General features: G+C 65.9%; 52 protein-coding genes and 1 tRNA gene (1 of these 53 only partly in view). 15 read left to right on the top strand and 38 right to left on the bottom strand.

Annotation, left to right across the window (positions count from 1 at the left end; translation table 11 throughout):
- Positions 1-306: the 5' portion of a hypothetical protein gene (locus tag MKP05_RS18200; protein ID WP_240569567.1), read on the bottom strand. 63 nt of this gene lie to the left of the window's left edge; only the first 306 of its 369 coding nucleotides appear in the window; its start codon is at positions 304-306; the stop codon falls past the left edge of the window.
- A gap of 1 nt (position 307) precedes the next feature.
- Positions 308-772: a flavodoxin domain-containing protein gene (locus MKP05_RS18195; protein WP_110284928.1), complete on the bottom strand. Its 465-nt coding sequence runs from the start codon at positions 770-772 to the stop codon at positions 308-310.
- Between the two features lie 303 nt (positions 773-1,075).
- On the opposite strand from MKP05_RS18195, the gene MKP05_RS18190 reads away from it, so the two are divergent.
- Positions 1,076-1,282, top strand: a complete 207-nt coding sequence (locus tag MKP05_RS18190) for a DUF2788 domain-containing protein (RefSeq protein WP_110284929.1) — start codon at positions 1,076-1,078, stop codon at positions 1,280-1,282.
- Positions 1,283-1,349: 67 nt separating this feature from the next.
- On the opposite strand, the gene ihfA is transcribed toward MKP05_RS18190, so the two are convergent.
- The 9 genes from ihfA to MKP05_RS18145 all read right to left on the bottom strand — a co-directional run bounded on the left by ihfA (position 1,350) and on the right by MKP05_RS18145 (position 10,170).
- A complete protein-coding gene (gene ihfA / locus MKP05_RS18185) occupies positions 1,350-1,799 on the bottom strand; it encodes an integration host factor subunit alpha (RefSeq protein WP_276316673.1) in 450 nt (149 codons plus the stop codon).
- Positions 1,726-4,107 carry a phenylalanine--tRNA ligase subunit beta gene (gene pheT / locus MKP05_RS18180; protein ID WP_240569566.1) on the bottom strand — a complete coding sequence of 794 codons (2,382 nt, stop codon included), beginning with the start codon at positions 4,105-4,107 and terminating at the stop codon, positions 1,726-1,728. The genes ihfA and pheT overlap by 74 nt, the downstream gene beginning before the upstream one ends.
- Before the next feature lie 43 nt (positions 4,108-4,150).
- Positions 4,151-5,170: a phenylalanine--tRNA ligase subunit alpha gene (gene pheS, locus MKP05_RS18175; RefSeq protein ID WP_240569565.1), complete on the bottom strand. Its 1,020-nt coding sequence runs from the start codon at positions 5,168-5,170 to the stop codon at positions 4,151-4,153.
- Between the two features lie 131 nt (positions 5,171-5,301).
- Positions 5,302-5,655: a 50S ribosomal protein L20 gene (gene rplT / locus MKP05_RS18170; protein WP_102626946.1), complete on the bottom strand. Its 354-nt coding sequence runs from the start codon at positions 5,653-5,655 to the stop codon at positions 5,302-5,304.
- A 35-nt stretch (positions 5,656-5,690) separates the two neighbouring features.
- Entirely contained in the window at positions 5,691-5,885 is a 195-nt protein-coding gene (gene rpmI, locus MKP05_RS18165) for a 50S ribosomal protein L35 (RefSeq protein ID WP_110284933.1), read from the bottom strand.
- Between the two features lie 87 nt (positions 5,886-5,972).
- Positions 5,973-6,512 carry a translation initiation factor IF-3 gene (gene infC, locus MKP05_RS18160; protein ID WP_258364233.1) on the bottom strand — a complete coding sequence of 180 codons (540 nt, stop codon included), beginning with the start codon at positions 6,510-6,512 and terminating at the stop codon, positions 5,973-5,975.
- Between the two features lie 33 nt (positions 6,513-6,545).
- Positions 6,546-8,447: a threonine--tRNA ligase gene (gene thrS / locus MKP05_RS18155; RefSeq protein WP_110284935.1), complete on the bottom strand. Its 1,902-nt coding sequence runs from the start codon at positions 8,445-8,447 to the stop codon at positions 6,546-6,548.
- 312 nt (positions 8,448-8,759) lie between these two features.
- A complete protein-coding gene (locus tag MKP05_RS18150) occupies positions 8,760-9,431 on the bottom strand; it encodes an OmpA family protein (protein ID WP_240569564.1) in 672 nt (223 codons plus the stop codon).
- A 271-nt stretch (positions 9,432-9,702) separates the two neighbouring features.
- On the bottom strand, positions 9,703-10,170 hold the full coding sequence (locus MKP05_RS18145) for a DUF2489 domain-containing protein (RefSeq protein ID WP_240569563.1): 468 nt from the start codon (positions 10,168-10,170) through the stop codon (positions 9,703-9,705).
- Positions 10,171-10,335: 165 nt separating this feature from the next.
- Here MKP05_RS18145 and MKP05_RS18140 point away from each other — a divergent pair, with 165 nt between their 5' ends.
- The gene (locus tag MKP05_RS18140; RefSeq protein ID WP_240569562.1) at positions 10,336-11,793 is read left to right on the top strand and encodes an SLC13 family permease; all 1,458 of its coding nucleotides are present in this window, start codon (positions 10,336-10,338) and stop codon (positions 11,791-11,793) included.
- Positions 11,794-11,814: 21 nt separating this feature from the next.
- Here MKP05_RS18140 and cyoE read toward each other — a convergent pair whose 3' ends face one another.
- Genes cyoE through MKP05_RS18120 form a run of 4 tightly spaced genes read right to left on the bottom strand, consistent with a single transcriptional unit; the run spans position 11,815 to position 15,122 of the window.
- A complete protein-coding gene (gene cyoE / locus MKP05_RS18135; RefSeq protein WP_240569561.1) occupies positions 11,815-12,738 on the bottom strand; it encodes a heme o synthase in 924 nt (307 codons plus the stop codon).
- Positions 12,731-13,777, bottom strand: coding sequence for a COX15/CtaA family protein (locus MKP05_RS18130; RefSeq protein ID WP_240569570.1), 1,047 nt, complete (start codon positions 13,775-13,777; stop codon positions 12,731-12,733). Before MKP05_RS18130 ends, cyoE begins: the two co-directional genes overlap by 8 nt.
- A gap of 38 nt (positions 13,778-13,815) precedes the next feature.
- Positions 13,816-14,367, bottom strand: a complete 552-nt coding sequence (locus MKP05_RS18125; RefSeq protein WP_240569560.1) for a redox-active disulfide-containing membrane protein — start codon at positions 14,365-14,367, stop codon at positions 13,816-13,818.
- On the bottom strand, positions 14,364-15,122 hold the full coding sequence (locus MKP05_RS18120; protein ID WP_240569559.1) for an SURF1 family protein: 759 nt from the start codon (positions 15,120-15,122) through the stop codon (positions 14,364-14,366). Before MKP05_RS18120 ends, MKP05_RS18125 begins: the two co-directional genes overlap by 4 nt.
- Between MKP05_RS18120 and MKP05_RS18115 the strand changes: the two genes are divergently transcribed.
- On the top strand, positions 15,121-15,315 hold the full coding sequence (locus MKP05_RS18115) for a DUF2909 family protein (RefSeq protein WP_110284942.1): 195 nt from the start codon (positions 15,121-15,123) through the stop codon (positions 15,313-15,315). The two genes, MKP05_RS18120 and MKP05_RS18115, sit on opposite strands and share 2 nt — an antisense overlap.
- A 4-nt stretch (positions 15,316-15,319) precedes the next feature.
- Here the strand turns inward: MKP05_RS18115 and MKP05_RS18110 are convergent, their stop codons facing one another.
- From MKP05_RS18110 to MKP05_RS18090, 5 genes are all read right to left on the bottom strand, one after another.
- Positions 15,320-16,180, bottom strand: a complete 861-nt coding sequence (locus MKP05_RS18110; protein WP_240569558.1) for a cytochrome c oxidase subunit 3 — start codon at positions 16,178-16,180, stop codon at positions 15,320-15,322.
- Positions 16,177-16,779: a cytochrome c oxidase assembly protein gene (locus tag MKP05_RS18105; protein WP_110284944.1), complete on the bottom strand. Its 603-nt coding sequence runs from the start codon at positions 16,777-16,779 to the stop codon at positions 16,177-16,179. Before MKP05_RS18105 ends, MKP05_RS18110 begins: the two co-directional genes overlap by 4 nt.
- 12 nt (positions 16,780-16,791) lie before the next feature.
- The gene (gene ctaD / locus MKP05_RS18100) at positions 16,792-18,423 is read right to left on the bottom strand and encodes a cytochrome c oxidase subunit I (protein ID WP_110284945.1); all 1,632 of its coding nucleotides are present in this window, start codon (positions 18,421-18,423) and stop codon (positions 16,792-16,794) included.
- A 56-nt stretch (positions 18,424-18,479) separates the two neighbouring features.
- Positions 18,480-19,598 carry a cytochrome c oxidase subunit II gene (gene coxB, locus MKP05_RS18095; RefSeq protein WP_240569557.1) on the bottom strand — a complete coding sequence of 373 codons (1,119 nt, stop codon included), beginning with the start codon at positions 19,596-19,598 and terminating at the stop codon, positions 18,480-18,482.
- Positions 19,599-19,810: 212 nt separating this feature from the next.
- The gene (locus MKP05_RS18090) at positions 19,811-19,984 is read right to left on the bottom strand and encodes a DUF2970 domain-containing protein (RefSeq protein ID WP_240569556.1); all 174 of its coding nucleotides are present in this window, start codon (positions 19,982-19,984) and stop codon (positions 19,811-19,813) included.
- 198 nt (positions 19,985-20,182) lie between these two features.
- On the opposite strand from MKP05_RS18090, the gene MKP05_RS18085 reads away from it, so the two are divergent.
- Positions 20,183-20,542 carry a hypothetical protein gene (locus tag MKP05_RS18085; RefSeq protein WP_240569555.1) on the top strand — a complete coding sequence of 120 codons (360 nt, stop codon included), beginning with the start codon at positions 20,183-20,185 and terminating at the stop codon, positions 20,540-20,542.
- A gap of 25 nt (positions 20,543-20,567) precedes the next feature.
- Here the strand turns inward: MKP05_RS18085 and MKP05_RS18080 are convergent, their stop codons facing one another.
- From MKP05_RS18080 to MKP05_RS18050, 7 genes are read right to left on the bottom strand one after another with little or no spacing between them, the layout of a single operon-like run.
- A complete protein-coding gene (locus MKP05_RS18080) occupies positions 20,568-21,299 on the bottom strand; it encodes an LrgB family protein (RefSeq protein ID WP_110284948.1) in 732 nt (243 codons plus the stop codon).
- Positions 21,296-21,652: a CidA/LrgA family protein gene (locus MKP05_RS18075; RefSeq protein WP_110284949.1), complete on the bottom strand. Its 357-nt coding sequence runs from the start codon at positions 21,650-21,652 to the stop codon at positions 21,296-21,298. The genes MKP05_RS18080 and MKP05_RS18075 overlap by 4 nt, the downstream gene beginning before the upstream one ends.
- A 25-nt stretch (positions 21,653-21,677) precedes the next feature.
- Positions 21,678-21,995 carry a cytochrome C oxidase subunit IV family protein gene (locus tag MKP05_RS18070; protein ID WP_240569554.1) on the bottom strand — a complete coding sequence of 106 codons (318 nt, stop codon included), beginning with the start codon at positions 21,993-21,995 and terminating at the stop codon, positions 21,678-21,680.
- An 18-nt stretch (positions 21,996-22,013) separates the two neighbouring features.
- Positions 22,014-22,721 carry a heme-copper oxidase subunit III family protein gene (locus MKP05_RS18065; protein ID WP_240569553.1) on the bottom strand — a complete coding sequence of 236 codons (708 nt, stop codon included), beginning with the start codon at positions 22,719-22,721 and terminating at the stop codon, positions 22,014-22,016.
- 14 nt (positions 22,722-22,735) lie between these two features.
- Positions 22,736-23,395 carry a cytochrome c oxidase subunit 3 gene (locus tag MKP05_RS18060; protein ID WP_240569552.1) on the bottom strand — a complete coding sequence of 220 codons (660 nt, stop codon included), beginning with the start codon at positions 23,393-23,395 and terminating at the stop codon, positions 22,736-22,738.
- Positions 23,392-25,155, bottom strand: a complete 1,764-nt coding sequence (locus MKP05_RS18055; RefSeq protein WP_110284953.1) for a cytochrome c oxidase subunit I — start codon at positions 25,153-25,155, stop codon at positions 23,392-23,394. Before MKP05_RS18055 ends, MKP05_RS18060 begins: the two co-directional genes overlap by 4 nt.
- A gap of 3 nt (positions 25,156-25,158) precedes the next feature.
- Positions 25,159-26,526 carry a c-type cytochrome gene (locus MKP05_RS18050; protein ID WP_240569551.1) on the bottom strand — a complete coding sequence of 456 codons (1,368 nt, stop codon included), beginning with the start codon at positions 26,524-26,526 and terminating at the stop codon, positions 25,159-25,161.
- Positions 26,527-26,797: 271 nt separating this feature from the next.
- Between MKP05_RS18050 and MKP05_RS18045 the strand changes: the two genes are divergently transcribed.
- Positions 26,798-26,874, top strand: a tRNA-Pro gene (locus tag MKP05_RS18045).
- Between the two features lie 282 nt (positions 26,875-27,156).
- Positions 27,157-27,693: a DUF1269 domain-containing protein gene (locus MKP05_RS18040; protein ID WP_110284955.1), complete on the top strand. Its 537-nt coding sequence runs from the start codon at positions 27,157-27,159 to the stop codon at positions 27,691-27,693.
- 79 nt (positions 27,694-27,772) lie between these two features.
- Here MKP05_RS18040 and MKP05_RS18035 read toward each other — a convergent pair whose 3' ends face one another.
- Positions 27,773-28,261, bottom strand: a complete 489-nt coding sequence (locus tag MKP05_RS18035) for a hypothetical protein (protein ID WP_240569550.1) — start codon at positions 28,259-28,261, stop codon at positions 27,773-27,775.
- A 336-nt stretch (positions 28,262-28,597) separates the two neighbouring features.
- On the opposite strand from MKP05_RS18035, the gene MKP05_RS18030 reads away from it, so the two are divergent.
- The gene (locus tag MKP05_RS18030) at positions 28,598-28,792 is read left to right on the top strand and encodes a hypothetical protein (protein ID WP_240569549.1); all 195 of its coding nucleotides are present in this window, start codon (positions 28,598-28,600) and stop codon (positions 28,790-28,792) included.
- Positions 28,793-28,814: 22 nt separating this feature from the next.
- Here the strand turns inward: MKP05_RS18030 and MKP05_RS18025 are convergent, their stop codons facing one another.
- Complete coding sequence (locus MKP05_RS18025) at positions 28,815-29,417, bottom strand: DUF938 domain-containing protein (RefSeq protein WP_240569548.1); 603 nt, start codon at positions 29,415-29,417, stop codon at positions 28,815-28,817.
- A 230-nt stretch (positions 29,418-29,647) separates the two neighbouring features.
- Between MKP05_RS18025 and MKP05_RS18020 the strand changes: the two genes are divergently transcribed.
- Positions 29,648-30,964 (top strand): ABC transporter substrate-binding protein, encoded by a 1,317-nt coding sequence (locus tag MKP05_RS18020; protein WP_240569547.1) that lies wholly within the window; start codon positions 29,648-29,650, stop codon positions 30,962-30,964.
- An 82-nt stretch (positions 30,965-31,046) separates the two neighbouring features.
- Here MKP05_RS18020 and MKP05_RS18015 read toward each other — a convergent pair whose 3' ends face one another.
- The 5 genes from MKP05_RS18015 to MKP05_RS17995 all read right to left on the bottom strand — a co-directional run bounded on the left by MKP05_RS18015 (position 31,047) and on the right by MKP05_RS17995 (position 35,456).
- Complete coding sequence (locus MKP05_RS18015; protein ID WP_240569546.1) at positions 31,047-32,249, bottom strand: branched-chain amino acid ABC transporter permease; 1,203 nt, start codon at positions 32,247-32,249, stop codon at positions 31,047-31,049.
- 6 nt (positions 32,250-32,255) lie between these two features.
- A complete protein-coding gene (locus MKP05_RS18010; RefSeq protein WP_240569545.1) occupies positions 32,256-33,329 on the bottom strand; it encodes a branched-chain amino acid ABC transporter permease in 1,074 nt (357 codons plus the stop codon).
- Positions 33,330-33,332: 3 nt separating this feature from the next.
- Positions 33,333-34,040: an ABC transporter ATP-binding protein gene (locus MKP05_RS18005; protein ID WP_240569544.1), complete on the bottom strand. Its 708-nt coding sequence runs from the start codon at positions 34,038-34,040 to the stop codon at positions 33,333-33,335.
- Positions 34,021-34,845 (bottom strand): ABC transporter ATP-binding protein, encoded by an 825-nt coding sequence (locus tag MKP05_RS18000; protein WP_110284961.1) that lies wholly within the window; start codon positions 34,843-34,845, stop codon positions 34,021-34,023. The genes MKP05_RS18005 and MKP05_RS18000 overlap by 20 nt, the downstream gene beginning before the upstream one ends.
- A 152-nt stretch (positions 34,846-34,997) precedes the next feature.
- Complete coding sequence (locus MKP05_RS17995; protein ID WP_240569543.1) at positions 34,998-35,456, bottom strand: hypothetical protein; 459 nt, start codon at positions 35,454-35,456, stop codon at positions 34,998-35,000.
- A gap of 343 nt (positions 35,457-35,799) precedes the next feature.
- Between MKP05_RS17995 and hutC the strand changes: the two genes are divergently transcribed.
- The gene (gene hutC / locus MKP05_RS17990) at positions 35,800-36,516 is read left to right on the top strand and encodes a histidine utilization transcriptional repressor HutC (RefSeq protein ID WP_110284963.1); all 717 of its coding nucleotides are present in this window, start codon (positions 35,800-35,802) and stop codon (positions 36,514-36,516) included.
- A 76-nt stretch (positions 36,517-36,592) separates the two neighbouring features.
- Here the strand turns inward: hutC and MKP05_RS17985 are convergent, their stop codons facing one another.
- Positions 36,593-37,924 carry a YjiH family protein gene (locus tag MKP05_RS17985; protein WP_240569542.1) on the bottom strand — a complete coding sequence of 444 codons (1,332 nt, stop codon included), beginning with the start codon at positions 37,922-37,924 and terminating at the stop codon, positions 36,593-36,595.
- Positions 37,925-38,252: 328 nt separating this feature from the next.
- Here MKP05_RS17985 and hutI point away from each other — a divergent pair, with 328 nt between their 5' ends.
- The 6 genes from hutI to MKP05_RS17955 all read left to right on the top strand — a co-directional run bounded on the left by hutI (position 38,253) and on the right by MKP05_RS17955 (position 48,277).
- Complete coding sequence (hutI, locus tag MKP05_RS17980; protein ID WP_240569541.1) at positions 38,253-39,494, top strand: imidazolonepropionase; 1,242 nt, start codon at positions 38,253-38,255, stop codon at positions 39,492-39,494.
- Positions 39,475-40,440, top strand: coding sequence for a formimidoylglutamase (gene hutG / locus MKP05_RS17975; RefSeq protein ID WP_240569540.1), 966 nt, complete (start codon positions 39,475-39,477; stop codon positions 40,438-40,440). Before hutI ends, hutG begins: the two co-directional genes overlap by 20 nt.
- Before the next feature lie 75 nt (positions 40,441-40,515).
- Positions 40,516-42,210, top strand: a complete 1,695-nt coding sequence (gene hutU / locus MKP05_RS17970; RefSeq protein ID WP_240569569.1) for a urocanate hydratase — start codon at positions 40,516-40,518, stop codon at positions 42,208-42,210.
- A 178-nt stretch (positions 42,211-42,388) separates the two neighbouring features.
- On the top strand, positions 42,389-43,936 hold the full coding sequence (gene hutH / locus MKP05_RS17965; RefSeq protein WP_240569539.1) for a histidine ammonia-lyase: 1,548 nt from the start codon (positions 42,389-42,391) through the stop codon (positions 43,934-43,936).
- Between the two features lie 87 nt (positions 43,937-44,023).
- Complete coding sequence (locus MKP05_RS17960; protein ID WP_240569538.1) at positions 44,024-45,370, top strand: Na+/H+ antiporter family protein; 1,347 nt, start codon at positions 44,024-44,026, stop codon at positions 45,368-45,370.
- Between the two features lie 135 nt (positions 45,371-45,505).
- Positions 45,506-48,277 (top strand): cation-translocating P-type ATPase, encoded by a 2,772-nt coding sequence (locus MKP05_RS17955; protein WP_240569537.1) that lies wholly within the window; start codon positions 45,506-45,508, stop codon positions 48,275-48,277.
- Between the two features lie 385 nt (positions 48,278-48,662).
- On the opposite strand, the gene MKP05_RS17950 is transcribed toward MKP05_RS17955, so the two are convergent.
- The 3 genes from MKP05_RS17950 to MKP05_RS17940 form a co-directional block, all read right to left on the bottom strand.
- Positions 48,663-49,997, bottom strand: coding sequence for an HlyD family type I secretion periplasmic adaptor subunit (locus tag MKP05_RS17950; RefSeq protein WP_240569536.1), 1,335 nt, complete (start codon positions 49,995-49,997; stop codon positions 48,663-48,665).
- Positions 49,997-51,787 carry a type I secretion system permease/ATPase gene (locus MKP05_RS17945; RefSeq protein ID WP_240569535.1) on the bottom strand — a complete coding sequence of 597 codons (1,791 nt, stop codon included), beginning with the start codon at positions 51,785-51,787 and terminating at the stop codon, positions 49,997-49,999. Before MKP05_RS17945 ends, MKP05_RS17950 begins: the two co-directional genes overlap by 1 nt.
- A 351-nt stretch (positions 51,788-52,138) precedes the next feature.
- Entirely contained in the window at positions 52,139-56,296 is a 4,158-nt protein-coding gene (locus tag MKP05_RS17940; protein ID WP_240569534.1) for a cadherin-like domain-containing protein, read from the bottom strand.
- Positions 56,297-56,793 lie beyond the last annotated feature (497 nt).

Genomic DNA, 56,793 nt, shown 5'->3' with positions numbered 1-56,793 from the left:
ATGGGCGATCAGCAGCTGCCAGCTGATCCAGTCGGTGAACAGCGCATGCCAGAGGCCCATGCCCGCGAGGCCGGCCAGCAGGCTGAGTCCCAGCCCTCCGAGCAGGCGCGGCAGCCGTCGCCGGGCCTCGCGCTGCAGCATACGCCAGTGAAGGAACGCCACCCCGACCACCACCGCCACGGCGATCAGGATCAGCGTCAGGCGTGTCTCGTGGCCACCCGCCAGGAAGCGGGGCACGGTGGCCAGCATCAGCACCGCCAGGCCCAGCAGCAGGCTGAGCCGCTCCGGCGTGGGGTGGGCTGCCATCTCAGGCCACCTTCAACTGCTGGGTCTCGATCCACTCCTCGGCCCAGGGCAGTGCCTCGTCGTCGGCCATGAAGGTCTCCATGGCATCGACCTCGAGGCGCTCACCCAGGCGAACCGCCCCCTGTCCCGCCAGCAGCTCGTCGAGGCTGCGCCCCGCACCACAGAAGGTGTCGCCGTAGGAGCTGTCGCCCAGGGCGATCAGCCCGTAGCGCAGGTCGGCCAGCGACGGGCTCTGCTCGTCGAGCTCGCGCACGAAGGGAACGAAATTGCCGGGATAATCCCCGCTGCCGGTGGTGGAAACGCAGAACAGCGCCAGGTCGGTGGGCGACCCGACCAGGTCCTCGAGGGTCGGCTGGTCGAAGATGGCGACCTCATAGCCGGCCTGTTCGAACAACGGCTTGACCTGCTCCGCGACGTCCAGGGCGCCGCCGTACATGGTACCGACGAAGATCTTCAGCATGGGCATGTCTTGGATTTACCTGAGAATTTCGCTCGGATATTAACATGGCGCGGGGCACCCGCGCATCCCGACCGCGGTGACGGGCAGGGCTATCGCAGATGGCGGTAACGCTCGAGGCTGTTCCGGCGACAGGTCGGCGAGGGGGCGCTGTGAACCCCTCCCTGGGCGCTACCGATTCCATCCATGGAATAGGACCCCCTCTTCGACCTGTCTCCGGCGCCTCTCGCTTTGGGTAACGGCGATTGCCCTGCGCCGCGGGCGATGGCCGAGTATAATGCCCGGGTTCTCTTCCCCCTGCACGGAGGCGATATGCAGCAGACCTTCGAGGCCTGGGTCACGCCGATCATGATCGGCGGCCTGATCCTCTTCATGTGCTTCATCATCTGGGATCTGGCGAAGAAGTCCCAGGCCGGACGCTTCGGTACCATCATGCTGTTCGTCGTTCTCGGCGCCGGCATGCTGGGCTATGTATTCAAGGTGGTCATCACCTGGATCATGGAGAATGGTGGCATCTGACCCGCCATGCCCCAGCACGACGCGAGAACGCCACCCGTCGGGTGGCGTTCTCGTTGGCGGGTCTCGCTCAGGGCGCTTCGCCGTCGTAGCTCTCGACCTGGCTCTTGAGCTTCTGGCCCGGCCGGAAGGTCACTACCCGCCGCGCCGAGATGGGGATCTCCTCGCCCGTTTTCGGGTTGCGCCCCGGCCGCTCGCGCTTGTCGCGCAGGTCGAAGTTGCCGAAGCCCGACAGCTTGACCTGCTCGTTCTCGCGCAGACAGGCGCGGATCTCCTCGAAGAAGGCCTCCACCATGGACTTGGCCTCGCGCTTGGAGAGGCCGAGTTCGGCGTGCAGATGTTCAGCCAGCTCCGCCTTGGTCAATGCACCCATGTTCGCTCCCTCATGGTGGATACGCCCCGCCGGCCGGCCTGCGGCGGCGTCGACCCTGCCGCGATCCGCACTACTATCCACGCAGTTCCGCTCCCAGATGCTGGCGTGACTCGGCGACGATGGCGTCAACCAACTGATTGATTTCATCGTCATTCAGCGTGCGCGAAGGATGCTGCCAGGTCAAGCCCAGGGCGACGCTCTTGCGTCCTTCCGGCACCCCCCGACCCTGGTAGACGTCGAACAGGCGCGACTCGACCAGCCACTCCCCCGCCTGGCCATGGATGGTGTCGAGCAGCGCCTGCACCGGCAGCGACTCGTCGACCAGGAAGGCCAGGTCACGGCGCACCTCGGGGTAGCGCGACAGCGGCGTGAAGGCCGGCACTCGCCCCTGGGTGAGGGCATCCAGGCGCACCTCGAACAGCAGCGCATCGACCTTCAGGCCCAGTTGCGCCCGCACCGCCGGGTGCAGGGTACCGATCCAGCCGGCCTCCTCGCCGCGATGCAGGATGCGGGCACACTGGCCGGGGTGCAGCGCCGAATGCTCGCCGGGCTCGAAGCGCCAGGCATCCGGATCGCCGCCCATCGCCAGCAGGCTCTCCAGGTCGCCCTTGAGATCGAAGAAGTCGACCCGATCCTTGCCACCGGCCCAGCCCTCGGGTTCGCGGGTCCCGCACACCAGGGCACCGAGCATCGGTGTCTGGCGCAAGTCGTCGAGCTCGCCGCGGAAGACCAGGCCGGTCTCGAACAGCCGGACCCGGGTCTGCTGGCGGTTGAGGTTGTACTGCAGCGCCCGCACCAGGCCGGGGACGAGGCTCGCCCGCATCACCGACAGGTCGCTGGAGATGGGGTTGGCCAGTGCCGGCGACACCGCCTCGGGCAGCAGCGCCTGCTGCAGCTCCGGGGAAACGAAGCTGTAGGTCACCGCCTCCTGGTAGCCCCGGGCGACCAGCTGGCGCCGCAGCCGGCCCAGCGGAGTGCGTGCCTCGCGGTCGGGACGCAGCGAGAGGCGCGCCGCCGGGCGGCGCACCGGCAGGCGATTGTAGCCATGGATGCGCGCCACCTCCTCGATCAGGTCCTCCTCGATGGCGATATCGAAGCGCCAGCTCGGCGCCCAGGCCAGCCAGCCCTCGGCGGTCGTTTCCACCGCCATGCCCAGCCGGCCGAGGATCTCGGTGACCTCGTCGGCCGGCAGCGCCTTGTCCAGGGCCTGCTCGAGGCGCGCCGCGCGCAGGTGGACCTGACGCTCGCCGGGCAGCTGCTCGGCGCTGACCGCCTCGATCAGCGGCCCCGGCTCGCCGCCGGTGATCTCGAGCAGCAGCGCGGTGGCCCGCTCGGCGGCCTCGCGGGCCAGCAGGGGGTCGACACCCCGCTCGAAGCGGTGGGAGGCGTCGGTGTGCAGGCCGTAGGAGCGCGCCTGGCCGGCCACCGCCAGCGGCGAGAAGAAGGCCGACTCGAGGAAGATGTCGCGGGTCTCGGCAGCCACCCCGGAGTGCTCCCCGCCCATGACCCCGGCAATGGCCAGCGGGCCGCGCTCGTCGGCGATCACCAGGGTGGCGTCGGTCAGGGTGATCTCCTGGCCGTCGAGCAACACCAGGCGCTCGCCTTCCCGGGCCAGCCGCACGATCACGGCGTCACGCAGGTTGGCACGGTCGAAGGCGTGCAGCGGCTGACCCAGCTCGAGCATCACGTAGTTGGTGACGTCGACCACCGGGTCGATGGCACGGATGCCGCTGCGCCGCAGCCGCTCGACCATCCACAACGGCGTCTCGGCGGTCACGTCGACGCCCTTGATCAGGCGCCCGATGTAGCGCGGGCAACGCTCGGCATCCTCGACGCGCACCGGGAAGGTCTCGTCATGGGTCGGCGCCACCGGGGTGATCTCGGGACCGGTGACCGCCAGGCGGTTGAGCACCCCGACCTCGCGGGCCATGCCCTTGATGCTCAGGCAGTCACCGCGGTTGGGGGTCAGGTCCACCTCGATGGTATGGTCGTCGAGGCCCATGAAGGCTCGGAAACTCTCGCCCGCCGGGGCGTCGGCCGGCAGTTCGAGGATACCGTGGGAGGTCTCCTCCTCGAGCCCCAGCTCCGAGGCGGAGCAGATCATGCCGCGCGACTCGACGCCGCGCAGCTTGGCCTTCCCGATCCTGAAGTCGCCGGGCAGCACGGCACCGACCCGGGCGAAGGCCACCTTCTGCCCCGGGGCGACGTTGGGCGCGCCACACACCACCTGGACCATCTCGCCGCTGCCGTCGTCGACCCGACAGACATTGAGCTTGTCGGCATCCGGGTGCTGCTCCCTGGCCACCACTTCGGCCACCACCACGCCCTCGAAGGCCGCGGCCACCGGTTCCACGGCGTCCACTTCCAGGCCCGCCATGGTGATCTGGTCGGCCAGGGCCTGGGTCGCAAGCGCAGGAGAGACCCAGTCACGCAGCCACTGTTCGGAAAATTTCATGGTAAATCCTGTGTTCTGCCAAGGTCCGTGTAATGCCGTGCGATCAGGCGAACTGGCGCAGGAAGCGCAGATCGTTGTCGAAGAACAGGCGCAGGTCGTTGACCCCGTAGCGCAGCATCGCCAGCCGCTCGACCCCCATCCCGAAGGCGAAGCCCTTGTAGCGCTCGGCATCGATGCCGGAGTGGCGGAACACCTCCGGATGCACCATGCCGCAGCCCATCACCTCGAGCCAGCCGCTGTGGGAGCAGACCCGGCATCCCTCGCCGCCACACATCACGCACTGGATGTCGACCTCGGCGGAGGGCTCGGTGAAGGGGAAATAGGAAGGCCGGAAGCGCACCGAGAGGTCGTCCCGCTCGAAGAAGGCGTGCAGGAAGTCCTCGATGGTGCCCTTGAGGTCGGCGAAGCTGACGTCCTCGTCGACCAGCAGCCCCTCGACCTGGTGGAACATCGGCGTGTGGGTCAGGTCGGAGTCGCTGCGGTAGACCCGTCCCGGGCAGACGATGCGGATCGGCGGCGCCTGCTCCTTCATGGTCCGTACCTGCACCGGCGAGGTATGGGTACGCAGCAGCCGGGTCGCATCGAAATAGAAGGTGTCGGCCATGCCCCGCGCCGGATGATGCTCGGGGATGTTGAGCGCCTCGAAGTTGTGGTAGTCGTCCTCGATCTCCGGCCCCACCGCCACGTCGTAGCCGATGCGGGTGAAGAGCCCCTCGATGCGCTCCAGGGTCAGGGTGACCGGATGCAGGCCGCCACTGGGCTGACCGCGCCCCGGCAGGGTCACATCGATGCGCTCCGCGGCGAGACGCGCCTCGAGCGCGGCCTTCTCCAGGGCGTGTCGCCGCCCCTCGAGCTCCTCGGCGAGCGCCTGCTTGGCCTGGTTGATGCGTTCGCCCGCCGCCGGGCGCTCTTCCGCCGGCAGCTTGCCGAGCCCCTTGAGCAGCGCCGTGATCTCGCCCTTCTTGCCGAGATAGCGCACGCGCAACTCCTCGAGCGCCGGGATGCTGTCGGCGGCCTGGATGGCGTGGCGAGCCTCGGTGACCAGAGTGGGAAGGTGGTCCATCCGTTGAGCTCCGAAGTCTGTGGTCCTGCAATGATGTCGCTTGCAAAAAAACAGGGGAAGAGCGGCTGCTCTTCCCCTGCAACGCCAGCGACCGTCCCGGGCATTCGCCGGCCGGTCGCGGTCGATGTCACTTACTGGGCAGCCTTGGCCTTCTCGACGATGGCGGCAAAGGCAGCCTTCTCGTTGACGGCCAGGTCGGCCAGCACCTTGCGATCGATCTCGATACCGGCCTTCTTGAGGCCACCGACGAAACGGCTGTAGGAGAGACCGTGCACACGGGCACCGGCGTTGATGCGCTGGATCCACAGGGCGCGGAACTGGCGCTTGCGCTGGCGGCGGTCACGATAGGCGTACTGGCCAGCCTTGATGACGGCCTGCTTGGCCACGCGAAAAACGCGCGAACGGGCACCGTAGTAACCCTTGGCCTGCTTGAGAATCTTCTTGTGACGGCGACGGGCAACGACGCCACGCTTGACACGAGTCATAGCTATCTCCTGACGTTAAGGGGGTCTACCAGGGGTTACAGGTTCGGCAACATGCGCTGAATCAACTGCTTGTCGGCGTCATGGATCTGCTTCATGCCGCGCAGGTGACGCTTCCGCTTGGTGGACTTCTTGGTCAGGATGTGGCTACGGAACGACTGCTTGTGCTTGAAGCCGTTGGCCGTCTTCTTGAAGCGCTTGGCAGCGCCGCTGTTGGTCTTGATCTTCGGCATGAGACTAACTCCGCTCGAGGTTTTTTCAGAAAATCCGGGGCCGACGGGAGGCGCGGGCGCCTCCCGACCGTTCGACTGGCCGTCGGATCACTTCTTCTTGGGGGCAATGATCATGATCATCTGGCGCCCTTCCATCTTGGGGAAGGACTCCACGGTCCCGATCTCCTCGAGATCCGCGGCGATCCGCTCCATCAGCTTGCGGCCGATGTCCTGGTGCGCCATTTCACGGCCACGAAAACGCAGCGTGACCTTGCCCTTGTCGCCACCTTCGAGGAAACGCGTCAGGTTCTTCAGCTTGACCTGATAGTCGCCCTCGTCGGTGCCAGGCCGGAACTTCACTTCCTTGACCTGGATCTGCTTCGTCTTCTTCTTCTGAGCCGACTTCTGCTTCTTCTGCTCGAAGACGAATTTGCCGTAGTCCATGATCTTGCAGACGATCGGATCGGCGTTGGAAATCTGCACGAGGTCCATACCGGCGGCTTCGGCACGCTCCAGCGCGTCGCTGGTGGGCACGACACCCAGCTGTTCGCCGTCGCTGTCGATCAGGCGAACCTGATCCTCGGTAATGCGCTCGTTCATCGGGGGGCGCTTGTCCTGAACGCGCCCTCTTGGGTTGCTTCGCTTGATCGCTACGTCTCCTTAAGACAATTGACGATGTCGTCAGCCGAGTTCGGCACTCAGACGCTCGATGAGGTCGCTGACCCCCATGGTCCCGAGATTCTCGCCGGTGCGCGTGCGCACGGCAACCGAGTCAGCCTCGACTTCCTTATCCCCCACTACCAGGAGATAGGGAACTTTCTGCAACGTATGCTCGCGGATTTTAAAGCCGATCTTCTCGTTCCTCAAGTCCGCCTTGACGCGCAGGCCGATTTTCTGCAAGCGGCGCTCGAGCCGGGACGCATAGTCGCGCTGCGCATCGGTGATGGTCATCACCACCGCCTGCTGCGGCGCCAGCCACAGCGGCATGGCGCCGGCGTAGTGCTCGATGAGGATGCCGATGAAGCGCTCGAAGGAGCCCAGGATCGCCCGATGCAGCATCACCGGGGTCTTGCGCGCCCCGTCCTCGTCGACAAACTGGGCGCCGAGACGGCCCGGCAGGTTGAAATCCAGTTGCAGGGTACCACACTGCCAGACCCGATTGAGGCAGTCGCGCAGGGCGAACTCGATCTTGGGACCATAGAAGGCGCCCTCGCCCGGCTGCAGCTCCCAGTCGAGCCCGGTGGCGTTCAACGCCGCCTCGAGCCCCGCCTCGGCGCGGTCCCACGTCGCCGGTTCCCCCATCAGTTCGCCGTCGGGCCGGGTCGAGAGCTTGAGCTCCACGTCCTCGAAGCCGAGTTCCCGGTAGACCTTCAGCGTCAGGGCGATGAAGGCCTCGGCTTCGGCCTGGATCTGCCCCTCGGTGCAGAAGATATGGGCATCGTCCTGGGTGAAGCCGCGCACCCGCATCAGGCCATGCAGGGCCCCCGACGGCTCGTTGCGGTGACAGCTGCCGAACTCGGCCAGGCGCAGCGGCAGGTCGCGGTAGCTCTTCAGCCCCTGGTTGAACACCTGCACATGGCAGGGGCAGTTCATCGGCTTGATCGCGTAGTCGTGCTTCTCCGACTCGGTAGTGAACATCATGTCGCTGTAGTGGCCCCAGTGGCCGGACTTCTTCCACAGCGACAGGTCGACGATCTGGGGGGTCTTGATCTCCTGATAGCCGTTCTCGACCTGAACCCGGCGCATGTACTGCTCCAGGGCCTGGTACAGGGTCCAGCCGTTGGGATGCCAGAAGACCATCCCCGGCGCCTCCTCCTGCAGGTGGAAGAGGTCCATCTTCCTGGCCAGCTTGCGGTGATCGCGCTTCTCGGCCTCCTCGAGGCGCTTGAGATAGGCCTTGAGTTGCTTCTTGTCACCCCAGGCCGTGCCGTAGATACGGGTCAGCATCGGCTTGCTGGCGTCGCCACGCCAGTAGGCACCGGCCAGCTTGGTCAGCTTGAACGCCTTGAGGTGCCGGGTGTTGGGCACGTGGGGGCCCCGGCACATGTCGATGTATTCATCGTGATGGTAGAGACGGATGGTCTCTCCCTCGGGAATCTCGCGCACGATCTCCTGCTTGTAGGGCTCGTCGCGGTGCAGGAAGGTGAGCATCGCGCGGTCGCGGTCGACATACTCGCGCACTACGTCGTATTCGCTGTCGATGAGCACCTTCATGCGCTCCTCGATGGCCTCGAGATCCTCGGGGGTCACCGAACGACCGAAGTCGATGTCATAGTAGAAGCCGTCGTCGATCACCGGGCCGATGGCCATCTTGGCCTCGGGATAGAGCTGCTTGACCGCATGGCCGATCAGGTGGGCGCAGGAGTGGCGGATGACCTCCAGGCCCTCCGGATCACGGGCGGTAAGGATCGCCACCCTGGCGTCACGGTCGATGACGTCGGCGGCATCCACCTGCACGCCGTCGATCTTGCCGGCCACGCAGGCCTTGGCCAGGCCGGGGCCGATGCTCTCGGCCAGCTGCATCACGGAAAGGGGTTCGTCGAAGGTTTTCTGACTGCCGTCAGGCAGGGTCACGATGGGCATGAAGGGTCCTTGTGCGCAGTGGTGGCCCATACGAGAGACCACATGTCGCGATGAACGAAGAATGAACGGTGAAATGGCCACGCCCTCCCCGACCATCACGCCCCGCCGCGGCGGACGACGGGGGTGAGACGGTGCCGGAGACGGCGCAACGACCGCCTACATTACCAGAACCGCGGGGCCGGGCGCCATGCCGGTGGCGACCGGGACAGGGTGCATCGTCGCCCGCCAGGAACGGCACGGGGGCGCCCTGAGGCGCCCCCGTCGCCGGGCATCGACGATGCTCGGCAGGATCGACGTGAGTCGGTCGCTAGATCACTGGCGATCGATCTCGACGCGACGGTTCAGCGAACGACCCTCGTCGGTGTCGTTGGTGGCGACCGGACGCTCCTCACCGTAACCCGTGGCGGTCATGCGATTACCGGCGATGCCCTGGGACATCAGGTAGTCACGTACCGACTCGGCACGACGCTGGGAGAGATCCAGGTTGTACTCGTCGGAACCGACGGAGTCGGTGTGGCCATCGATGCGCACGCGGAGATCGGGATTCTCACGCAGGCGGCTGGCCACCTCATCCAGGATGATCTCGGCCTGCGGGCGCAGCTCGGCAGAGTCGAAGGCGAAGGTGACTTCACTGGAGAGCACCACCGGCTCGAACTCGGGTTCAGGGGCAGGCGCCGGCTCGGGCATCGGCTCGGGCTCAGGCTCGGCGACCGGTTCGGGGGTGCGGTCGGCACACAGCAGCGCACCGATGGCGGCACCGGAGGTCGCGCCGATGGCGACACCATCCTCTTCGTCGGAGCTGCCGCTGACGCCATAGCCGATGCCGCCGCCGATCAGGCCGCCGGCGATACCACAGACCACGGGCTGCTGGTACCAGGCTCGATCGGACGGCCCCGCCGAGGATTGAGACGCCGAACTGGCACAGCCGGAGAGGCCGATAACCAGTGCGGAACCAAGCAACAAGCCAGTCGTAGAATTCTTCATTTTTCAAACTCCTTCTTCTTGATTCAGTTCCTGGGGGGGGCAGCATAAGTCCCCGTTCCCAAGCGATCCTGACGGCCGGCAGGCGCGAGGCCATGCTCCCTTGCCCACCTGCCCTACCGTCGGGCCGGAACTCGACAAGCAATGACGCCTTCCTGGCGCTGCCAGCTTGCCGGAGCCCGGTATATCTTTCAATCGTCATCTTATGACATTAACGGCACAGCGTGCCACGGATAATCAAACAGCGTGCGATCAACGCGGATCAAACGTCGGCTCAGTGCAGGCTTCCCGGCCAGTCACGACGAAAGGCCAGCGCCGCCCTGGCGGCCTCGAGAATCGCCTCGCGCATCTCGTCCTCGACGGCGAGCCGCTCGTTGTCCTCCCGGAAGCGCTCCCTGGGAGTGAGCGCCTCGCGGGCGGAATGGGTATGCAGGTGTCGGGTTCGGGCATGCACCTCGCCGAAGGCCTGGAACGCCGGACGCTCCAGCAGCCGCGGATCGAGGATCTCCAGCAGCACCTTGCAGCGCCAGGCCCCCTCGGTCACGTCCACCTGCTCCTGCAGCAGGGCCGACGCCACCATCTCGAGGTTCTCGAGACAGTTGTCACGGGCCCGACGCTCCTCCTCCTCGCGGAAGACGCGGCGGCGGCGAAGCTCCCGCCGAAGCGTGAAGGCATAGGCGGCAAGGCCGGCGATGATCGCCAGGCCCACACCGAGCAGAATCAGCGCAGTGGTCGTCGTCATCGGGTTCCACCGGGGGGTCGTTGGACAGGGCACGCATTCTACATGCCCTGCCGCGCCACCCCAATCCCCGACTCGCCAGGGGTGGCGGCAAGAAGGAGCGGTGCTCGTCCCGTCCGACCCGCTGCGACTATGCTGCCTACCACCCCCTCTCGTCACGGAGTTCCCATGCCTGCCACCGACGACGCTCCCGACAAGGTACCGGGCCCATCGTGGGTCGGGCGCCTCGGCCTCTGGCTTGGCCCCCTGTGGGTCCTGCTGACCCTGACACTGCCCGCCCCGGCGGGCATGAGCGCCCCGGCCTGGGCCTGCGTCGGCCTGGCGCTCCTGATGGCCACCTGGTGGTCCACCGAAGCCCTGCCGATTCCCGTCACCTCGCTGTTGCCGCTGGTGCTGGTGCCGGCGCTGGACATCGGCGACATGGGCGAGACGGCCTCGAGCTACGCCAACCCGATCATCTACCTGTTTCTCGGCGGCTTTCTGCTGGGCATCGCCATGCAGCGCTGGAACCTGCATCGGCGAATCGCCCTGCACGTGCTCCAGGTCGTCGGCCACCAGCCGCGACGTCAGATCGGTGGCTTCATGATCGCCACCGGCTTTCTCAGTATGTGGGTCTCCAATACCGCCACTACCATCATGATGCTACCGATCGGCATCTCGGTGCTCAGCCTGCTGGAAGACAGCGACCCAGGCGAACACAAGCGCTATGCCACCGCCCTGCTGCTGGCGATCGCCTACTCCGCCAGCATCGGTGGCGTGGCGACCCTGATCGGCACCCCGCCCAACGCCCTGCTCGCCGGTTACCTGGCCGAGGATCGCGGCATCGATATCGGCTTTGCCCAGTGGATGGTGATCGGCCTGCCGATCAGCATTGCCATGATGACCTGCGCCTGGTGGTGGCTGACCCGTCGCGGCTTCGCCTTGAACATCGGGGATGACAGCACCGGGATGATCCGTGACGAGCTCGACAGGCTCGGGCGGATGACCCCGGCGGAACGTCGGGTCGGCACCATCTTCCTGGTTGCGGCGCTGGCCTGGATGGCGCGACCGTTACTCAACGACCTGGGGCTGGGCTGGCTGTCGGACACCGGGATCGCCATCGCTGCCGGCATCACGCTGTTCCTGGTGCCCAGCGGCCGTGGCGACGGCGAGCGCCTGATGATCTGGGAGTCCGCCCAGACGCTGCCCTGGGGCATCCTGCTGCTGTTCGGTGGCGGCCTGGCGCTGGCCGGTGCCATCAGCCGCTCGGGGCTGGCCGCGTGGATCGCCGAACAGCTCAGCCTGTTCGGTGCCTTCCCGCTGCTGGCCCTGGTCGGCGTGGTGGTGCTGGTGATCATCTTCCTCACCGAGATCACCTCCAATACCGCCACCGCCGCGGCCTTCCTGCCGTTGCTCGGCGCCCTGGCGCTGTCGCTGGACATCTCGCCGCTGCTGATCACGGTACCTGCCGCGATCGCCGCCAGCTGCGCCTTCATGATGCCGGTCGCCACGCCACCCAACGCGATCGTCTTCGCCACCGGTCACATGAAGATCCAGTCGATGATCCGCGCCGGTTTCGTACTCAACCTGGTCAGTACCGTGCTGGTCACCCTGATGGCCTACTTGCTGATCATCACCCTGTGGTGATGGGCCGGGGGCACCCGGGCATCAGGACCAGAGGGCCCATCCCGCGGCGTAGTGATCCAGCAGCAGCACGCCGAAGACGCCCAGGATGTAACGGATCGAGAACCAGAACGCCGCCAGCGGTGCGCGGGGGTCCTTGCCCCGCCAGACCTTCCAGTTCCAGAACATGAAGCGGGCATTGAGTGCCATCACGCCCACCAGGTAGACCGCCCCACTCATGCCGATGGCGAAGGGCAGCAGGGTCACCGCCACCGTCAGCCAGCCATACAACCAGACCTGCAGCCGGGTGAAGGCCTCGCCATGGGTCACCGGCAGCATGGGAACCCCGGCCTTGGCGTACTCGTCACGCTTGTGGATCGCCAGGGCCCAGAAGTGGGGGGGCGTCCAGGCGAAGACGATCAGCATCAGCAGCAACGGCTCCGGCCCCAGCTGGCCGGTCACCGCCGTCCAGCCCAGCAGCGGTGGCGCCGCCCCCGCCACGCCGCCGATGACGATGTTCTGGGGCGTGGCCCGCTTGAGGAAGGCGGTATAGACCAGCGCATAACCGAGCAGGGAGCCCAGCGTCAGCCAGGCGGTCAGGGCATTGACCTGCCACACCAGCAGGCCGATCCCCGCCACCGAGAGCAGCGTGGCCCACCCCAGGGCCACCGAGGTCGGCATGCGCCGTGACGCCAGCGGACGCCGCGAGGTGCGCAGCATCATGGCGTCCAGACGACGATCCACCACATGGTTGAAGGCCGCGGCACCCCCGGCGGCCAGGCCGATGCCGACCAGGCCGTAGACGACCGCCGCCAGTGAAGGCAATACCGGGCTGGCCAGGGCCATCCCCACCAAGGCACAGGCAAGCATCACCACCACCACCCTCGGCTTGCACAGGGTCACCAGGTCCCGCCAGCCCCACCGGGCCTCGTCCAGCGACGCGACGCGCTCCATCACCGCATTAGGCATGTGCCCACTCCTTCTCTGCCCGTTGTCGTCTCTCGCCGTGCGCGACCGGCTCCCGCCAGACCCAGACGGCCAGGGCCATCAGCACCACCAACGCCACCGCCCCGGCGGTATGCAGCAAGGCCAACCAGAGCGGCAGCCACAGCAGGACATTGGCGACCCCCACCCCCAGTTGTACAGCGTACGCCCCCAACAGGGCGCCGAGCCAGGGACGCAGGCGACGCTCGTGCCAGTGGCGCCACGCCAGCAGCAGCAGTCCCAGGCCCAGCGCCAGCGCCCCCAGGCGATGACCGAAGTGGATGGCGGTGCGGGCATCGGCATGCAACTGGCCATGCAGGTAGTTGGGCCCCACGGTCTGGGTGAGGTGGAACCCCTCGCTCCAGTCGGTGGCCGGCCACCACTGGCCGTTGCAGGTCGGGAAGCCCTGGCAGGCGATGCCGGCATAGTTGCTCGAGACCCAGCCCCCCAGTGCCAGTTGCAGCAGCAGCAGCACCATGGCCAGGCCCCATAGCGGGGTCAGGGCGCGTCGTGGCGTCGCCGGCGCCTCGGTCGAGGCGAAACGTCGTAGACGCAGGTGTAACCAGAGGAACATCAGCATCACCGAAAGCCCGCCCAGCAGGTGGAGGGTCACCACCTGAGGCCACAGCTTGAGGGTCACGGTGAAGGCGCCGAAGGCCCCCTGCAGCAGGATCACGGCCAACAGCGCGAGGCTGACCCCCCAGGGATAGCCGGCGCGGCGGCGCAGCGGCATCCCGAGCAGCACCAGGGCGATCACCAGCAGCCCGAGGGTGGAGGCCACGTAGCGATGAATCATCTCGATCCAGGCCTTGAAGCTTTCCAGCGGGACATCCGGGCTGTGAGACAACGCCCGACCGGCATCCGGGACCACCAGGCGCCCGTAACAGCCCGGCCAATCCGGGCACCCCAGGCCGGCATCCACCAGCCGCGTCCAGGCACCCACCAGAATCACACCGATGGTGAACAGCACGCCGACCAGGCTCAGGGTGATCAGCAGGCGCAGCCTGCTCGCCGGCTTCGTCATCGCCACCTCGCTTTCCATTGCCGCCCGCTGCGGCCCACTCACTGCTGCGCCACCTGGCGACCGGGCGTCACCGAGGGCTCCGGATTCATGCGCAACAGCTTGTTGACATCATCCAGCACGTCCCGGGCCTCGACGCCGGCCGAATAGCCCAGCACGGCCTCGCCCCGGGGATCGAGAACCCACAGGTGGCCAGGACGGTGCCAGTCGGGCGGCGTCGACCAGCGCGCCACCACTTCACCGGGCAGTGCCTGCGCCGCGCCGCCGATCCTCAGGCGTCTGACCCGGTGGGCCTCACGCCCCAGAGCCCGATGCAGCCGCCACCACTGGTCGGCCAGCGCCTCGCAGGCGCCGGCGCAGTCGAAGGCCAGCACCCAGCCACCATCCTCGGGTAGCATCGTGCGCGGTTCGGCCAGCGGCCACTGGGCCAGGGCCGGAATGTCCGGCTCCAGCTCACCGTGGGCGGTACGCTGCTCGGGGATACCGATGCGCCAGGCCACCATGATCCAGGCCACCAGCAGCGGCAGCACGAAGACGGCCAGCAGCGCCAGCAGCTTGAATCGCGGATGACGAACGGCACGGGATGTGCTCATTGTCGCGTCTCCTTGAGCGGCAGTGAATCGAGGAGGAGGGAAACGGAAAGCGCGGCGCGGTCGCGACCCAGGCGACGCCCACCGACAAGCATCACCACGAGGGCCGCCAGGGCCAGCCCCCACCACTGCACGGCATAGCCGAGATGACGACCGGGCGGCATCACGCTGGGGGTCCACCAGGACTCGAGGTGGCCGGGACCGGCGTCGAGATGCAGCCAGCCGTCATGGGCGAAGTCCAGCGACCAGGCGGCGAGATCGATCTGCTGCAGGCGCCGCCCCTCGCGGTTGGGGCCGAACAGCGGGCCGCGATCCCCTGCCGGCTGCCAGTCCCCCGCCAGCGTCACCGGCCCGGCCGGCGTCGCGACCGACGGCGTGTCGCGGGTCGTGCCGGTGGCCAGGAAGCCGCGCTGCACCAGCCACAGCCGGCCATCATCGCCACGGAACGGTGTCAGCACGGCGACGCCGAGCCGGCCCTCGAGGGTGCGATTGTCGAGAAACAGCGTCTCGTCGGGCAGGTACTCCCCGGCAAGGGTCACGCGGGCGCCTTCCGGCGGCCTGTCCCGGGGCGCCACCTGATGGGGGGCCGCCTCGAGCCGGACCAGGTAGTCGCGCTTCTCGGCGGCACGCTCCCACTGCCAGACCCCCAGCATCAGCCCAAGCATCACCAGCGGTGACCAGAACGCCCACCAGAGCCGTTGCCGCCGTCGACGCGCACAGGCATGCTGGGTGTCATCGCGAGCCAAGGAGTGCCTCATGTTACTGAAAATCCTGATTGCCCTGGTGTTCCTGTCCATGGTGACCAGCCTGGCCGCCGGGGCCGGCTTCCTGCTGCGGGACGGCAGCCAGTCGCGCCGGTTGCTCGTCTCGCTGAAGATCCGGGTGGCCCTCGCTGCCACCCTGCTCGGCCTGCTCTTCTACGGCTTCTATGTCGACGGCCTCGCCGGCTGACCCCCTAGAAAACATAGACGAACAGGAACAGGCCGATCCATACCGCGTCGACGAAGTGCCAGTACCAGGCGGCTGCCTCGAAGCCGAAATGGTCACCGGCCGCGAAGTGGCCACGCAGCACCCGCCCCAGCATCACGGCCAGGATGATGGTGCCGATGATGACATGGAGGCCATGGAAACCGGTCAGGATGAAGAAGGTCGCCCCGTAGATACCCGCCTGCAGGGTGATGCCGTAGTGGGTATAGGCCTCGTAGTACTCGACGCCCTGGATGGTGATGAAGCAGAGCCCCAGCAGCACGGTGCAGGCAAGCCAGTTTCGCGTCGTTGACCGGTAGCCCTCCTTCAGCCCCTCGTGGGCCACGGTCAGGGTGATGCTGGAACTGACCAGGATCAGGGTATTGACCAGCGGCAGCTGCCAGGGGCTGAAGGTCTCCACGGGGCCCGCGATGGACGAATCCGGCGGATTCATCAAGGGCCAGCTGGCGGTGAAGTCGGGCCACAGGAGCGCCGCGACCCCCTTGGCACCCTCGCCATCCAGCCAGGGGATGGCGAAGTTGCGCACATAGAAGAGCGTACCGAAGAAGGCGGCGAAGAACATCACTTCGGAGAAGATGAACCAGCCCATTCCCCAGCGGAAGGAGCGATCCATCTGGGCATCGTAGAGCCCCCGGCGGGACTCCCGGATCACGTCACGGAACCACAGGGTCATGACCGCCAGTACCCCCACGAGCCCCGCCGCCATCATCGGGGTTCCGCGCCCGTGCACCAGCACCATGCCGGTCCCGGTCATCATCACGCCGAGCGCGAGCGAAGCCAGTATCGGCCATTTGCTGCTTGCGGGAACATAATAGCTGCCACCACTCATGCCTCATCTCCTTTGCCGGCAGTCACCTGCGCCCGCCGGGGAGCTCGAGCATCGGTGACCGGATACAGGGTATAGACCAGGGTTACGGTATTGACGTCGGGGGGCAGATCGCGCGCCAACTGGAAGACCAGCGGCAGCTCGAGACGCTCGCCGGCCTCCAGGTGCTGCTCGTCGAAGCAGAAGCAACTGACCTTGCGCAGGTGACGCGACGCCCGGGAGGGAGAGACGCTGGGTACCGCCCGTGCCCGGCTGGCTTCTGCGCTCTGGTTGCGGAAGGTGAAGTTGATCTCGCTGGTCTGGCCCGGGTGGACCCGCACCTGACGCGTCTCCACCTCCAGGCGCCATGGCAGGCCGGAACTGCCGCGGGTAATGAACTGGACGGTGACGTAGCGAGAGTCATCCACGCCCTCGTGGATGATGGCCTGGGCCGTGTTGTCCACCTTGCCGTTGATGCCGGTGACCTGGCAGAAGACGTCATACAGCGGCACCAGCGCGAAGGCGAAGGCGAACATGCCGATCAGCGCCGCCACGGAGCGCACGACCGTACGCCTGACACCGAGCTTGTGCGAATCGGTGGCTCCGTGATCGCGGTGGCTCATGGCATCCTCGCGTCAGTGCACATGGGGACTGAAGGTGGGTGGCGTATCGAAGGTGTGCAACGGGGCTGGACTCGGCACACTCCACTCCAGGTCCTCGGCGCCGTCCCAGGCCTTGGCCGGCGCCTTCTCTCCCCCGCGGACGCAGAGGACCACCACCGCCACGAACACCAGTTGCGACGCGCCGAACAGGAAGGCGCCGAGGCTCGACACCAGGTTGAAGTCGGCAAACTGCAGGGCGTAATCGGGGATGCGTCGCGGCATCCCGGCGAGGCCCGAGAAGTGCATGGGGAAGAAGGTCAGGTTGACCCCGATCACCGACAGCCAGAAATGCCACTGCGACAGCCGCACATTGGGATAGTGGCCGGTCCATTTGGGCAGCCAGTAGTAGACCCCGGCCATGATCGCGAACACCGCCCCCGGCACCAGCACATAGTGGAAATGCGCCACCACGAAGTAGGTGTCGTGGTACTGGAAGTCGGCCGGCGCGATCGCCAGCATCAGCCCGGAGAAGCCGCCGATGGTGAACAGCACCACGAAGGCCAGGGCAAACAGCATCGGCGGCTCGAAGGAGATCGAGCCGCGAAACAGCGTGGTGATCCAGTTGAACACCTTCACCCCGGTGGGTACGGCGATCAGCATGGTGGTGTACATGAAGAACAGCTCGGCCACCAGCGGCAAGCCGACCGCGAACATGTGATGGGCCCAGACCAGGAATGACAGCAGGGCAATGGAGGCCGTGGCATAGACCATGGAGGCATAACCGAACAGCGGCTTGCGGGCGAAGGTGGGAATGATCGCCGAGACGATGCCGAACGCCGGCAGGATCATGATGTACACCTCGGGATGCCCGAAGAACCAGAACAGATGCTGGAAGAGCACCGGGTCGCCGCCGCCGGCCGCATTGAAGAAGCTGGTGCCGAAGTTGATGTCCATCAGCATCATGGTGATCACCCCGGCCAGCACCGGCATCACGGCAATCAGCAGGAAGGCGGTGATCAGCCAGGTCCAGACGAACAGCGGCATGTCCATCAGGCGCATGCCCGGGGCACGCAGGTTGAGGATGGTGGCGATGATGTTGATCGCCCCGAGGATCGAGCTGATGCCGGCCATGTGCAGCGAGAGGATGAAGAAGGTGGTCGACGGTGGCGCATAGGTGGTGGACAGCGGCGCATAGAAGGTCCAGCCGAAGTCCGGCCCGCCCCCCGGCATCAGCAGGGTGGAGAGCAGCAGCAGGAAGGCTATCGGCAACAGCCAGAAGCTGAAGTTGTTGAGTCGCGGCAGGGCCATGTCCGGCGCGCCGATCTGCAACGGCACCATCCAGTTGGCCAGTCCCACGAAGCCCGGCATCACCGCACCGAAGACCATGATCAGGCCATGCATGGTGGTCATCTGGTTGAAGAAATCGGGGTTCACCAGCTGCAGGCCGGGCTGGAACAGCTCGGCGCGCACCACCATGGCAAAGATGCCGCCGATGAAGAACATGATCAGCGAGAAGATCAGGTAGAGGCTGCCGATCTCCTTGTGGTTGGTGGTCAGCAGCCAGCGCAGCATGCCCCTGGGCGGCGCGTGATGGGCGGCGGCACCGCCGGCAGTAGCGGCGGAGCTGTGTTCAAGGGGTGGCTGCGGGGGTAACTTGGGCGCCATCGGCACTCTCCTGAATGCGTTGTTCTTGTCAGGGTCACGGAATCGCTCGGCCTGCTCTATTGCGCCAGCTGCTCGGCGACGTCTGAAGGCTGCACCACATCACCGGTGTCGTTGCCCCAGGCGTTGCGGGTGAAGGTCGCCACGGCAGCGATCTCGACCGGGTTCAGGGTATTGCGGAAGGACGGCATGGCCGTACCCGAGACACCGTTGATGATGGTCTGGACATGCCACTCGACGTCGCCGATCAGGCGTTCGTTGCCGGCCAGGCTCGGGAAGGTGGGCGGCGCCCCCTGACCTTCGGGCTGATGGCAGGAGGCACAGATGCTGCTGTAGACGGCTTCGCCCCGCTCCATCAATTCGTCGAGCTCCCAGTCGCGATCGACGCCCAACGCCTCCTGGGCGGCGGCGTCCTTGCGCTCGGCCAGCCAGTCGTCGAACTCTTCCCCTTCCATGGCATGCACCACGACCGGCATGAAGCCGTGGTTGATGCCGCACAGCTCGGCGCACTGGCCGCGGTAGATGCCGGGCTCGCTGATGTTCACCCAGTTCTCGTTGATGAAGCCGGGGATGGTGTCCTGCTTGACGGCCAGGTCCGGCACCCACCAGGAGTGGAGGACGTCATCCGATGTCATCAAGAAGCGCACCTTGCGGTCGGTCGGCAGCACCAGGGGCTCGTCGACTTCCAGCAGGTAATGCTCGCCGCGCGCCTCCTCGCCGCGAACCTGTGCCCGGGGTGTACTCAGGTTGGAGGTAAACGCCACGTCCTCACCGAGGTATTCGTAGCGCCAGCGCCACTGCTGCCCGGTGATCATCACATCGAGCTCGGCATCGGAGGCGTCGTACATCTGCACGAGGGTGGCGGTGGCGGGCACCGCCATGCCCACCAGGATCAGCAGCGGGATGGCCGTCCAGAGCACCTCGACGGTGGTGTGCTCATGAAAATTGTCGGCCTTGGCGCCCCGCGAGCGACGGAAGCGAAACAGGGAATAGAACATCACCCCGAAGACCACCACGCCGATGGCCACGCAGATCCAGAAGATCGTCATGTGCAGGGAGAAGATCTCGCGACTCAGGTCCGTCACCCCGACCGGCATGTTCCAGCCGTTGGCCAGCGCCAGCGGGCTGAGCCCGGCCAGGATACAGCACCCCGCCATCCACACGAGCAACGTGCGCATCGGCGCCTCCTTGTCGTCGTTATTGTCGTCAACCACCAAGGCTCCAGGGACACCGCCAGGACCGTGGAGCCATCACCCCTATTGTTACTCTTTCTCTTAATTAGTTTTTTCCAGATACAGGACGATTATAGAAGAGGTACAGGATTCGTCTCCCGACATCAATACCATAAACCGTTAACGCCGGCTTCAACGCTGTCACTCCGGGCAGGCGCTCAGCGGGCGGCAAGGTTCGCCACCAGGGCCACCAGCCCCACCAGGGCCAGCGTCATGACGATCCCCACGGCGATGAAAACGACGGGGCGGCCCGTCTCGAAGTCCGTCCGGCGCTGTCGCTCCTTCTGCACGCCGAAGAAGGCGGCCAACACCGACTTGATCACGCTCCACATTGCGGCTCTCTCCTTCTGCCCGACCATCACGCTCGTTCTTTGGTCGCAGGTGGGTACCGGCACCTTGACCGGCATCAGGTGGGCAGCCAACAGCCTCGCGAGGAGCAGGCAAGGCATCGGCCGCCACCTATACTTTACATGTGTCTTTTCCACCTCACGACTGCCACCCATCACGCAGGCAGACACAGGAGCCCGCTCATGAGCAACCGCAAACCGACCTCACCCAGCCCGGCAATGCCCGCGACCGAACCGATGCTGGCATGGTGGCAGCAACAGTGGCTACAGAATGCCAGCCCCCTGGCCCGCATGCAGCTGGCCTGGATGGAGAGCCTCGCCGAGGCGATGCAGTTCGAGGCCCAGTACTTCAAGGCCATGGCGGAGAGCGGCCAACGAATGGCCGAATGCGTCGGCGGCGAGGACGCGCCCAGCACGCCTGCCGAGGTGCAGGAGTGCTACCAGAAACTGGTCAAGGACGTCACCGATGCCCAGATGAAGCGAATGGAAAAGGCCACCCAGCTCTCCCACGAGTTCCGCGAGCGGATCTGGGAGGAGCTCTGACCCCGCAGCGCCATCATGCCGGCGATCAGTGGAGCCCGAAGAGACGCGCCAACAACGGCAGCAGGAAGGCCGTCAGCAGACCGGTCAGGCCCATGGCAAGCCCCGAGAAGGCACCGGCCACGGCACCGATCCGGGCAAAGGCATGGGCCGTGCCGAAGCCATGCGCCGACAGGCCCAGGGTGAAGCCCTGCACCGCCGGATCGCGCACCCGCAGCAGGCGGAAGACCCAGGGGGCCAGGGCGCACCCGATGGAGCCGGTCAACAGCACCAGGCCAGCGGCCAGCGAGGGGATCCCGCCGATCTGCTCGGCGATGCCCATGGCGATCGGTGAGGTCACCGAACGTGGTGCCAGCGACAGCAGGGTCTCGGCGCGCGCGCCCAGGAGCATGGCCAGCCCCAGGGTCGAGCCCACGGCAGTGACGATGCCGGCCCCACAGGCCAGCAGCAACGGGACCAGCAGGCGACGCACCCGCTCGCGATGGTCATAGAGCGGAATGGCCAGGGCCACGGTGGCGGGCCCGAGCAGGAAGTGGATGAACTGGGCCCCCTCGAAGTAGGTGGAATAGTCCATGTCCACCAGCAGCAGGAAGGCGATCAGCAGGACAATGGAGAGGGTCACCGGATGCAGCAGCGAGGTTCCGCCCAGCGCACGATTGATTCGCACTGCGGCAGTGAAGGCCAGCAGCGTCACCAGCAACGACAATAGCGGATGCCCGGAGAGATAGACCCATAGCTGATCCAGGGCCGCGACCTTCATGATCGCCCTCCCTGCCGGCGATTCAACCGCTCGAGCAACCAGCCGGTGACCGCCAGGGTGACGGCCGTGGAAACCACCAGGGTCACCAGGATAGGCCAGAGGTCGAGACCGATCAGCTCGAAATGCCCCATCAAGCCGACTCCCGCCGGCACGAACAGCAGCGTCAGGTAGCGCAACAGCCCCTCACCGGTCATGCGCAGGCTATCCGGCACCTTGCCACGGATCATCAGCCCCGCCAGCAGGATCACCATGCCGATCACCGGCCCCGGCACGGGCAGGACAAGGCCACGGGCGACCAGCTCACCGAGGAACTGGCAGGCCAGCAGCACGCTCATGCCCATGATCAACGGCACGGTCGCCCTCCCGGTCGTCTATCCATCAATTGGCGAAGAAGGTCAGGCGCGTCACCAGCGTATGGTTCGACTCCAGCATCATCAGCCCCATCAGGAACAACAGCACCCCCGGTGGCACCAGCACGACACTGATGATCGCCAGCCGCTCCCAGACCATATGCATGAATACCGCGATGATCAGGCCGGCCTTCATCAGCATGAACAGCGTGATCAGGGTCCACTTGAGGTAGCCCTCCATCCCCACATAGTCGACCAGGTAGGAGAACACGCTGAGCACGAACAACAGGAACCAGATCCATAGATAGACCCGCAGTGGATGCTGCTGATGTCCTTCACTCGCCATGACGACCTCCCCGGGGTGCTACCACAGATAGAAGAACGCGAAGATGAATACCCACACCAGGTCCACGAAGTGCCAGTACAGGCCGAGGGTCTCGACCATCTCGTAGCGGCCCTTGCGGCCGGTGAGAAAGCCGGGACGCTGGTCGTCCAGCGCCCCCCGCACGACCTTGACCGCCATGATCACCAGAAACAGCACCCCGAAGCTCACATGGGTGCCGTGGAAGCCGGTGATCAGGAAGAACGCCGCCCCGAACTGGGCCGTGCCCCAGGGGTTCCCCCAGGGCCGGACACCCTCCTCGATCAGCTTGGTCCATTCGAACGCCTGCATGCCGACGAAGGAGGCACCGAGCAGTGCGGTCAGGATCAGCAGCACGGCGGTCATGCGACGGTTCTTCTCGTAACCGTACTTGACCGCCAGCGCCATGGTGCCGCTGCTACTGATCAGGATGAAGGTCATGATCGCGATCAACAGCAAGGGAACCTGTTGCCCGCCCACGTGCAGGGCGAAGACCTCGCTGGCATCCGGCCAGGTGTCGGTGGTCGACATGCGCATCGTCATGTAGCCGACCAGGAAACAGGCGAAGATGAAGATATCGCTCAACAGGAAGATCCACATCATCGCCTTGCCCCAGGGGACATTGAAGACCCGCCGGTCCGAGGACCAGTCCGAGACGAGGCCCCTCACCCCCTCGGGCGAACCGGGACCCTGGGAACCAGGATTGGCCATCGCTTGCCCTCCTGTCAGGTCGACAACACCAGCACGAAGAGAATGCCCCACACCACCAGCAGGTAATGCCAGTACAGCGCGCACAGCTCGACGCTGCCGCACAACCGCTCGGGCGTGGCGCCCCCCCTGAAGCGGAACAGCGTCCTGGCCCAGACGACCAGGCCGCCCAGCAGGTGCAGACCATGCAGGGCGGTCAGCAGGTAGAAGAAGGCATTGGCCGGGTTGGCCGCCAGGTAGTGGCCCGCCGCCTCGAGCTGCCACCAGACCAGGCCCTGGCCGAGGACGAAGGCAATGCTACAGGCCCCGCCAGCGATCAGGCCGATGCCGAGTTCACCGCGCCTGCCGTGCCGGGCCGCCCCCCAGGCCCGCTGCAGGGCCAGGCTGCCCAGCACCAGCAGCGCGGTGTTGAACCAGAGCAGCCCCGGCGTCGGCAGCGACCGCCAGTCGGCGCCCATTTCCATGCGCATCATGTAGGCGCTGATGGTCAGGGCGAACAGCGATGTCGCCACCGCCAGGAACACCGCCAGCCCCACCCGAGGCGCCGTCACCGCCGCCGGCCGCTCACCGAGCGCGCCGCCCTGCACCTCCCAGGGCCTGACATTGATCGAGTGACTGAACAGCCAGCCACCGAACAGCGCCATCAGCAGCGACAGGAAGACCAGCGAGATGATCATCGGCGCTCCTCGCCCTCGTGGGGGACCGTCTGCGGGATGAAGTCTCGCTCGGCGCCGGGCACGCTGTAGTCGTAGGCCCAGCGATGGACCACCGGCAACTCGTCGCCGAAGTTGCCGTGACGGGGCGGCGTATGCTCGGTCTGCCACTCCAGGGTCGTCGCCTGCCAGGGGTTGGGGCCCGACTCGCGACCGCGGAAGTAGCTCCAGGCCAGGTTGAAGAGGAACAGCACCTGGGCCAGGGAGACGATGATCGCCGCAACGGTGATCACGCTGTTCATGGTCACCACCGAATCGGGGATGAAGGCCGTCTCGCCATACGCATAGTAGCGCCGCGGCACGCCGGCGAAGCCCATGAAGTGCATCGGAAAGTAGATGACATAGGTGCCGAGGAAGGTCACCCAGAAATGCACCTTGCCCAGGCGATCGTCGAGCATCCGGCCGGTGACCTTGGGATACCAGTGGTAGATGGCCCCGAAGATCACCAGGATCGGCGCCACGGCCATCACCATATGGAAATGGCCGACCACGAAATAGGTGTCCGACAAGGGCACGTCCACGGTGACGTTACCGAGAAACAGGCCACTCAGGCCGCCGTTGACGAAGGTGAAGAGGAAACCGATGGCAAACAGCATCGGCACCGACAGGTGGATATTGCCCCGCCACAGGGTCAGCACCCAGTTGTAGACCTTGATGGCCGTGGGCACCGCGATGATCAGGGTGGTGGTGGCGAACAGGAAGCCGAAATAGGGATTCATGCCGCTGACGAACATGTGGTGCGCCCAGACGATGAAGCTCAGCACCCCGATGATGATGATGGCCCAGACCATCATACGGTAGCCGAAGATGTTCTTGCGCGCATGGGTCGCCAGCAGGTCGGAGACGATGCCGAAGGCCGGCAGCGCGACGATATAGACCTCGGGATGGCCGAAGAACCAGAACAGGTGCTGGAAGAGCAGCGGGCTGCCGCCCTCGTGGCTTGACTGCTCGCCCAGGGTCTGCATCTCGGGCATAAAGAAGCTGGTGCCCAGCAGCAGGTCGCATATCGTCATCAGCACGGCCACCAGCAGCGCCGGGAAGGCCAGCAGCGCCATGACCGTGGCCATGAAGATCCCCCAGACGGTCAGCGGCAGGCGCATCAGCGTCATGCCGCGGGTGCGCGCCTGCAGCACCGTGACCACATAGTTGAGCCCGCCCATGGTGAAGCCGATGATGAACACCGACAACGACACCAGCATCAGCAGGATGCCGCCGTCGACTCCCGGCGTACCCTGGCTGATCACCTGGGGCGGGTACAGCGTCCAGCCGCCCCCCGAGGGACCGCCCGGCACGAAGAAGCTCGCCACCAGGATCAGCACCGAGGCCAGGTAGAACCAGTAGCTGAGCATGTTGAGGTAGGGAAAGACCATGTCCCGCGCACCGCACATCAGCGGGATCAGGTAGTTGCCGAAGCCCCCCAGGAGCAGGGCGGTGAGCAGATAGACCACCATGATCATGCCGTGCATGGTCACGTACTGCAGGTAGTTGCTCGGGTCGACCAGCGAGAAGGCATTGGGGAACCCGAGCTGCAGGCGGATCAGGATCGACAGCACCAGGGCCACCAGGCCGATGGCCGTGGCGGTGATGGCGTACTGGATCGCGATGACCTTGGCGTCCTGGCTCCAGATGTACTTGCCGATGAAGGTCTTGGGATGGACGAGCTCCATCTCCTCGATATCGCTCGCGGCTGCATAGGATGCGCTGTCGTGTCCCCGTTCGGCCATCGCTCACTCCTCCCCGCTGCCGGCCAGCGTATTGATATGGGCGACCACATCGTCTACGGCCCGGTCGTCGACCAGCACCTGCGCCATGTCGACCATCTGGTGACCATAGAGGTCTTGGGGATGGCGACCGCGGATGCCTTCCCGGAAATGCCGCAACTGCCTGGCCAGATACCAGTCGTGCATGCCCGCCAGGCGCGGGGCGTTGGTGGCCCGGATCCCCTGGCCTTCGGCGCCGTGACAGGAGCCGCAGGTGCGATAGAGCCGCGCCCCGCGTTTGGCATCCCCCGACAGACTGGCCTCGACCGGCCCGCCCGGAAGCGTCTGGAGGTAGGCGGCGAGATCGGCGATCGCTTGCCGGTCGGGGAGCTGGGTTGCGAAGGGACGCATCTGCTGCCCGAAGGTATCGTCCTCATGGGTCCCGCGGGCCCCGGCGCGGAACAGCTCGAGCTGGCGCTCGAGATACCAGGGCTCGAGGCCGGCGAGCCTGGGCGCATTCTGGTCGGGGTTGCCCTGCCCTTCGCTGCCATGGCAGGCGGCGCAGCTGGCGAAGTGGGCCTCCCCGGCCTCGGGGTCACCCGGCTCACGGGCCGCGAGCTCGGCATGGGTGGGCTGTTCGGCCAGCCAGTCGTCGAACGCCGCCGGCTCGACGACATCCACCCGGCCACGCATGGCGAAGTGGGCGATGCCGCACAACTCGGCGCAGCTCACCTCGAACTCGCCGGTCTCGGTAGGCGTCAGCCAGAAATAGGTGACCTGGCCCGGCACCATGTCCATCTTGGCGCGGAAGTTGGCCACCTGGAAATTGTGCAACACGTCCTTGGAACGCAGCACCATCTTGACCGGTCGATCGACGGGCAGCACCAGACGCGGACTCTGGATCAGCACATCGTCCTGGCCGGCGGCATCGCCGACCAGGCCGAAAGGGTTGTCCGGGCCGATGAGGCGGGTCTGCACGGCGCCGAAACGGCCGTCTTCCCCGGGAAAACGGTAGCTCCAGTGCCACTGCTGCCCGACCACCTCGACCTCGTGGGCATTCTCGGGGACCGAGACGAAGGCCCCCCACACCAGCAGCCCGGGAGCCAGCAGCGCGGCAATGCCGATCGTCGTCAGGCCGGCAAGCCAGGCCTCGAGCCTCTTGTTCTCGGGGTCATAGTGCGACCGCCGCTGCTTGTGGTAGCGATAGCGGATGATGGCGAAGGCGAGGAACAGGTTGACGGCGACGAACACCGCTCCCGTGACCCAGATGGTGACATGGATGGTGTCATCGATGGTCCCCCAGTTGGAGGCCAACGGCGTCAGCTTCCAGGGACTGAGAAAAAAGAACAGTACCGATCCCAGCGCCAACACGATGACAGCAATTGCTATCGCCATCGGCCTCCCTCCCTTGCACTCCACTGGCCGTTGCACAAGTTGAGTACATTATGGAACCACTATAGTGATTGCCCCGGAAGCCCGCCAACATCCAGGCGGCACGCAGGAAAAAGCGGCGCCCCCGTCGCGTGACCCCGGCCTGCCGTGGATGCCCGAGCCAAGCGATTGAAACTGAAGCGCAAAGAGGGCTTTTCATTTGCCTCGCAACGCGCTAGTATACGCCTCGTTCTCGGGGGCCACTGGCAGCAGCCACCAGTCACCGAAAACCTGTCGGAGCGTGGCGCAGCTTGGTAGCGCGCTGCAATGGGGTTGCAGAGGTCGCAGGTTCGAATCCTGTCGCTCCGACCATGAACTTCAAGAGAAACCGCCACTTACGGGTCACGCCGGGTGGCGGTTTTTCGTCGTGGGTATCACCGGGGGCCTCCCCGGCTTGCCGATCCCCGCTTTATCGACAACCTTGAAGTAGCGGAGTCCCATCTGCGGTCAAGGCGGCATCGACTCATCCGATGAGCCATGGCATGACCTCGCCGCACGGCTGCGGCGGAGACAGGGAGACGGCTGACTGGAAAGGAGCAGGAGGATGCCGGGCATTGTGCCTGCCTCCTCGATGTTGCTGGACTGGAGAAGAACATGAGTCGCTTATATTTCTTGACCCCTGACCTGGATACCACCGTCAACATCGCCCATGAGCTGAACGACCTCAAGCTGAAGAAGCATGAGGTTCATGTCACGGGCAGAGACTGGAAACTTCTGGAAAAACAGGGGGTGCACAACGCCACCCTGCGCGAGACCACGGATGTGGTCAATGCGGCAATGCGCGGTCTCAAGTATGGCGTCCCGCTCGGGCTCGTACTGGGCATCATCGCCTACGTCGTGCTGGACAGGGCCATCGACGGCGTCAGCTTTATCCTGCTGATCCTCGGCATGGCGGTGTTCGGCGGCCTGTTCGGCATCTGGAGCAGCACCATGATCGGGGTGTCGGTGCATGACGTGAAGGTCGACAAGTTCGAGGATGACATCGAGAACGGCGCCTTCCTGATGATGGTGGACGTTCCCGCTGATCGCGAGGACGAGATCTATACGGCGATCCATCGTCACCACCCGGATGTGGTCATCGACAAGGTCACCCGCGATGAACTGAGGCACCACTGGGGAGCGGGACGGTGAGCATGGAGGTGAAGCACCTGATCGGCCCGGCCTGAGGCGTCCCGCCCCCCGGGCGACGGGAGGCGCGGCGCCGTGCCCGTTACTCGGGCCGGGACTGCTGTTGCTGTTGCTGTTGCCGTTGCATCTGCTCCTGCATCTGGCGCATCGCCTCCTGCTGAGCTTCCATCTGCCGCTGCAGCTCGTCGCGCTGTTCCTGGGTCAGGGTGGCCTCGAGCCGCGACTGCATCAGCACGCTCTCGGCCATCATGTCACCGGTGAGCTGGCCGAGACGCTCGGCGTCCTGGCGGATGGTGGCCTCGTCGAACTCGGGACCGATGTTCCCCTGGAGTTGCATCTGGAGCTCCCGAGCCTCGGCCTGCAGCTCCTGGATGCGGCTCTGGGAGTCGTTGAGCTGGGTGACCAGCTCCTGCTCCTGGTTGTCATCGAGGTCGACCAGCTCATCGAGTTGGCTCACCTGGTCCTCGGCGCTGGGGGCCTGACCCTGTCCCTGGGGCATCTGTTGGGCGAGGGCCGGGGCGGCCAGGGCGAGTGTCAGGGTGGAGATGGCAAGAGACTTGAGTACGGTCATGAAAACTCCATTGCTATCAGAGGGTATTGCTATCAAGGGGTACGGGGACCCTAACCCGATTCTGCCCGGCGATGACACCCCGCGGTGACGAAAGTTTACGCTCTTGCCGGGCACGGCGGCCCACCACGCCGGCACCGGGATGGACCAGCTGCCATCTGCGAGACATCACAAGGGCCGATCCGTTCACCATGAAATTCCCGGGAGCCCATGTGAGCACCGCCGGCGGCGTCGGCCAGGCGGTGCTGCACGCCGTCGAGATTGGTGCCGACGGCTGTTGACGACCGCACGGCCGGCCCGCAGGCTGGCCGCAATGCTGACTTCATGAAGGGATTCATCGTGACCCGAACCAAGCTCCTGCTGCCCGCCGCCGGCCTGGCCCTCGTCCTGCTCGCCGGCTGCACCACCTACACCTTCCCCGACGGCAGCCGCGAGACCCTGTGGGGCGTGCCCGGCGAGGACGAGACCCGGCCCCCCGAGGAGCGCCGGGCGGAACCGATCGAGTACCGGGTGCCCGGCAAGATCCCCGAGTAACGGCAGCAGCGGCGCCTGAACGTCAGGCGTTCTTGCGGAGTATCACGCTGAGGTTGTTGGCGGGCATCTCCACCACTCGCACGAGGACCAGCCCCTGGCGCGCGGCCTCGGCCGTCACGGCGTCGAGTTCGCGGATGCCCCAGCGCGGATCGCGGGCCCGGAGGTCGGCATCGAAGGCCGCGTTGCTGGGCGCCGTAGGGCGCCCTGCGCGCCTGAAGGGCCCGTAGAGATAGAGCATCCCGCCTTCCGGCAACCGCCTCCCGGCACAGGCCAGCAGCGCCTCGCTGACCTCCCACGGCGAGATGTGCAGGAGATTGATCGCCACGATGGCGTCATAGGGCCCGGCCGGGCAGACGATGGTCACATCCAACGCCATCGGGTCGTGCAGATTGGGCAGGCCGGCATGTGCCCGCCACGCCTCGATCGAGCGACGCGCATGCGGATTCGGGTCGCTGGGCTGCCACTCCCAGCCCGGCATGGCCGACGCACAGTGCACGGCATGCTCGCCGCTACCACTGGCCACCTCCAGCACCCGGGCGCGTTCCGGCAACTCCTGCTGCAACACCTCGAGGATCGGCTGGCGATTGCGCGCCGTGGCGGGACTCTTCAGTCGGGCATCGATCATGGGGCACATCCAGGCAACAGGGGTCAGGCGAATTGTAACGCTTGGCCGGGAGGTCGCCAGCAGGGACAGGGCAGAAAGTGGCGGGAGCCCCGCCGGCGGACTAGCCTGATTGTCGTCAATCCTGTCGCGATCGACTGCGTACCCGAAGGCATGGTGGACATGGCCGATGACGGGATCGACCGACTCCAGCAACCTTTCCGTCAAGGGAGGTAGCAGTCATGACGGCACACATGCGTAGGGTTTCACCGGCCACGGGTATCGGGGTGGCCGGGCTGACGGCGTTGGCGCTGGCTGTGGCATCCAATGCCGCCGTCGCTCAACCTCCTTCGATCACGTTGGGCCAGATCGCCCCCTTCACGGGGGCGGGCGCCGAGTTCGGGGAGTACTACCGTGATGGTGTGGCGCTCGGCGTCCAGCACATCAACGCCGCCACCGAGGAGGTGCTCGGCGGCGCCATCATCGGCGACCACATCGCCGAGGACAGCGCGACCCTGCCGAGCCCCGCCATCGAGGCAGCCCGCGGCCTGGTCGAGGTGCGCGGCGTACCGGCCATCATCGGTGGCTGGTCCAGCGGCGTGACGGTCGCGGTGGCGACCTCCGTGACCATTCCTGCGGAGGTGCTACAGATATCCAATGGCTCGACATCGCCGCTGATCTCGGTGCTCCCGGAGGATCGCGACGCCGACCTGCTGTTTCGGACCACGGCGTCCGACGCCCTGCAGGGCGTTGTCGCAGCACAGCTCGCCGCCGGCGAGATCATCGACGACTACCAGTTCGAGAGTGCCGCGACCATCTTCATCAACAACCCCTATGGCCAGGGCCTGTCGAATGCCTTCGCCCGTTCGTTCCAGCTTCGCGGTGGCGTGGTCCACGCCCAGGTCCCGCACCCGGAAGAGGTCCAGCCGACCTACACCTCGCAGATCGCCTCGGCGCTGCAGGACGAACCGGACATGCTGTTCGCGGCGAGCTACCCGGCCCATACCGCGACCTTCCTGGCCGAGGCCCGGGACCTCTTCGACCAGGTGACCTGGCAGTTCGTCGACGGTAACCGTTCCGATGAGGTCGTGGAGGCACTCGGGGCCGATACCGTCGAGGGCGTGATCGGCACCGCACCGGGGCAGGACCCGAGCATTCCGGGCTTCCAGCAATTCTCCGAGCAGTTCATGGAGGAGTTCGGGCACGATCGCATCCCGCCCTTCACCGAGTCCGCCTACGACGCGGCGATCGTCATCGGCCTGGCGGCGGTCAAGGCGTACGCGGACGGCCACGAGTCGGCCGACGACATCACCGGACCGGTGCTCCGCGACCGCCTGCGTGACGTGGCCAATCCGCCGGGGCAGACCATCCTGGCCGGGGACTACGACAGCCTCGTCGCCGGTATCGAGGCGATCATGGCCGGCGAGGACGTCCAGTACAGCGGCGCGGCCGGACCGGCGAACTTCGACGACAACGGTGACGTGCTGACCCCCATCGCCATCTGGCAGTTCCAGGACGGCGCCAGCGAGACCCTCGAGATCCGCTCCCCGGACGACATCCCGGAGGAGTAGTCGTCGCCCCCGCGGAGCCCTCGATGAGGGCTCCGCTTCCTTTGGCGGTTAGCGCACCGCGCCGCAGGTACGACGAGCCGTGTCAGCGCCCGTCGCCGCGCAGGTGGTTGGACACCCGCATCTCCTCCGGCAGCAGCCCCTGGGGCCGGAACAGCACCACGGCGGCCAGCAGCAGCGACACCAGCAGCCAGCGGATGTACTGGGCACGACCGGGCAGATCCTCGTGAATGAGCGCCAGCAGCGGTTCCAGGGCGTTGGCCAGGAAGGCCGTGCCGGCCCAGACGCCCCACACCAGGATCGCCCCCAGGATGGCGCCGCGGTGGTTGCCGCTCCCCCCCAGCATGAGCATGATCCACACCAGGAAGGTACCGAACAGCGCATGGAAGTGGCTGTAGTCGATGGCGACGGTGTAGTGCGCGTAGAGCGCCCCGGCGATCCCCATGACCACGGCCCCGACCACGAAGGCCTGGACCCGGGCGAAGGCGACGTTCTTGCCGTTCATGGCCGCCGAGGACTCCTCGTCTCGCACCGCCCGCAGCATGCGTCCCCACGGCGAGCGGCAGGTGCGCTCGAGCACCACGTAGATCAGCGCCAGGAAGGCCGCCACGATCATCAGGTAGAAGGCGGTATAGTCCCGTGTGCCCAGGGGCTCGATGAGCCACGCCAGCGACTCGGGGAGCCACTCGCAGGGACGGGACTCGAACAGGCAGCGGCCCGGCTGCGGGATGCCGCGCAGCGGCTGGGGCCCATTGGCGAGCCAGCGCTCGTTCTGGAAGATGAGGCGGATGATCTCCGCCACCCCGATGGTGGCGATGGCGAGAAAGTCCAGGCGCAGGCGCAGCACGGGGACGGCAACGACGAAGGCCACCAGCCCCGACACCACGGCGGCCGCGAGCACCCCGACGAGAAATGGCGCCTGCAGCCCGAACAGCACCTGGGTGTACTGGGCCGCCAGGCCGGTGGGTGCCTCGATGGTGAACAGCGCCGAGGTGAAGGCACCCACCGCGAAGAAGCCCGCCACGCCGAAATTCAGGTGCCCCGTGTAGCCCCACTGGGTATTCAGGCCCAGGCTGAGAATCGCGTAGAGGCTCGCCATGGTCATGAAGCCGATGAAGTAGGACAGGTAGCCCGACGGCACGCTGGCCGCGATGCCCAGGCCGGCGGCGAGCCCCAGCACGATGCCGCCCGGCACCCGCCACCGCACCCCGGGCGGCAGCAGGATCGGCAGGATGCACGCCAGGGCGATACCCAGCATCAGGCCCTTGAGGAAGATCAACTGGGACATGGCGGATCACCCCTCCGTGCGGCCGAGCAGCCCCTGGGGGCGGATGAGCAGCGTCAGCACCATGAGCACGAACGCCACCGCGGGGCCGTAGGTCGGATCGAGAAACGACGTCGACACCTGGTGGGCAATGCCGATGATCAGCGCCGCACTCAGCGCGCCGTAGGGATTGCCGATGCCCCCCATGATGGTGGCCGCAAACATCGGCAGGAGCAGCCAGAACCCCATCTCCGGCCGGAGCTGCGAGCTCAGGCCGTACATGATGCCGCCGGCGGCGGCGAGCCCGCCACCGAGCATCCAGGTCCAGGCGATGACGCGCTCGGTGTTGATGCCGCGAATCTGGGCGAGATGGGGATTGTCGGCGGTGGCGCGCATCGCCTTGCCCATGCGGGTCCATTCGAGCAGGACATAGACGGCGGCGACCAGCACGAAGGCGAGCACGAGAATGAACAGCTGGTCCGCGCGGACGCGCATGCCGAACGGCAGATAGAGGGCCGGGTTGGCCCGCCCCGGATAGTAGAAGTGGAAATCGGGCCCCCAGATGAGATAGATCATGCTGCGCACGAAGAACGCCATCGCCAGCGAGGCCATGGCGAAGAGCACCAGGTGGGCACCGGTGTTGCGTAGCCGCCGATACACCAGGCGGTCGATGGCGACCGCGACCAGGCCCACCACCGGCATGGCCACGACCAGCGCCACCAGGAACTCGTAGCCGAAGGAGAGCGGGCGCAGCGTCTCGCCCTGGGGCAGCAGCGGGACCACCGTGTACGCCACGTAGGCGCCCAGGGTGACCAGGGCCCCGTGGGAGAAGTTGGGGAACTTGAGGACGCCGTAGACCAGCGACAGGCCAATGCTGCCCAGGGCGATGATCCCGCCGAGCATCAGCCCCCAGGCCGTCAGCGCCAGCAGGCGCTGCGCGCTGGCCCCCGCGATCAGGCCGGCGACGTACATGGCGATCAGGATCACCACGAAGGTGCCGACCAGGAAGCCGCGCGTGCGGATGAAGGCGCGTAGACGTTCGCCGCGGCGGCGCTCGTCGGCGGGCAGCCCCTCCCCCGGCTTGCGGGTCTCGGATACGGCCATCGGTCATCCCCCCAGGTAGAGGCGAGCCACGTCGGGGTCGGCGAGCAGTTCCTGGCCCGTGCCATCGTAGCGGTTCTCGCCGTTGGCCAGCACATAGCCCCGGTTCGCCATCTGGAGCGATTTCCTGGCATTCTGCTCGACCATCAGCACGGCCAGGCCGGCGGCATTGATACGGCGAATGTTGTCGAAGATCTCGTCCACCAGTTTGGGCGAGAGGCCCGCCGACGGCTCGTCCAGCAGCAGCAGGTCCGGCTCCAGCATGAGCGCGCTGCCCATGGCCACCATCTGGCGTTCACCGCCCGACATCTTGCCCGCGCGCTGGCGCCGACGCTCGCGCAGCCTGGGGAAGAGCTCGTAGACCCGCTCCCGGCGTGACGGGATCTCGCGTTCGTCTAGCAGATAGGCGCCCATGTCGAGGTTCTCCTCCACCGTCAGGGTGACGAAGACATTGGCGACCTGCGGCACATAGCACAGGCCGAGGGTGACGATCTCATGGGGCTTGCGGCCATGGATCGGCTTGTCCCGGTAGGTGATGGTGCCCGACTTCGGGTGCAGCAGCCCGAAGATGGTCTTCATCAGGGTCGACTTGCCCGCCCCGTTCGGCCCGATCAGCGAGACGATCTCGCCGGCCTCCACCTCCAGGTCGACCTCGTGGAGGATCTCCATGTCGCCGTAGCCGGCGGTGACCCCTTCAGCCTTCAGCAGCGGCATACTGGCCTCCGAGATAGGCTTCCAGGACCCGGGCATCGCGGCGCACCGCCTCGGGCGGGCCTTCCATCAGGTAGCGGCCCTCGCTCATCACGATCACCGGATCGCACAGGCTCATCACCAGGTCCATGTCATGCTCGATGATCAGGAAGGTGAGGCCACGCTCGCGGTTGAGCCGCTCGATGTTCTCCTTGAGGCGCCCCATGAGGGTCGGGTTGACCCCCGCGCCGGGTTCGTCGAGCAGGACCAGCTTGGGATCCGCCATGAGGGTGCGCGCCAGTTCGAGCAGCTTCTTCTGGCCGCCGGAGAGGTTGCGGGCATATTCATGGGCCAGGTGCGAGAGATCGAGGAACGCCAGGACCTCCTCGGCGTGTTGCCGGTGCGCCCGCTCCTGTTCACGCACCAGGCCGGGCCGCAGCAGGTTGGCGAAGAAGCGCTCGCCTGCCTGGCCCCGGGGCACCAGCATCAGGTTCTCGAGCACCGACATGCTGGCGTGTTCCCGCGGGATCTGGAAGGTACGGCACAGCCCGCGCGCGAAGATCCGGTGCGGTGGCAGGCCGGTGATGTCCTCGCCATCCAGGTACACGCGGCCGGCCCGGGGTTCGTAGTAGCCGGCCACCACATTGAACAGCGTCGTCTTGCCCGCCCCGTTCGGTCCGATCAGGCCGGTGATGGTCCCCTGCCCCACCTTCAGCGTCGCCGCATCCAGGGCGCGCAGCCCGCCGAAATCCATGACGAGGTTGCTGACCTCCAGCAGTGGCCTCGCGGCATCGGCGGTGTCGAGTGCTTCCGAGGGTGTGGTCGCCATCTACAGCGACTCCGATAAGGAAAACGGGCCTGGAAACCTGCCTTGACGTTAGCAAAGCCCTGCATGGGTGTCGAACGCCGACCGCGGGCCACCCTGGCACGTCACGTCGAGGAGACCAGGCGGGTGATTTCCACAGAGCACCGGGGCCGCCGTCATGGCGAACGGCACAGCCGGTAGGTGAGTGCCGCGGTGGCACCGAACGCCAGATGTGCGGCGAACGTGATCGGATCACGCACCGCCGCAAACCATGGGAACGCAACGGTAAACCCATACAGGTTGACGGCGAACAGCGCGGCGCCGAACAGCATGCCGACGATCAGCCCCGGCAGCAGCCGTCGCCGCACGACCAGCATCGCGATGGCGACCCCATACGCGATGGAGAGCGCGAAGTGCACCAGGGTCGCCACCGCGAACACCACTGCCGCGAACGACGCCGGCGGTGGCAGCACCTCCCGCCCGAGCACGATCGCGGCCGCGAACCGCGCATCGCGATAGAGTGTCTCGGGCAGCGGATGGCCGAATGCCGCCCACAGGACGACCTGTATCGCAGTTGCCACGATCCCGGCGGCAATGCCCGCCCCTATCGCGGCTCGCCAATCGATCGATCGCATCCGGTCATCCTCCCTATTCAGAGGGTACCCGATCGGTGCGATGGGCTCCTAGCGCATCACCGAGGTCGCCGGCTCATCAAGGGTATTCGGCCACGGCCCCGCTGGGCTCGCTTCACGCCCTGATTCACCGTAAATCACTGCATCACGAGAGATGCCGGGGTTGCCTTGTCGAACGCGGGCCGAGGCCCGGCATGCCAAAGCGTGGTGGAGTTCCAGACATCGCGGGCACCCTGGCGAGTGCGCACCTGGCGTTACGACCACAGGATGCCGGGGCGTCCCGCTGCGGGTAAACTGGACGCGTCGACCCCCACCCCACTCCCGGCGAAAGGACTCAGCGCAGACCATGGGCAGCTCTCCCCCGCTCTACCTGCAGATTCAGCAGCACCTGCTGGAGAAGATCCAGAATGGTGACTGGCCGGCCCATCACCAGATTCCGCCGGAGGAGCAGCTGGCGCGGGACTTCGGCGTCAGCCGCATGACCGCCAACAAGGCGATCCGCGATCTGGTGCAGCAGGGCTACCTGACCCGTCAGCCGGGGCTCGGCACCTTCGTCACCGACCGCAAGGCCGAGTCGTCGCTGGTGGAGGTCCACAACATCGCCGAGGAGGTGCGCAGCCGCGGGCACGACTACGGCAACGACGTGCTGCGCCGTGAAGCCATCGCGGCCGACGACGAGGTGGCGCTGCGCCTCGGGGTGCGCCTGGGCACCCAGGTCTTCCATACGCTGATCGTGCACCGCGAGAACGGCGTGCCGATCCAGCTCGAGGATCGCTACGTCAACCCGCGCTGGGTACCGGCGTATCTCGACACCGACTTCTCCCGCCACACCCCCAACGAGGTGCTGGTGGCGGCCTGCCCGATCACCGATATCGAGCACGTGGTCGAGGCCGTGCTGGTCGATGCCGCCACCGCCCGCCACCTGGACACCGAGGTCACCCGCCCCTGCCTGAGCATGATCCGCCGCACCTGGTCCGGCGAGAACCTGATCAGCTATGCGCGGCTGATCCACCCCGGCGAGCGCTACAAGCTGCGCTCGTCGGTGCATCGCCAGTCATCCTGATCGCTCCCCATGCGACAGCGAGGCCGGGAATCCCCCGGCCTCGCTGCCACTTGCCAGCTCCCGCTTCCGGTTGGCGTCAGCCACCGGCAGCCGCCAGCGCCAGATAGCCCGCCGGCACCGCCAGCAGCAGGCTCAGCGCCACGCGGATGAACCACACCACCACGATGCGCCCCACCGAGAGCGGAATGCTGGTGGAGAGGATGCAGGGGATCGACGCCGAGAAGAACAGCACCGCGGAGACCGACACCACCCCGGCGGCGAAGCGTGCCACGAAGTCCGCTCCCGCCATCAACAGCGCCGGCAGGAACATCTCGGCAAGCCCCGAGGCGGATGCCTGGGCCAGTGCCGCCGCATCATCCAGCCCCCAGATCGCCACGAAGGGGTAGAAGAGCCAGCCCAGCCACTCGAACAGCGGCGTGTACTTTGCGATCACCAATCCCGCGAGGCCCACCGACATGATCGACGGCAGGATGCTGATCGCCATCACCAGTCCTTCGCGCACGTTGAGGGCCACGCTCCTGGGCAGGCTGGGCGCCTGCTCGGCGACGCCGAGGCCGGTGTGCCAGGCGGTGGAGAGCCGCTTGCCCGGCACTGAGACGGGTTCACCGTCGGTCTTGCCGTCGTCCATGCGCGACAGCGGCGGCAGCCGCACGGTGATTGCCGTGACCGTGAAGGTGATCACCAGGGTCAGCCAGAAGTAGAGGTTCCACACGCTCATCAACTCCAGGGTACGCGCCACGATGATCATGAAGGTGGCCGAGACCGTGGAGAAGCCGGTGGCGATGATCGCCGCCTCCCGCGCCGAGTACTGCCCCGCCTGGTAGACCCGGTTGGTGATCAGCAGGCCGATGGAGTAGCTGCCGACGAACGACGCCACGGCATCGATGGCGCTGCGCCCCGGGGTACGCCAGATCGGCCGCATCACCGGTTGCACCAGCACGCCGACCAGTTCCAGCAGGCCATAGCTGATCAGCAGCGCCAGGAAGACCGCACCGATCGGCACGATCAGCCCCACCGGGATCACCAGCTTGTCGAACAGGAAGGGCAGCATGTCCGGCTCATGGAGGAAGGCCGGGCCCCAGCCCGTCAGCGCCATCAGGGCCGCGGCCACCCCGGCGATCTTGAGCACCGTGAAGATGCGCTCGGTGAGGTTGCGCCGCCAGCGGCCCCCGAGCAGTGGATAGGCCGCGCCCGCCACGATCAGCGCCAGGGCATAGAAGCCGCTGGCATCGCCGAGCAGGCCGCGCGCCCCGGTGACCATGTGGTCCAGCGGAATGGTGGTACGCCCGGCCAGGGTCACCGGCACGAAGAAGATCAGGATGCCCAGCGCACTGGGGACGAACAGCTTGAGAACCGTGGTGAGTGATGGGCGGCGGGTGATGTCCGTCGCCTGCTCCTGGCTTGCCATGGGGGGAGTTCCTCCCTCTCGTTGTGATGTGGAGTGGTGCTTCGCCTGACTGCCTCGCTATGTATATACAATAGCCCGTCGAACGATGCCAATCCCGACGCCTCCATCTATCCTATACTTTAGTCGCAACCCGTCGCCTCCCCCTCCTGGCCGCTCGCCGAAGACACCATATTTAGACGATATTTTTCAGTTGGTTGGGTAGTGATAGCGAGATGCCCGCGAGCCGGGTGCCACGGGCCATGTCCGTGCACACCCGTCGCGGGGTTGACGCCGCCCCGCTCATCCACTAAATGTATATACAAATACAACGCTACCGCAGGAGGCCCCGATGGCAGGCAACCCGAAGCCCCCCAGACTCTGGCGCGACGTCGTCCTCTTCGACGGGCACGACACCCGGGCCGAGCCCATGGCCGTCGTCGTCGAGGCTGGCCACATCTCCCGCGTGATGCCGATGACCGAGCTCGACCGCGACGTCGCCGCCGGCTGCCGGGAGATGGGGCGCGGCGGGGTGATGACTCCCGGGCTGGTGGACTGCCATACCCACCTGGTGTTCGGCGGCTCCCGGGCCGACGAGTTCGAGCAGCGGCTGGAGGGCGTCAGCTACGAGGAGATCGCCCGTCGCGGCGGCGGCATCCTCAGCACGGTTCGCGCCACTCGCGCAGCCAGCGAGGACGAGCTGTTCGCCCAGGCCAGGCCCCGCCTGCAGGCGCTGATGGCCGAGGGCGTCACCAGCGTGGAGATCAAGTCCGGCTATGGGCTCACCGTCGCCGACGAGCTGAAGATGCTGCGGGTGGCCCGCCGCCTGGGCGCGGCCCTGCCGGTGCGGGTGATCACCACCCTGCTCGGCGCCCACGCCCTGCCCCCCGAGTTCGCGGGCGACAGCGACGGCTATATCGAGCTGGTCTGCCGGGAGATGATCCCGGCGGCGGCCGAGCAGGGCCTGGCCGATGCCGTGGACGTCTTCTGCGAGAAGATCGCCTTCTCGGTGGCCCAGTGCGAGCGGGTCTTCGAGGCGGCCGAGGCCCATGGCCTGCCCGTCAAGGCCCACGCCGAGCAGCTCTCCAACCTCGGCGGCAGCGCCATGGCGGCACGTCACGGGGCGCTCTCGGCGGACCACATCGAATACCTGGACGAGGCCGGCGTGGCCGCCCTGCGCGAGGCGGGCAGCGTCGCGGTACTGCTGCCCGGCGCCTTCCATACCCTGCGCGAGACCCGGCTGCCGCCCATCGAGGCGCTGCGCGCCGCCGCCGTGCCCATGGCCATCGCCACCGACGCCAATCCCGGCAGCTCGCCGATCTTCAACCCGACGCTGATGCTCAACTTCGCCTGCACCCTGTTCCGGCTCACCCCGCGGGAGGCCCTGGCCGGCATGACCGCACAGGGTGCCCGCGCCCTGGGGCTGCATGAACGGGGTGGCGGTGGGCACGGCCGCGTCACGGCAGGTGCCCCGGCGGATCTCTGCTGGTGGGACGCCGAGTCCCCCGCCGCCCTGGCCTATGCGGTGCAGCCCGGCCGCCTGCGTCAACGCATCTTCAATGGGGAGGTGACCCATGACACTGCACATGCTTGACCCCATCGACATGTCCCCCTGGGCCGGCCGAGAGGATCCGGAGCCCAACAGCCTGCGCTGGCACCAGGTCGTCGAGCCCCTGACGGTGGACAGCCCCGCCGGCGTGGCGCTGCTCGGTTTCGCCTGCGACGCCGGCGTGGCGCGCAACCAGGGCCGCATCGGCGCCGCCGCCGGACCGCGGGCCATCCGCAAGGCGCTGGCCCCCCTGGCCTGGCACCGCCAGGCGCCGGTCCATGACGCCGGCGACGTGGTCGGCCACGGTCACGGCGGCGACGACGGCATGGAGACCGCCCAGAAGCGCCTCGCCGAGTGCCTGGCCGCCCTGCTGGCGGCCGGCCATCGACCCATCGTGCTGGGCGGCGGCCATGAGGTGGCCTTCGGCAGCTGGTCGGGGCTGGCACGCCATCTCGAGGCAGAGGGCGACGAGGCCCCGAGCGTCGGCATCGTCAACCTCGACGCCCACTTCGATCTGCGCGACCCGAGTCACCTGTCCTCCTCCGGCACCCCCTTCGCCCAGATCGCCGCCGAGTGCCAGACCCGTGGCTGGCCGTTCCGCTACGCCTGCCTGGGCGTGAGCCGCGCCGCCAATACCCGGGCGCTGTTCGCCCGCGCCGCCGACCTCGAGGTGCTGGTACGCGAGGATCGCGAGATCACCGCGACGAGCCTCGAAGCGATCGTCGCCGAGTTGGACGCCTTTATCGCCGGGTGCGACCACCTCTACCTGACCATCGACCTGGACGTGCTGCCCGCCAGCGAGGCCCCCGGCGTCAGTGCCCCGGCCGCCCACGGCGTGCCGCTCGCCCTGCTCGAGCGGCTGCTCGAACGGGCGCGCGACAGCGGCAAGCTGCGCCTGGCCGACATCGCCGAGCTCAACCCGAGCTTCGAGATCGATGGCCGCACCGCCCGGGCGGCGGCGCGACTCATCCATCACCTGACGCTGACCTGACACGGCGCATCACGCACTCCCGGCGCCGTCAGCCACCGACGAAGCCTTACCACCACGACACGAGAACCCATGACCATGACCCAGCACCAGCCCATCAGCACCGATTCCCGTCACGACCCCAGCCGCCGGGTCGCCGCCCCCACGGGCACCGAACTCAGCTGCAAGAGCTGGCTCACCGAGGCGCCGCTGCGCATGCTGATGAACAACCTCCACCCCGACGTGGCCGAGCGCCCCGAGGACCTGGTGGTGTATGGCGGCATCGGTCGCGCCGCCCGCGACTGGCCGTGCTACGACAAGATCGTCGAGACCCTCCGTCGTTTGGAGGACAACCAGTCGCTGCTGATCCAGTCGGGCAAGCCGGTGGGGGTGTTCGAGACCCACAGGGACGCGCCGCGCGTGCTGATCGCCAACTCCAACCTGGTACCGGCCTGGGCCGACTGGGAGCACTTCAACGAGCTCGATCGCCGGGGCCTGATGATGTACGGCCAGATGACCGCCGGCTCGTGGATCTACATCGGCTCCCAGGGCATCGTCCAGGGCACCTACGAGACCTTCGTCGAGGCCGGCCGCCAGCACTACGACGGCAAGCTCACCGGCCGCTGGATCCTCACCGCCGGTCTCGGCGGCATGGGTGGCGCCCAGCCGCTGGCGGCAAGCCTGGCCGGCGCCTGCTCGCTGAACATCGAATGCCGGCAGTCGCGCCTCGACTTCCGCCTGCGCACCCGCTACCTGGACGAACAGGCCACCGATCTCGACGACGCCCTGGCGCGTATCGAGCGTTACACCAGCGAGGGCAAGGCCGTCTCCATCGGACTGTGCGCCAACGCCGCCGATATCCTCCCCGAGCTGGTCAGGCGCGGCGTCAAGCCGGACATGGTCACCGACCAGACCAGCGCCCACGACCCGCTGCACGGCTACCTGCCCGCCGGCTGGAGCTGGGACGACTACGTGGCACGGGGCATCTCCGAGCCCGAGGTCACCGTCAAGGCCGCCAAGCGCTCCATGGCCGTGCATGTCCAGGCGATGCTCGACTTCCAGACGATGGGCGTGCCGACCTTCGACTACGGCAACAACATCCGCCAGATGGCCCAGGAGGAAGGGGTCGAGAATGCCTTCGATTTCCCCGGCTTCGTGCCGGCCTACATCCGTCCGCTGTTCTGCCAGGGCATCGGCCCCTTCCGCTGGGCGGCGCTGTCCGGCGACCCGGAGGACATCTACAAGACCGACGCCAAGGTCAAGGAGCTGATCCCCGACGACCCGCACCTGCACAACTGGCTCGACATGGCCCGGAAGCGGATTGCGTTCCAGGGGCTGCCGGCACGCATCTGCTGGGTGGGCCTCAAGGATCGCGCCCGCCTCGGCCAGGCCTTCAACGAGATGGTCGCCAGTGGCGAGCTCAAGGCGCCCATCGTCATCGGCCGCGACCACCTCGACTCCGGCTCGGTGGCGAGCCCCAACCGCGAGACCGAAGCCATGCGGGACGGCAGTGACGCCGTCTCCGACTGGCCCCTGCTCAACGCCCTGCTCAACACCGCCGGTGGCGCGACCTGGGTCTCGCTGCACCACGGCGGCGGCGTGGGCATGGGCTACTCCCAGCATGCCGGGGTGGTGATCGTCGCCGACGGCACGGACGACGCCCACGCCCGCCTCGGGCGGGTGCTGCGCAACGACCCGGGCACCGGGGTGATGCGCCACGCCGACGCCGGTTACGAGATCGCCAAGACCTGCGCCCGCGAGAACGGACTCGACCTGCCGATGCTCGATAAGTAAGAGCACGGCCACAAACGTCCGGCGCGATGAGCGCCGGGGACAAGGCGTAGCGAGGGTCATTCGCCAGGGATGGCGAATGTAGCGCCCAGGGACGGGTTCACAGCGCCCTCGCGCAGGCTTGTCGCCGGAATAGCTCATCGCTCTACGCCGCACACACCTTTCTCAGGAGAGCCACTTCATGCCCCATCTAGAGATCCAACCCGGCAAGATGACCCTGGCCAAGGCGCGCCGGGTCCATGAGGCCCATGTTCCGGTCAGCCTGCCGGCGAGCGCCGATGCGGCGATCCAGCGCAGCGTCGACTGCGTCAACCGCGTCGTGGCCGAGGACCGCACCGTCTACGGCATCAACACCGGCTTCGGCCTGCTGGCCCAGACCCGCATCGAGAAGGAGCACCTGGAAGACCTGCAGCGCTCCCTGGTGCTGTCGCATGCCACCGGCGTCGGCGAGCCCATGGAGGACGCCCTGGTGCGCCTGATCATGGTGCTCAAGGTCAATAGCCTGGCGCGCGGCTTCTCCGGCATTCGCCGCGAGGTGCTCGACGCCCTGGTGGCGCTGATCAATGCCGAGGTCTACCCGCATATTCCGCTCAAGGGCTCGGTGGGCGCCTCGGGCGACCTGGCGCCGCTGGCGCATATGAGCGTGGTGCTGCTCGGCGAAGGCAAGGCCCGCCACCGGGGCGAATGGCTCCCCGCCCGCCAGGCCCTGGAAGTGGCCGGCCTCCAGCCGCTCTCCCTGGCCCCCAAGGAGGGCCTGGCGCTGCTCAACGGCACCCAGGTCTCCGCGGCCTATGCCCTCAAGGGGCTGTTCGAGGCCGAAGACCTCTACGCCGCCGCCACGGTGTGCGGCTCGCTGACCGTGGAGGCGACGCTCAGCTCGCGGGCGCCCTTCGATGCGCGCATCCACGAGGTGCGTGGTCAGCCGGGGCAGGTCGATGCCGCCGCGGGCTATCGTCACCTGCTCGGCCGCCGCAGCGAGATCAGCGACTCCCACGTCCACTGCGGCAAGGTACAGGACCCCTACTCGCTGCGCTGCCAGCCCCAGGTCATGGGGGCCGTCCTGACCCAGATCCGCCAGGCCGCCGAGGTGCTGGCCATCGAGGTCAATGCGGTGTCGGACAACCCGCTGGTGTTCGCCGACGAGGGGGACATCATCTCCGGCGGCAACTTCCACGCCGAGCCGGTGGCCATGGCCGCCGACAACCTGGCCCTGGCCATCGCCGAGATCGGCTCGCTCACCGAGCGGCGCGTCTCGCTGATGATGGACCAGCACATGTCCCGGCTGCCGCCCTTCCTGGTCGAGCACGGCGGGGTCAACTCCGGCTTCATGATCGCCCAGGTGACGGCCGCCGCCCTGGCCAGTGAAAACAAGGCCCTGGCCCATCCCCACAGCGTCGACAGCCTGCCGACCTCGGCCAACCAGGAGGACCACGTCTCCATGGCCCCGGCCGCCGGCAAGCGGCTGTGGGAGATGGCCGCGAACGTGCGCGGCATCCTCGCCATCGAGTGGCTGGCCGCCTGCCAGGGGCTGGACTTCCGAATGGATGGGAATGGCCATCGCCTCACCACCACCGTGCCGCTGGAACGGGCACGCCACGCCCTGCGCGAACGCGTGGCCCATTACGACAAGGATCGCTTCTTCGCCCGCGACATCGAGGCCGCGACCGAGCTGCTCGAATCCCGCGTCCTGAACGCCCTGGTGCCGCAGTCACTGCTACCCAGTCACTGACGGTCGGCCTCCCTTGACGTACTATCCTCCGCCCCGGGGCTTCGGCCCCGGGATGTCGCCGCCCTTACTCAACGACAAGAGCCAAGCATGAATGCCATCGTTCTGGCCATCCTGGTGATGGTCACCCTGAGTCTCGCCCGCGTTTCCGTGGTCTTCGCGCTGATCGCCGCCAGCCTGGTCGGCGGTCTCCATGCCGGCATGCCGCTCGCCGATATCCTCGACGCCTTCAACGACGGCCTCGGCAACGGCGCCACCATCGCCCTCTCCTATGCCGTGCTCGGCGCCTTCGCCGTCGCCCTGTCACGTTCCGGGATCACCGAGTTGCTCGCCAACCGGGCGATTCGCGGCCTCGACCTGGATGACGACAGCGGCAATCGCCGCCTGGTCGGCTACACCCTCCTGGGCGCCCTGCTGGCCGCGGCGGTCAGTTCCCAGAACCTGATCCCGGTGCATATCGCCTTCATTCCGGTGCTGGTGCCGCCGCTGCTCAAGTTGATGAACCACCTGCGGCTCGACCGACGGGTGGCCGCCTGCGTGATCACCTTCGGCATCACCGCGCCCTACATGCTGCTGCCGGTAGGCTTCGGCTCGATCTTCCTCAACGACATCCTGCTGGCCAATCTCAACGAGAGCGGCGCGGCACTGGGGCTGGAGGTGACCCGCCAGATGGTGCCCCTGGCCATGGTGATTCCCATCGGCGGCATGGCGCTGGGCCTGGCCGTGGCGGTGCTGTGGAGCTACCGCAAGCCGCGCCACTACGAGGATCACGACCTGGCCCACGGCGACGAGACGCCAGCCGAGGCGGCCCGTCACCTGGCACCCTGGCAGCTCGGCGTGCTGGCCGTGGCCCTGGGCGGCACCGTGGCCATCCAGCTGCTGTCCGGTTCCATGGTGCTCGGCGGTCTCTTCGGCTTCGCCCTGCTCTCGATGAGCGGGGTGTTCCGCTGGCACGAGCAGGACGGCATCTTCACCGAGGGCATGCGCATGATGGCCCTGGTGGGGTTCATCATGATCTCGGCGGCGGGGTTCGCCAGCGTGATGCAGGCCAGCGGCGAGGTGGAAGGGCTGGTGGCCGGCTCCGCCGAGCTGATCGGCGACAACAAGGGGCTCGCCGCCTTGATCATGTTGCTGGTCGGCCTCTTCATCACCATGGGCATCGGCTCGTCGTTCTCGACGATCCCGATCATCGCCTCGCTCTACGTGCCCCTGGCGCTGGGCTTCGGCTTCTCCCCCATGGCCACCGTGGCCCTGGTGGGCACCGCCGCCGCCCTGGGCGATGCCGGCTCGCCGGCCTCGGACTCGACGCTGGGCCCCACCGCCGGCCTCAACGCCGACGGCCAGCACGACCATATCTGGGACTCGGTCGTCCCCACCTTCCTGCACTACAACATCCCACTGATCGCCTTCGGCTGGCTCGCCGCCATGCTGCTCTAGGAGCCGACACTGCCGGGGGTTATCACCCGCTTGGGCGCGGTGCCTTGTCCTGGATCACTACGGTGCAACTCGGGGTGTGCTACATCTGTCGCCTTGGCAGCGGTTACAGTGACACCCCGTGCAGGAGGTAACAGGATGCCCGAGCACAAGCCCCACGAACGCCCCAGCTGGCATGCCCTGCCGGCCGAGGAGTCACTGACGCGACTCGACGCCACGCCGCGGGGATTGAGCGGCCAGGAGGCCCGTGCACGCCTGGCCAGCCACGGCCCGAACCGGTTACGCCAGGCACGGGGCCACCCCTGGTGGAAGCGCCTGCTCGCGCAGTTCAACAACATCCTGATGCTGATCCTGCTCGCCGCAGCCGTGGCCAGCCTGGGGCTCGGCCATCACCTCGACGCCACGGCCATCCTCGGCGTGGTGCTGATCATCGCGCTGATCGGCTTTTTCCAGGAGGGCAAGGCGGAGCAAGCGCTCGAGAGCATCCGCAACATGCTCTCGCCCCGGGCCCAGGTGCTGCGCGACGGCCGGCGCGACGTGATCCCCGCGGAGGAGCTGGTGCCCGGCGACATCGTGCTGGTGGAGAGCGGCGACCGCGTACCGGCCGACCTGCGCCTGCTCGAGGCCCGGCGGTTGCGCGCCGAAGAGGCCGCGCTGACCGGCGAGTCGACGCCGGTGGACAAGGCCACGCACGCCGTGCACCAGGACGCCGACCTCGGCGACCGCAGCAGTATGGCCTATGCCGGCACCATCGTGGTCCAGGGCAATGCCCTGGGGCTGGTGGTGGAGACCGGCAGCCACAGCGAGATCGGCCGCATCTCGGAAATGCTGCGCGGGGTGGAGAAGCTCAAGACCCCGCTGCTGCAACAGCTCGACCGCGCCGGGCGGGTGCTGGCCGTGTTCATCCTCGGCGCCGCCCTGCTCACCGGGCTGTTCGGGGTGCTGGTCCATGGCCAGCCCGTGGGCGAGATGTTCATGGCCGCCGTCGGCCTGGCGGTGGCCGCCATCCCCGAGGGCCTGCCGGCCATCGTCACCATCGGCCTGGCGCTCGGTGTCCAGGCCATGGCCCGGCGCAACGCCATCATCCGCCGGCTGCCGGCGGTGGAGACCCTGGGCTCGATCTCCACCATCTTCTCCGACAAGACCGGCACCCTGACCCGCAACGAGATGACCGCTCGGGCGATCCGGCTGCCCGAGGGGGAGATTCGCATCGACGGCACCGGCTTCTCTCCCGAAGGCGACTTCCACCGGGCCGGCGACGACGGCAAGCCCGAGGCGGCGACGCTCGACCTCGATGATCATCACGCCCTGCGACACTTCCTCAAGGTCGGCGTGCTGTGCAACGACGCCGAGCTGGCCGAGGAACAGGGCCTCTGGCGGATCCACGGCGACCCCACCGAGGGCGCCCTGGTCGTGGCCGCGGCCAAGGCCGGCCTCTCGGCGCGCGAGCTGCGCGGCGACCACGCCCGCCAGGACGCCATTCCCTTCGAGTCCGAACGCCGGTACATGGCCACCCTCCACGAGGTCGACAGCGAGCCGTACCTGCTGGTCAAGGGGGCGCCGGACCGGCTGCTGGAGATGTGCCACAAGGTGCGTACCGACGGCGGCGAGGCCGAGCTCGATCGCGCGACGTGGGAGGCGCACATCCATGCCCTCTCCTCCCGCGGCCTGAGGGTGCTGGCCCTGGCCGAGAAGCGCCTGGAGGGCATCGACGACCTGGTCGACGAGCACGCCGAGGAGGGCCTGGTACTGCTGGGACTGGTGGGCCTGCTCGACCCGCCCCGCGACGAGGCCATCACCGCCGTGAAACGGTGCCTGGGCGCCGGCATCCGCCCGGTAATGGTCACCGGCGACCATGCCGTAACGGCCCGCGCCATCGCCGAACAGCTCGGCTTCGCGCACACCGACCGGGCCCTCACCGGTCGCGAGGTCGAGGCCATGTCCGACCGGGAACTGGAGGCCTGCATTCTCGAGGTGGACGTCTTCGCCCGCGTCGCCCCGGAACACAAGCTGCGGCTGGTCACCGCGATGCAGGCCAGGGGCGGGATCTGCGCCATGACCGGCGACGGCGTCAACGACGGCCCGGCGCTCAAGCGTGCCGACGTCGGCGTGGCCATGGGCATCCAGGGCACCGAGGCGGCCAAGGAAGCCGCCGAGATGGTGCTCGCCGACGACAACTTCGCCACCATCGCCGCCGCCATCGAGGAGGGCCGCAAGGTCTACGACAACATCCGCAAGACCATCACCTTCCTGCTGCCCACCAACGGCGGCCAGGGCCTGGCGATCATGCTGGCGGTGCTGGGCGGCACCCTGCTGCCGGTGACGCCGCTGCAGGCGCTATGGGTCAACATGGTGGTGGCGGTGACCCTGGGCCTGGCGCTCGCCTTCGAGAAGGCCGAGCCCGACATCATGCAGCGACGCCCCCGCGACCCGACGGCCGCGCTGCTCGATCTCTTCCTGCTGTGGCGCGTGGTGTTCGTCTCGGTGCTGCTGCTGGTCGGCGTGTTCGGGGTGTTCGCCTGGATCCTGCTCCACCAGCAGGGCAGCGAGGCACTGGCCCGGGCCGGGGCGGTGAACATGCTGGTGATGGGCAGCGCCGCCTACCTGATCAACAGCCGCTTCCTGATCCACAGCTCGCTGTCGATGACGGGAATCTTCGGCAGCCGGCCGGTGTGGATCGCCATCGCCCTGGTGTTCGCGCTGCAGCTGGCCTGGACCTACCTGCCCTTCATGCAGCTGATCTTCGGCAGCGCCGCCCTGGGTCTCGTCCACTGGCTTGTGATCCTCGCCGGCAGCGTGGCGATCCTGCTGATCGTCGAGTTGGAGAAGTGGGTGTTGCGCCGCCGCGATGCCACCGACAGTGGCTCGCCCTCCAGACGCCGGCACGACGAGCACGCCGCGGCCCACTGATCAAGAAAGTCGCTTGGTGCGGGCGGTGTCCTGGGCCGACCAAGTACCCTCCGTCGGGATCGATGTGGCATAGGCACCTCATTCACTCAGAGCTCAACGCAACGAAAAGTTGCCTGCCTTCGAGGCGGCCATAGAGCCAGAGCAGATCAGAACTTGGTGGCTCACGCTTTCCGCCAGCTGTGTGAATGCTGCAACGTTCTCCGTCAAAGCAATTCCCTGCCGAACGGCGACAGGGATCATTGAGCGCGCTGCTGTCAATATTCGGGAGGTAGCTTGGTGCTGGGTGGCAGTGTAATTGAGGGAGAAGTCGAAGCCCTCACCATTCCATACGCCATACGCCATACGCCATACGCCATACGCCATACGCCATACGCCACCGACAAGATTAGTCTTCGCGCATGGCTCGCGCCAGCATGTCGTTGATGGGCTTGGCGATATAACTGGCGAGTGTCCGTTCCCCAGTGCGTAGCATCACCTCGGCGGGCATACCGGACAACAACTGCATGTTATCGGTCATGTCATCGCGGCCCCGTTCGGTCACCTGGACTCGTACCCTGTAGTACCGGGTGCTTGTTGCCTCATCCAGGAAGCTGTCCGCCGAGACATGCACGACCCTTCCCTCGATGACGTTGGACAGCCTCTGGTTGAAGGCGCTGAAACGGATCTCGGCCGACTGGCCGACATAGACGTTGTCGACGTCCCGATCCACGACCCGGGCCTCGACCACGAGGCCATCGCCGCTGGGCACGATATCCAGCAGGGGGTCTCCTGGCCCCACCACGGCACCCAGGGTGTGCACCTTCAGATCCACCACGATGCCTGCCACCGGGGCCGTCACCAGGGTACGGCGTGCCTCGTCCTGAAGGGCCGCGATACGCTCCTCGGCGTCCATGACCAGGGTCTGGACGTCCCACAACCTCTCGCCAACCTCCTGCTGGTACTCCTGGAGGCGGACCTCCTTGTTCTGCAGGGTCTCGCCGATCTGCGCCTTCAGGCTGGCGACGCGGGCACGATCCTCTGCCATCTCGCTCTCGAACTCGAGCATCTGCCGCTCCACCTCGCGCAATCGGACGTTGTTGCCCAGTCTCTGCCGGAGCAAGGCACGATGATCCGCCGCCTCGCGGCTCAGCGAATCAATGCGTTGGAGCATGATCCGGTCCTTGGTCTCCAACCCGGCGATTTGTTCCTGCATCTGCACGACCTGTGCATCGAGGGACAACAGGGCGCCCCGCAAGGATTCACGCCTGGCATGGAAGAGCCGCCCCTGGACACGGATCACCTCCGCCACTCGCGACGAGCCGACATCGATCAAGTCCTGCGGAAACGCCAAGGTGGCCTCCCCGGCCTGTTCGGCCAGCAGGCGAACTTCGCGCGCCCGGGCGATGGCGTACTGGGACTGGGCGATCTGCAATGCGGCACGCACCTGGGTATCGTCGATGACCAACAGGGGCTCACCGGCGTCAACGCCATGGCCGTCCTCGACGAGAATCCGCTCGACGATGCCCCCTTCGAGGTGCTGGATGGTCTTCTTGAAGGATTCCACCGAGAGGGAACCGGGCGCCACCACCACGACGGCGAGATCGGCGGAGAGCGCCCAGCCCCCGAATCCCCCGAAGGCCACCAGGAGCAGCGCCATGCCCCAGCGACAACAGGCCTGGTCGGCAAGGGGAAGCGTTGTGGGGCGAGCCTTCACACTCGACGCCGGCGTTGGGTGGTTCATCAGGACGGCTCCTCGCCGCCACCCCGTTGGGTGGCGGCCTCGTTAACGGACGGGCTCAAGGGAGACAAGCGCCCGTTCACCCCCACCCCCTTGCCATTCAGCTTGACGCCTGTCGCAGGCCGGGTTATCTGACCAAGGACCTCGCAGGCAGTCCCCCATTGATCCATGCGCCCCTCCTTCAGCACCAACAGTTTGTCCACTCCCTGGAGGATCGCCGAGCGATGGCTGATCACGAAAAGGGTGGTGCCCTCTCGCTTCAGCTGCTGGAGGCATGCGGTGAGTGCTTTGTCCCCCTCAGCATCGAGATAGGCGTTGGGCTCATCGAGCATGACCAATACCGGGCGACCATAGAGGGCCCGGGCCAGCCCGATGCGCTGGCGTTGACCGCCGGAGAGGGTGCCGTTGCCGTCGATCTGGGTATCGTATCCTTGGGGCAGGCGAAGGATCATCTCATGCACCCCCGCCTTTCTGGCCGCCTCTACGACCTGAGCGGCGTCGATTTCACCGAAGCGGGCAATATTCTCGCTGATAGAGCCATGGAAGAGCTCGATGTCCTGGGGCAGGTAGCCGAGGTAGGCGCCCACCTCCTGTCGATTCCATTGCGTGATATCGACACCATCGAGGCGCACCGTGCCCGCCAATGCAGGCCAGATGCCCAGCAAGGCCCTCGCCAGGGTCGACTTGCCCGCGGCACTGGGCCCGACGATTCCGACCTGTTCTCCTGGCTGTACCGTGAAGTGGATGCCGGCAATGGCCGGTTGTCGCTCCCCCGGGGCCGCCGCCGCGACGGCTTCCACGCTGACATGGCCCTTCGGGGGCGGCAGCGCCATGCTGTCAACATCGGGCGGGATCTTGGCGAGCAAGTCGGCAATACGCCGATAGGCGCCACGGGCCCCGACCACGCCCTTCCAGCCACCGATCATCTGGTCGATGGGAGCCAACGCGCGTCCCATGATGATGGAGCCCGCGATCATCATGCCCGGCGAGACCTCCCTCTGGAGTACCAGGTAGGCCCCTACCCCTAGGATCAGGGACTGGAACATGATGCGCAGCATCTTGGAAAGGTTGATCAGGATGCCCGCCCGATCGCTGGCTGCTGACTGATAACACAGGGCATCGTGATGCCTCGACGCCCACCGCTGCATGACCTGTGGCACCATTCCCATGGCCTGCAGCACCTCGGCGTTGCGCAGATTGCTGCTGGTCAAATCCCGGGACTGGATGTTCTCGCTGGTAGCGGCCGACAGCAGTCGCCGGGTCGATATCTCATTGGCGATCGCCAATGCCAGCAGCAGGAGGCCCGCCACGGTGGCAAAAACCCCAAGCCACATGTGGAACAAGAACAGGACGCCCAAGTAGAGCGGAATCCAGGGCGCGTCGAAGAAGGCGAAGAGCCCGTTACCCGTAAGAAACTGGCGGATGCTGGTCAGGTCGTTGAGGGGCTGCACCGACGGCAGGCCGGGAACCGTCAGGGACTTCTTGATCATGGCAGCATAGAGCCGTTCGCCGAGTAGCGTCTCCAGCCGGTTACCGACCCTGACCAGGATCCGGGAACGAACCAGTTCCAGCCCCCCCATGACGAGGAAGAGAAAGACCGCAATCAGCGTCAGCAGTAGCAATGTCTCCTTGCTGTAGGTGGTGATGACGCGATCATAGACCTGGAGCATGTAGATGGCTGGAACCAACATCAGCAGATTAATGAACATGCTGAAGAAGCCAACCATCAGGAAGGATTTGCGGCAGGTTCCCAGGACTTTCCAAAGCTCATCGTTTGAATGGGGGTCAGCCATGCCATCCTCCCTACCACATCAATGAGTGACTAACTGCCTTCCGCCCTATCACCAGCGCTCCGGACATGGCCTTGTCCAAGCAGCATCATCGGGTAAGGCACATAAGCTCCACTGTTACAAAAGCCCCTTCAATGAAGTAGTCGAGAGTTTAATAGCCACCCGATAACAACTTAGTAACGTCTTGATATCATGATCATCGAACACACATCATGCAGACATGGGCCATGTTAAGGTACGAACAACACTTGGCATGGCTCCCCGTTCACCGATGCGTCATGGCAGTAACAACATGCCGCCTGGCATAATGCGCCAGGCGGCGCCTTGACGCTTGTCGCCGATACCGGCGGGCGATCAGACCTCCAGGTTCTGGTTCGCCAGTAGCGAGTCCGCATCGATGCCGCTCACGCCCACCAGAACGGCCACATCCTCGGCCGCATACGCCTCACCGGCACCGTCGCGATCCACGCTGACCACGCTATCGCCATTCTCCTCCCGGACCTGGACGAAGTCCGCCAGCGAGGACGTCTGCGGGTCGTAGCCTTCCAACAGGGGGGCGACCACCAGCACATCGGCGTCCTCGCCGCTGCCTGTGGTGAAGTCGAGAAGGGTATCGACGCCCAGATCGTCGGTCGGCTCGAGGATGAAGCGGTCATGGCCACTGCCGCCGGTCAGGGTGTCGTCACCCCCGCCGCCTATCAGGCTATCGTCCCCGCTCGCGCCGTCTAGCGTATCGCCGACATTCGAGCCGATCAGCACGTCGTTGCCCTCGGTGCCGGAGATCTCCTTCGCTGTGGTACTGCCTTCTGTGACCTCCACCAACACTCGGGTGGAGATTTCCAGACCATCCTTGTAGGCCAGCGCCAGACTTCCATCGGTGAGTTCCACGATAGACGAAGAGACATAAATCGAATCACTCACTTCCTCTGTCAACCGGAACTCCGGACCTTCCTCTTTGCCTTCTGCATCAAAACGCTGCCCGTAGATGCGACTCCCGGACCCATCCTGATCAGCCGACACCCAGGTGATCAGGAAGCCGCCATCGGACAACGCGGTCACAGAAGGACTATGCTGTCCTCCAACAATGAAATTGTTGACTTTGAATTCTTCTCCTATGCGCAATCCCTCGGCATCATAGCGTTGAGCAAAGATATCACTGTAAGATCTGTTGAGATCGTCACCAGACCAAGCAACCACGAAGCCGCCATCAGACATTGAGGTGATAGTCGGCAAGCCATATTCGCTACTGGTATGAGCGCTGATCCTGAATTCGTCATCAATCTTATTTCTGTCGGCATCAAACCGCTGACCCAGAACAGTTCCATACTGAGTCACCCATATCACTACTAAACTCCCATCACCAAGCACAGATGAGACTGCTGCATTGTAACGAATAGAAGTATCGGTACTAACCATAAACTCCTCGCCTATCGTTGTACCATCGGCATCAAACCATTGACCATAGACGCCATCCGCGACATCAAGGCCACCGGAAACCCAGGTCACCAAAAAACTGCCATCATCGAATGTAGCTGTGGAGGCATCCGTTTGAGAGTTTGCAACGGTGCTATTAACGCGGAACTCTTCGTCTACAGCCTCACCGTCAGCCCCATAGCGCCGCCCATAAACACCATCGCCATCTTCGTCGCTAGATGTCCAAGTCACCATAAAGCCGCCTCCAGAAAACGAGGCAACGGAGGCATTAAGTTGAGATCCATCAGTAGACGAATTGACCACAAACTCCGGCCCCATCCGTGCTCCGTCGGCCGAGTACCGCTGGCCGTAGATATCCTGTCCTCGCCAGACAATCACGAAGCCGCCATCATCTAGCGGTGCAATCGATTGGCCACCTCCTGCTGCGCCTTGTCCCAGTATCTTGAAATAGCCGCTGGAGGTAGTAACTTCGGGGGAGGCCACGTACGAAGCTGGCTCGTCACCAATGGTGGGTGCCTCGCCATCGAGTGACACGACCAAGCCCACTTCATTATCCTGAAATGCCACGGCGATAGTGCCATCGGATAACTCTGCGATCCGCGGGTATTGCTGGCTTGCAAGCGTAGAGGCATGCAAATATTCTTCAGGCCCTCCATTTCCTTCGGCGTCGTACCGCTTACCATAGATGCCATAGCTCGATCCATCCTGCTCATAGGACATCCAGGTGACCATAAAACCACCATCAGCCAAGGCAGTCACGTCGGGAGACGACTGGTAATCAGTGGTGTAGGAGTTGACTCGGAACTCACCCCGCTCATCGGGGGTTCCATCGGCGTTGTAGCGCTGCCCAAAGATTCCGTCAGCGGAACCGTCTTGGCCATGGGATTCCCAGACTACCACGAACCCTCCGTCGCTTAGCGAGACGACGGAGGGTTCACGCTGGTTGTTCGTAACGTAGGTGTTGATTTTGAACTCGACGCCATTAGTCTCCCCGTCTTCGCCATAACGTTGCCCATAGGTTCCCCAGCCAGAACCATCCTGAACAGATGATGCCCATATGACTACGAAACCACCATCGTTCAGCCCACCAATGGAAGAACTAGACTGCGGCGCATCAGTGTTTGAATTGACCAAAAATTCGGAGCCTGACAATGTTCCATCTACAGAAAACCGCTGTCCATAAATGTCAGACTCCGAACTTAATCCATCACGGTATGACCAAGTCACTACAAACCCACCATTATCCAATGAAGCAACGGCTTGGTCTATTGGGCTACCTGCGGTAGTGTTGATCTGGAACTCCCCACCTAAAGCGGTTCCATCTTCTGCATAGCGCTGGCCGTAGAGACCGATGCTATTACCGAATTCCCCATACGTCGTCCATGTCACCACAAAACCGCCATCTTCCAGCGACGTGACTGACGGAAAATAATCAATGGTCCAGGTATCGGTATTGACTTTGAATTCCGGACCAACAGCTCCACCACTGGCATCGTAACGTTGGCCGAATACTCCCCAGTACATTCCATCCCTGGAACTCCATACCTGAACATAGCCTCCATCAAGCAATGCCGAAATATCATGTTTCCTGCGATACATATCTGGTTCATGGGTAGAAACATTCGCCACATGACTGAGTTCACTGAAAAGTTGATCATAGCCATCTGGAATCTCGAAGGATCTGTCAGCGATTTCAACCGCTACCGTTGCGGTGGAGCTCAATCCCGCTTCATCGATAACCGAGAATTGGAATGCATCGGCACCGGACTCACCGGCATCCGGGGTATATGTGAAGCTCCCATCCGCTTCGATTGAAACAGTCCCCTTATCCGGCCCCGATGCCAGCGCAAAATTGAGTTGATCGCTGCTATCCGGTGAGAGGGTCGTGAGCACCCCTGACGCCGCCTGGTCTTGGTTGGTGGCTACCAGGCTTGCGATGGCGACCAGGCCGTCGTTGCGGCCGGTGACGGTGATCGTCACGTCGTTTGTCGCGGTGGCGCCGTGGCTATCGGTGGCGGTGACACCGATCACCACCTCGCGGGTCTCGCCCTCGGCCAGGTCCTGGAAGTTGCTGCCCGGATCGAAGGTCAGGGTGGTGCCGCTGATCGAGGCTGCTCCCTCACTGGGTAAGCCGCTGATGGCGTAGCTCAGGCTGGTGCCGTCATCGTCGCTGTCGACGTCATCGCCCAAGGCGGCCAAGTCGACGTCGATGGCCGCGCTATCCTCGCCGGCCCCGCCGCTACCGGCGGCGAGGCTCGGGGCGTCGTTGGTGCCGGTGACGGTGATCATCACGTCGTTGCTGGCAGTGGCACCGTGGCTATCGCTGGCGGTAACGCCGATCACCACCTCGCGGGTCTCGCCCTCGGCCAGGTTCTGGAAGTCCGCGCCCGGATCGAAGGTCAGGGTGGTGCCGCTGATCGAGGCGCTGCCCTCGCCGGGGGCCGTGCTGATGGCATAGCCGAGGCTGGTGCCGTCGTCGTCGCTATCGACGTCAACGGCCAAGGCGGCCAGGTTGATCGTGATGGCCGCGCCGTCCTCACCGGCAGCGCCTACCCCGGCGGCCAGCATCGGCGCATCATTGCTGCCGGTGACGGTGACAGTGACCCTGGCCCAGCTCAGCGGACGGTTCCCGTCCTGAATGGCGTAGATGAAGGAATCCGTCCATGTCTCGCCCTCGGCCAGGGCATGCAACTCATCCGCGATCGGCCGGATGTCATAGGCCACCACCTCGTTGCCTGTCGCATCCTCGGTGATCCAGATCCGTGCCCCTTGTTCACTGCGATCGGGATCGTACCCTTCGGGACTCTCGATCTGCTCCAGGGTGTACTTGACGTCGGCGTCCTCGAGATCGACGACGCTATCTTCCCCTTCTTCCCCGGTATCCAGGGAGTACAGAACGCCGGCCCCGTCATCCAGGTCGTTACCCATGACATCGAAGAAGGTCACACCACTGATGAGGCCGCCGAACAAGGCATCCTCCGAGACGGCGTACTCGTCATCCACAGTGAGCGATTGATTGATAGTGGAGTTCCCTCCCCCCTGACCGCCATTGCCGTTATTGCCATTTTTCTTTGCCATGATGACCTCCCAACAATGCCAGCGTGATGAAAAAGTGGCATACTCTCCTGGCCTTAAGACTGATGCCATCTCAGTAAATAAAGTTAAGAGACCACATCACCAACCGTCACCTTCGGGAGAGCCATATCTCCACGAGACTGGTAATGGATCGCTCGACAATCCATCCAGTCTCCACGGATATGTAAACCATAGATAACCGAAAATAAACCACCCCTATCCAGATGGATAGTTCTAACCTAAACTAAGATAAAAAATGATCACCCTCTTGTGAACAATACTTAATTAAGAACAATGATGACAACCAACTCATTGAAATATAGTAGATTTTTGAGGGTGAACGATGAACGCGGCGGTGCTTACCCTTATCGATCCCCTGATATTCACCGGGCAGCCCTGGAAATGAAGATGGCGGTTGGTATCCTACTGATAAATCAGAGAGTTCCTGGCAGAACCTGATTCAGGAGGACCAACCGCCATGGGTGAAACCCTAACGACCT

The sequence above is a fragment of the Halomonas flagellata genome, assembly GCF_022487945.1.
In the GTDB taxonomy this organism is placed as follows: domain Bacteria; phylum Pseudomonadota; class Gammaproteobacteria; order Pseudomonadales; family Halomonadaceae; genus Halomonas; species Halomonas flagellata.
Note: the sequence above shows the minus strand (reverse complement) of the source record. Positions and strands in the feature narration are given on the sequence as shown.

Coding starts and splice junctions, on each gene's coding strand:
- rpmI (WP_110284933.1), bottom strand. CDS start 5,885: ATGCCGAAGATCAAGACCAACAGCGGCGCTGCCAAGCGCTTCAAGAAG.
- MKP05_RS17985 (WP_240569542.1), bottom strand. CDS start 37,924: ATGGCAAGCCAGGAGCAGGCGACGGACATCACCCGCCGCCCATCACTC.
- MKP05_RS18065 (WP_240569553.1), bottom strand. CDS start 22,721: ATGGCCAATCCTGGTTCCCAGGGTCCCGGTTCGCCCGAGGGGGTGAGG.
- MKP05_RS18020 (WP_240569547.1), top strand. CDS start 29,648: ATGCGTAGGGTTTCACCGGCCACGGGTATCGGGGTGGCCGGGCTGACG.
- MKP05_RS18080 (WP_110284948.1), bottom strand. CDS start 21,299: ATGAAGGTCGCGGCCCTGGATCAGCTATGGGTCTATCTCTCCGGGCAT.
- MKP05_RS18110 (WP_240569558.1), bottom strand. CDS start 16,180: ATGAGTGGTGGCAGCTATTATGTTCCCGCAAGCAGCAAATGGCCGATA.
- MKP05_RS18090 (WP_240569556.1), bottom strand. CDS start 19,984: ATGTGGAGCGTGATCAAGTCGGTGTTGGCCGCCTTCTTCGGCGTGCAG.
- ctaD (WP_110284945.1), bottom strand. CDS start 18,423: ATGGCGCCCAAGTTACCCCCGCAGCCACCCCTTGAACACAGCTCCGCC.
- MKP05_RS17955 (WP_240569537.1), top strand. CDS start 45,506: ATGCCCGAGCACAAGCCCCACGAACGCCCCAGCTGGCATGCCCTGCCG.
- MKP05_RS17940 (WP_240569534.1), bottom strand. CDS start 56,296: ATGGCAAAGAAAAATGGCAATAACGGCAATGGCGGTCAGGGGGGAGGG.
- thrS (WP_110284935.1), bottom strand. CDS start 8,447: ATGCCCATCGTGACCCTGCCTGACGGCAGTCAGAAAACCTTCGACGAA.
- pheT (WP_240569566.1), bottom strand. CDS start 4,107: ATGAAATTTTCCGAACAGTGGCTGCGTGACTGGGTCTCTCCTGCGCTT.
- MKP05_RS18035 (WP_240569550.1), bottom strand. CDS start 28,261: ATGACCGTACTCAAGTCTCTTGCCATCTCCACCCTGACACTCGCCCTG.
- MKP05_RS18015 (WP_240569546.1), bottom strand. CDS start 32,249: ATGTCCCAGTTGATCTTCCTCAAGGGCCTGATGCTGGGTATCGCCCTG.
- hutH (WP_240569539.1), top strand. CDS start 42,389: ATGCCCCATCTAGAGATCCAACCCGGCAAGATGACCCTGGCCAAGGCG.
- coxB (WP_240569557.1), bottom strand. CDS start 19,598: ATGCGCACGTTGCTCGTGTGGATGGCGGGGTGCTGTATCCTGGCCGGG.
- MKP05_RS18000 (WP_110284961.1), bottom strand. CDS start 34,845: ATGGCGACCACACCCTCGGAAGCACTCGACACCGCCGATGCCGCGAGG.
- rplT (WP_102626946.1), bottom strand. CDS start 5,655: ATGACTCGTGTCAAGCGTGGCGTCGTTGCCCGTCGCCGTCACAAGAAG.
- MKP05_RS18115 (WP_110284942.1), top strand. CDS start 15,121: ATGTTACTGAAAATCCTGATTGCCCTGGTGTTCCTGTCCATGGTGACC.
- MKP05_RS17945 (WP_240569535.1), bottom strand. CDS start 51,787: ATGGCTGACCCCCATTCAAACGATGAGCTTTGGAAAGTCCTGGGAACC.
- MKP05_RS17995 (WP_240569543.1), bottom strand. CDS start 35,456: ATGCGATCGATCGATTGGCGAGCCGCGATAGGGGCGGGCATTGCCGCC.
- MKP05_RS18150 (WP_240569564.1), bottom strand. CDS start 9,431: ATGAAGAATTCTACGACTGGCTTGTTGCTTGGTTCCGCACTGGTTATC.
- MKP05_RS18145 (WP_240569563.1), bottom strand. CDS start 10,170: ATGACGACGACCACTGCGCTGATTCTGCTCGGTGTGGGCCTGGCGATC.
- MKP05_RS18010 (WP_240569545.1), bottom strand. CDS start 33,329: ATGGCCGTATCCGAGACCCGCAAGCCGGGGGAGGGGCTGCCCGCCGAC.
- MKP05_RS18055 (WP_110284953.1), bottom strand. CDS start 25,155: ATGGCCGAACGGGGACACGACAGCGCATCCTATGCAGCCGCGAGCGAT.
- MKP05_RS18070 (WP_240569554.1), bottom strand. CDS start 21,995: ATGGCGAGTGAAGGACATCAGCAGCATCCACTGCGGGTCTATCTATGG.
- hutC (WP_110284963.1), top strand. CDS start 35,800: ATGGGCAGCTCTCCCCCGCTCTACCTGCAGATTCAGCAGCACCTGCTG.
- MKP05_RS18025 (WP_240569548.1), bottom strand. CDS start 29,417: ATGATCGATGCCCGACTGAAGAGTCCCGCCACGGCGCGCAATCGCCAG.
- hutI (WP_240569541.1), top strand. CDS start 38,253: ATGGCAGGCAACCCGAAGCCCCCCAGACTCTGGCGCGACGTCGTCCTC.
- MKP05_RS18190 (WP_110284929.1), top strand. CDS start 1,076: ATGCAGCAGACCTTCGAGGCCTGGGTCACGCCGATCATGATCGGCGGC.
- MKP05_RS18085 (WP_240569555.1), top strand. CDS start 20,183: ATGAGCAACCGCAAACCGACCTCACCCAGCCCGGCAATGCCCGCGACC.
- MKP05_RS18195 (WP_110284928.1), bottom strand. CDS start 772: ATGCCCATGCTGAAGATCTTCGTCGGTACCATGTACGGCGGCGCCCTG.
- MKP05_RS18050 (WP_240569551.1), bottom strand. CDS start 26,526: ATGGCGATAGCAATTGCTGTCATCGTGTTGGCGCTGGGATCGGTACTG.
- MKP05_RS18105 (WP_110284944.1), bottom strand. CDS start 16,779: ATGAGCCACCGCGATCACGGAGCCACCGATTCGCACAAGCTCGGTGTC.
- MKP05_RS18125 (WP_240569560.1), bottom strand. CDS start 14,367: ATGAGCACATCCCGTGCCGTTCGTCATCCGCGATTCAAGCTGCTGGCG.
- hutU (WP_240569569.1), top strand. CDS start 40,516: ATGACCCAGCACCAGCCCATCAGCACCGATTCCCGTCACGACCCCAGC.
- pheS (WP_240569565.1), bottom strand. CDS start 5,170: ATGGACCACCTTCCCACTCTGGTCACCGAGGCTCGCCACGCCATCCAG.
- ihfA (WP_276316673.1), bottom strand. CDS start 1,799: ATGAAATCAATCAGTTGGTTGACGCCATCGTCGCCGAGTCACGCCAGC.
- MKP05_RS18005 (WP_240569544.1), bottom strand. CDS start 34,040: ATGCCGCTGCTGAAGGCTGAAGGGGTCACCGCCGGCTACGGCGACATG.
- MKP05_RS17950 (WP_240569536.1), bottom strand. CDS start 49,997: ATGAACCACCCAACGCCGGCGTCGAGTGTGAAGGCTCGCCCCACAACG.
- cyoE (WP_240569561.1), bottom strand. CDS start 12,738: ATGCCTAATGCGGTGATGGAGCGCGTCGCGTCGCTGGACGAGGCCCGG.
- hutG (WP_240569540.1), top strand. CDS start 39,475: ATGACACTGCACATGCTTGACCCCATCGACATGTCCCCCTGGGCCGGC.
- MKP05_RS18140 (WP_240569562.1), top strand. CDS start 10,336: ATGCCTGCCACCGACGACGCTCCCGACAAGGTACCGGGCCCATCGTGG.
- MKP05_RS18130 (WP_240569570.1), bottom strand. CDS start 13,777: ATGACGAAGCCGGCGAGCAGGCTGCGCCTGCTGATCACCCTGAGCCTG.
- MKP05_RS17960 (WP_240569538.1), top strand. CDS start 44,024: ATGAATGCCATCGTTCTGGCCATCCTGGTGATGGTCACCCTGAGTCTC.
- MKP05_RS18060 (WP_240569552.1), bottom strand. CDS start 23,395: ATGATCATCTCGCTGGTCTTCCTGTCGCTGCTGATGGCGCTGTTCGGT.
- MKP05_RS18120 (WP_240569559.1), bottom strand. CDS start 15,122: ATGAGGCACTCCTTGGCTCGCGATGACACCCAGCATGCCTGTGCGCGT.
- MKP05_RS18040 (WP_110284955.1), top strand. CDS start 27,157: ATGAGTCGCTTATATTTCTTGACCCCTGACCTGGATACCACCGTCAAC.